Consider the following 54,936-nt stretch of genomic DNA (forward strand, 5'->3'; position numbering starts at 1 on the left):
CGCCGCGGCGGCGCCGCGTTCGGCCCGCCCGCCCGCGGCTCCGCCGGCGCCTTCGAGGCCGTAGGACATTTTCAGGAACCGCACGACAAGGGCGAAAATGTCCTCGATGATCTCTACCGCACCGGCCAGCCCGCGATAGCCCGTGAGCACCGTCTTGAACCGGGCCAGCGCGGCGAACATGGGGGCGAGCGCGGCTTCTGCTCGAGGCCCGATCCTGGCCGCCGCTTCGAGTGCCTCGGCGACCCATTTCACCCCCGTCACCGCCTCCTTGACCGCGGTGTAGCCCCCGTCGGTCAGGGCCAGGAGCAGGATTTCGAACACGGCCAGCCCACCGACCCAGCCCACCCCTTCGCCGAGGGCGCGGTCGGGTTGTTGCAGAAACCGCACCAGCGCGTCGGAGATCGATCTGCCGACGCCCTGCGCCTGGCCGACCGCGCCGGCGATCAACTGGTCGAACATCGCGATGATCTTCTTGGGATCCGACTTGCCGGCGAGCACCTCCTCCAACGCCGGTCCGATGAGGGCCTGCACCTTCTCGACCAGTTTCTGGGTCTTGCCCACGAGGATCTTGCGCTGGTCGGCGTTCGCGAGCGCGGCGACCAAGCGCCCCTCGAGTTCGCCAATCTTCACTTGGAGCCGTGCGATGTCGTAGAGAAGCACGAACGGGCCGGTGACACCGTCCCACAAACCCTTCACGAACCCGATCAGGAAACCGACCGAGAAATCCGGTGACGGGTTCGCCAGCAGAGCGACCATCCGGTCCGCGATGCGGATCTTGAACGTCGAGTCGTAGGAGATGGCCTGGTCGAGAAAGCCGATCATCGCGTTCTGGATGAGCCGGGCCATGAACGAGGCGTACCCGGCGGCGTTGATGGGACCGTTCTCCACCAGCCACTTCGACGCATTCAACACCCGGTCGACGACGAAAGCCTTCGTCTCGTCGGACAGTTCCGCCCAGATGCCCGCCGCCAGGTGCCTTGGCAGGGATGAGGGATCGGTCACGATGTCGGTGGCGAACCGCAGAGCCTTCGGCGCGCCGGACAGCCTGTCGAGCAGCCCGTCGCCGACGCGCTGCACCGGGGCCTGCTCCTCCTCGGTGCAGCCGCCGCTGTGGTCGCCCCCGCAGCGCTGCACATGGAGCAGGGAATCGACCGCGTGATTGCCGACGGCTCGTTGTAGTGCGAGTACTTGCGCGGCTGGGGTGGCAGGGCGCTGAACGGATGCGGGTTTGGCCTGCGCCCGCCGGACATGGTCCGGAGCCGGGGTGGTGCCGGGCTTCCCATGCTCAACAGCCATATTCACACTCCCACAGTGACCCTGGCATGGGAGTGGCGTGCCGGACAGGGCACGGTGAACGGCCAGGCGGGCAACGCGAACCGCCCGATGGGGCGTTTACATCAGCGGCGGCACCAGTGCGTCAATGAGGTGAGGGCCGGGTTCGGCGAGTGCGCGGGAGAACTGGTCCGCAAGCTCCTCGGCGGTGGTGGCGCGGGAAGCGGGCACGCCCATGCCTTCCGCGATCTTGACGAAGTCCATGTCGGGGCGCGAGAGGTCGAGCAGTTCGTTCGCCTTCGGGCCGGACGTGGTGGCGCCGACGCGTTGCAGTTCCATGCGGAGGATCGCGTACGCGCGGTTGTTCAGCAGCACCGTAGTGACGTTGAGGTTCTCGCGCGCCATCGTCCACAGTGCGGAGATGGTGTAGAGGGCGCTGCCGTCGGCCTGCAGCGCGATCACCGGGCGGTCGGGTGCGGCGATGGCGGCCCCGGTCGCGACGGGGAGGCCTTGGCCGATGGCGCCGCCGGTGAGCGTCAGCACGTCGTGCCGGGGTGCGCCGGCGGTGGCGGCGGGCAGCAGGACGCCCGAGGTGTTGGCCTCGTCGGAGATAATGGCGCCTTCCGGCAGCAGCGCGCCGATCACCTCGACCCAGTTCTGCGCGGTGAGCGGGCCGGACGGCAGCGCGGGCCGTTGTGCTTGCTGCAACACCGGTTCCACGTCCGGCGCGACCTCGTCCGCGAGTGCGGCCAGCGCGGCCACCACGTCCTGGCCGGGCTCGGCGAGGGTGTGTACCTGCGCGCCCTCGGGCACCAGGTCGCCGGGCTTGCCGGGGTAGGCGAAGAACGAGACCGGCGACTTCGTCCCCGCGACGACCAGGTGCTTGAACCCGGTGAGCTGGTAGGTGACCTGTTCGGCGAGGTAGCCCAGCCGTTCGACGGAGGGCAGACCCGCGCCGCGTTCCAGCCGCGCCGGGAAGGTCTCCACGAACGGCTTCGCCCCGGTCGCCGAGGCGACCCGGCTCACGGCGAGCAGTCCGGCTTCCCGGCAGGCGGGACCGCCGATCAGCAGCGCCACCGGCTCGCCGGTGCGCAGGACCTCCGCGACCGCCTTGACCGTCGTGTCCGCGACTTGCTGCGGTGCCTTCGGCGGCACCGGTTTGACCGCGACACCACCGTCGCCCCACGAAACGTCGGCGGGCAGGATCAGCGTGGCCACCTGGCCGCCAGCCTCCTGCGAGGCGGCGACCGCGAAGGCGGCGTCCGCGCCGACGTCGACCGAACTACCCGAGCGGCGAATCCAGCCCTTGAGCGAACTCGAGATCGCTTCGATGTCGGATTCCAGTGGGGCGTCGTACTTCTTGTGGTAGGTCGCGTGGTCCCCGACGACGTTGACGATCGGGGTGTGGGCGCGGCGGGCGTTGTGCAGGTTCGCCAGGCCGTTGCCGAGGCCGGGGCCGAGGTGCAGCAGAGTCGCGGCGGGCCGCCCCGCGACGCGCGCGTAGCCGTCGGCCGCGCCGGTCACCACGCCTTCGAACAGAGCCAGGACGCCGCGCATTTCGGGTCCACCGTGCCCGCCGGCGCTGGAGGCATTAGCACCGTGCCCGCCGGCGCTGGAGGCACTGACGCTGTCCAGCGCGGCGACAAAGTGCATCTCCGAGGTGCCCGGATTGGCGAAGCACACGTCGACACCCGCGTTGACGAGCGTGCGGATCAGGGACTGCGCGCCGTTCATGAAGCTCCTAAAAGGACGTCGGGGTTGAGGATGCCCTTCGGGTCGAACGCCTGCTTGATCCGGCGCAGCAGTGCGACCTTCGCCGGATCCTCCAGCGCCAGGAAGTGGTTTTTCTTCGCCTGGCCGATGCCGTGCTCGCCGGAGATCGCACCGCCCATCGCGATACCGGCGAAGAAGATGTCGCGCAGCAGCTTGTTCCGCTTCTCCGGGTCCTTGCAGAAGATGGCCAGATGCACGTTGCCGTCGCCGGCGTGGCCGCAGCCGACCGCGCCCGCTTCGGCCGCGGCGGCCAGTTTCCTTGCCCTGGCGAGGAAACCGGGCATTTCGGAGCGCGGCACCACGACGTCGATCACGTCGTCGGCGCCGGCCGCCTTGGCCGTCCAGAATGCCTTTTCCCGCGCCTCGACGAGCTTGCGTGCGGAGCCTCCGTCGAGCACGAACACGTCGGAGGCGCCGAGGTTCGAAAGCAGCTCGGCGGCGCGCAGGAGGTCGCCCTCGAGCCGGTCGCCATCGCGGTTTTCCAGGCCCACCACCAGGTATGCCTGGGTCGCGTCGCGCAACTCGTCGGAGATGCCGAGTGACAGCTTCTCGGTGTGGGTGATCGCGGCCATCGTCAGGTTGTCGATGTACTCGAGGATGTTCGGCGTCAGACCGCTGGCGATGATCTCCGGCACGGCCGCCATCACCTGGTCGAGATCGCCGAACGGGGCGAGCAGGGTCGAGCTGTGCTTGAGCCGCGGGTAGAGCTTGACGGTCACCTCGGTCACCACGGCCAGCGTGCCCTCGGAACCGATGATGAGCTGGGTCAGGTCGTAGCCGGAGGAGATCTTCGAGGTCTTCCCGCCGGTTCGGATGATCTCTCCGGTCGGCAGGACCGCTTCGAGACCGAGCACGTTGTTCCTGGTCACGCCGTATTTGACCGCGCGCATGCCGCCCGCGTTGGTGCCGACGTTGCCACCGACGCTGGCGCTGAGTTCACCGGGGTAGACGGTGTAGGCCAGCCCCGCGGCGGCGGTCTTCTGGTCGAGTTCGGCGAGCGTGACCCCGGGCTGCACCACGGCCACCTGGTTGGCCACGTCGACCTCGAGCACTGAATTCATTCGCTCGAAGGAGATCAGCAGCCCGTCCTCGCGCGGCCGGGCCGCCCCGGAAAGCCCGCTGCCCGAGCCGCGCGCGGTGACCGGAAGGCAGTGTTCGGCGGCGATGGCCAGCAGTGCCGAGACCTCCCGCGCGCTCGCCGGTTTCGCCACGGCCGCCGCTTTCCGGGGTTCACAGGTCAGCGCCTCGTCGCGCGCGTAATCCTCCGGAACCGCGTCGCCGCTCAACAGGTTCTGCGCGCCCACGATCCCGGTGAGCCGTGCCACGACAGCGTCATCCATGGGGCCAGCCTAGTATGCCGACCCTACTGGTCCGTAGCCCGGCGCGCGGGTCACTCGGCCCTGGCGAAGGACATCGTTTCCCCTTCGACCCCGCGCAGCCAGAGGTCCTGCGCCGCCGCCGCCATCTCCGGCAGGCCCTCGACGATCGTGGCGAAGACATTTCCGGGAATCCAGCCCGCGTCGCCGTTGATCAGAAGGTTGTTACGCCCGTAGAAGATGGCCAGGTCGGTCGCGCCCTGCTCGCCGTGGGCCTCGCTGGACTCCTCGTACCCGTAGGCCGGGTTGCCGATTTCCCAGGCCTCGAACCCGAAATAGACCACGTCACCCGGAATGGGCGTGACCGTCGGGTTCTCGCGGCCCGGTTTCGGGTCCGCGAACGGCGGGACCAGCGTGTACACCTCGTTGCGGGCGTATTTGGCGTGATAGGCCGAACCGCTTTGCGGCAACGCGTTCCAAACGGCGCGGCAGGTGCGTGGCGCCTCTTCGTCGAGGAGCCGCGCCCGGCAGGACACGCCGCGCTTGTCGAGGGTGATCGTGATGTATCGCGCCAATTTTCGCTCCTCGTCACCGAAGTTGAATCAGGAAGTCACCGAAGCCACGGTTTCGCCCCAGATGCCGAGCGCTTCCTCGATCTGCTCGGCCGTTACCACCAGTGGCGGAATCATCCGCACCACGTTCATGAACGCGCCGCAGGTGAGCAGCAGCAAGCCACGCTTGGCCGCTTCCTGCTGCGCCGCCTGGGCGGTCGCCGTGTCGGGCTTGCCGTCGGCGGTGGTGAACTCGGAACCGACCAGCAGGCCGAGCCCCCGCACCTCACCGATGGCCGGGGTCTTGTCGCCGACCAGCCGGGCGCCCTCGAACAACTCCTGCCCGCGCGCCGCCGCGTTCTCCACCAGGCCTTCTTCCTCGATCACGTCGAGGGTGGCCAGCGCGGCCGCGCACGAAACCGCGTTGCCGCCGTAGGTGCCGCCCTGCGAGCCGGGGAACGCCTTCGCCATCAGCTCCTTCGGCGCCGCGATGCCGGACAGCGGGAAGCCGCTGGCCAAGCCCTTGGCGATGGTCACCACGTCCGGCCGCACGCCGAAGTGGTCGTGGCCCCAGAACTTCCCGGTGCGGCCGAAACCGGTCTGGATCTCGTCGATCACCAGCAGGATTCCGTGCTCGTCGGCGCGTTTGCGCAGCCCGGCGAAGAACTCCGGGTTCGCCGGCACGTAACCGCCCTCGCCCAGCATCGGTTCGATGAAGAACGCCGCCGTCTCACCCGGTGCGCTGACGGTCGCGAACAGGTAGTCCAGCTCCCGGAGCGCGAACTTCGTCGCGGTCTGCTCGTCCCAGCCGTAGTGGTAGGCGTACGGGAACGGCGCGACGTGCACGCCACCCATCAGCGGCGAGAAGCCGGCACTGAACCGGGTACCCGAGGTCGTCATGGTCGCGGCCGCGACGGTGCGGCCGTGGAAGCCGCCCTGGAACACGATCACGTTGGGCCGGCCGGTGGCCTGGCGGGACAGCCGCAAGGCCGCCTCGACGGCTTCACTGCCGGAGTTCGCGAAGAACAGCGAATCGAGTCCGGCGGGCAGCACGTCGCCGAGGCGCTCGGTCAGCCGGAGGAGCGGCTGGTGCATGACCGTCGTGTACTGGCCGTGGATCAGCTTGCCGACCTGTTCCTGCGCGGCCTTCACCACGCGCGGATGGCAGTGACCGGTGCTCGTGACACCGATGCCCGCGGTGAAGTCGAGGTAGCGGCGGCCGTCCGTGGCATACAGACAGCTGCCTTCACCGTGGTCGACGACCACCGGGGTGGCTTGCTTGAGTAGGGGGGAGAGCTGAGCCATCAGCGAGCTCCTTGTGACGTTGGGGGCCGGCTTCCTCGGAGGGATCTGTGTTCCCGGAAGGCGCTGGTTGTAGATTGTTGACAATATGCATAGCATGGCGACCGGAGTGTGTGCAATCGGGAGGCTCGGATGAGTGGGACCAGTGTGGTCGAGACGGTGAGCAAGGATCTGTTCATCGGCGGGAAGTGGACGCCTGCGACGGGCGGCGCGACCTTCGGCGTGGAGGACCCGTCGACCGGGGAGATCCTGTGCCAGGTCGCCGACGCCACTCCGCGGGACGGCATGGCCGCGCTGGACGCCGCGGTCGCCGCGCAGGCCGAGTGGGCGGCGACGGCGCCTCGCGAACGCAGCGAAATCCTGCGCCGCGCCTTCGAGTTGCTCAACGCGCGCAACGAGGAACTGGCGCTGCTGATGACCCTGGAGATGGGCAAGCCGCTGGCCGAGGCGCGCGGGGAGGTCGCCTACGCCGCCGAGTTCTTCCGATGGTTCTCCGAGGAGGCCGTCCGGATCGAGGGCGGATACCAGGTGGCGCCGAACGGCGGCGGGCGGTTCCTCCTCACCCGGCAGCCGGTCGGGCCGACGCTGCTGATCACCCCGTGGAACTTCCCGATGGCCATGGGCGGGCGCAAGATCGGCCCGGCGATCGCCGCGGGCTGCACCATGGTGATCAAACCCGCCGAGCAGACGCCGTTGTCGATGCTCGCGCTCGCCGCGATCCTCACCGAGGCCGGCCTGCCCGACGGGGTGCTCAACGTGATCACCACGACCGACCCCGGTGCCGTGATGGAGCCGCTCATCCGCGACGGCCGTGTGCGCAAGCTCTCCTTCACCGGCTCCACCTCGGTCGGGCGGAAGCTGCTGGAACAGTGCGCGGACAAGGTGCTGCGCACGTCCATGGAACTCGGCGGCAACGCGCCGTTCCTGGTGTTCGACGACGCCGACCTCGACGCGGCGATCGAAGGCGCGATGCGGGCGAAAATGCGCAACATCGGCGAGGCGTGCACGGCCGCCAACCGGTTCTACGTGCAGCGCGGTGTCGCCGACGAGTTCGCGCGCAGGCTGACCGAGCGGATGCAGGCGCTGCCGCTCGGCCGGGGCACCGAGCCGGGTGTCGTCGTCGGGCCACTGATCGACGCCGACGCACTCGAGAAGGTCAGTTCGCTGGTGCGAGACGCGGCGGACCGGGGCGCGAAGGTGCTGACCGGCGGGGCGGGTGTGGACGGTCCAGGCCACTTCTACCAGGCCACGGTGCTCGTCGACGTGCCGCGGGACGCGCGGATGGCGAGTGAGGAGATCTTCGGCCCGGTGGCGCCGATCTCGGTGTTCGATACCGAGGAGGAAGCCGTGGCCGCCGCCAACGACACGGAGTACGGGCTGGTGAGCTACGTCTACACCAACGACCTCAAGCGGGCGCTGCGGGTGTCGGAGAACCTGGAGGCCGGGATGATCGGACTGAACCAGGGCATCGTGTCGAACCCGGCCGCGCCGTTCGGCGGGGTCAAGCAGTCCGGGCTGGGCCGCGAAGGCGGGCGCGTGGGCATCGAAGAGTTCCTGGAGATCAAGTACATCTCGGTGGCGCTGTGAAGCTACCGGCCCGCGCGAGCGGTCCGTGTGTGAGTGGCCCGAACCTTGGAGAGGAACCGTTGGACTACAAGATTGCCGGCATCCCCGGTGACGGGATCGGGGTGGACGTCGTCGCCGAGGCGCGGAAGGTGCTCGACCGCGCCGCCGAACTGCACGGCTTCGGCCTACAGTGGACGGAGTTCGACTGGAGCTGCGAGCGCTACACGCAGACCGGCCGGATGATGCCCGAGGACGGGATCGAGCGGCTTTCCACCTTCGACGGGATCTTCCTGGGCGCGGTGGGCTTTCCCGGGGTGCCGGATTACGTTTCGCTGTGGGGACTGCTGATTCCGGTGCGCCGGGCGTTCGGGCAGTACGTCAACCTGCGGCCGGTCCGGTTGCTGCCGGGCACCGACACGGTGCTGAAGAACCGGACGGCCGAAGAGGTTGAGATGGTGATCGTCCGGGAGAACTCCGAAGGCGAGTACTCCACGATCGGCGGGCGGCACAATTCGGGCACGCCGGCCGAGTTCGCGGTTCAGGAGTCGGTGTTCACGCGGGTCGGGGTGGACCGGATCATCCGGTACGCCTTCGACCTTGCCCGGACCCGCGCGGGCCGGGTGTGCTCGGCGACCAAGTCGAACGGGATCATCCACACCATGCCGTTCTGGGACGAGATCTTCGCCGAGATCGCGGCCGAGTACCCGGATGTCCACAGTGAACAGTGCCACGTCGACGCGCTGGCCGCCCGGATGGTGCAGCAACCGGACCGGCTGGACGTGGTGGTCGGGTCCAACCTGTTCGGCGACATCCTGAGCGACCTGGCCGCGGCGCTGACCGGCGGGCTCGGCATGGCGCCGTCGGGCAACATCAACCCGCCGGGGGAGTACCCGTCGATGTTCGAGGCCGTGCACGGCAGCGCCCCGGACATCGCCGGTCAGGGCATCGCCAACCCGGTGGCGCAGATCCTCGCCGGGGCGATGATGCTCGATCACCTCGGCCAGGCCGGCGCCGCACGAGCCGTCAACTCGGCGGTCGAGCGGGTCCTGGCCGCCGGTGAGGTGGCCACCCCGGATCTCGGCGGCAAGTCGACCACCGCCGAGTTGGGCACGGCGATCACCAAGGCGCTCGTACACGCATAGCTCGAAGCGGAATGGGCATCTCCTGGATCACGAAGCCAACGTGATCGAGGAGATCGACTCATGCAGTTGCTGGGTGTGCGTGTGCCGGGGCCGGTGTCCATGGTGCGGAGCCTGCTCTCCCCACTGGCACCGCCCCGCCGCCGCGCCTGGTCGTGCGAGGGCCGGCTGCACATCGAGGGGCACGGCGTGTCCGGCGTGGGCGGGCGTCGCACCGCCGAGCGGATCGAGCGGGAGTTGGAGAAGGCTCCCGGGGTGAAGTGGGCGCGGGTGAACGCGCCGTCCGCACGGGTGATCGTGGCCACCGCCGACCCGGCGCCCCGCTCGGCCGACCTGATCGAAGTCCTCGAGCGCGCCGAGTCCGAGCCGGACCCGGCCGAGGACGAACTGCATCATCCGGCGGACGGCCCGCGCGCCACCAAGTTGCTGCCCACGCTCGCGGCCGACGCGCTGGGTCTGGGCCTTTCGCTGATCACGAAGCTGGCGCCGTGGATGCCGCTACCCACCGAACTGGCCGCGCTGCCGGGGCTGGTGAACCAGCACCCGAAGCTCAGGCAGGTGGTCGCGGAACGGGTCGGCGGCCACGAGCGGGCGGATTCCCTGGCGTCCATCACGGGGGCACTGGCACACGGCCTCGCGGCCGGCAGCGAGGGCACCCTGATCGACACCGCACAGCGCGTCGAGCAGTGGCGTGAGGCACGGGAACACGAAAAGGCCTGGTGCCGGGCCGAGGCCGGGCTGATCGATGGGCCGGACAGCGCGGCCGCCGAGCCGATCGTCACCGAACGGCCCCAGCCGCTCCCCGAGGATCCGGTGGCACGCTACGCACGCCGCGTCCTGAACCTCGGCGCGGCCGCGACGGCGGTGATGCTGCCGTTCGGGCCGCGGCGCGCCATGGGGCTCGGCCTCGCGGCCCAGCCCAAGGCCGCCGAAGCGGGCAGGGCGGCGTTCGGCGCACACCTCGGGCGGGTGCTGGCCGGGCATGACGTGGTGGTGATGGACCGGTCGGTGTTGCGGCGACTGGACACAATGGACGTTCTGGTGATCGACGAGGACTCGTTCGGCGACGGGCGGTTCGCGCTGGACGAGGTCGTCCCGGTCGAGGGTAACGACCCGCGCGAGATCGCCGAACGGGCTTGGCGGCTGTTCGATGCCCGGAAGCCGGGGGAGGTACGGTGATGGCTGCACCCCACTGGGGCCGCTGGCCTGGACCATCGCACTTGGCAGCGCCACCGGCGCGACACTCCTGGGCACCCTGTTCGATTGACCCGTCTCGATCGCCGGCGAAATGGTGCGAGTCGCGCCCGCGCATCAACTGGGCCGGACTCGCGCGTCGGGAAAGCTGGACTCGCGGGTCGGGAAAGCTGGACTCGCGCCGCGAGCCGGCTCGGCGACGAACTCGCATCGGCCGCTCTGAAGATCGCCCGCGGGCTTCCCGACGTGGCCCCGGTTCGCGAGCCTGACGGCGCCTTCGCCGACCCCGTCGATGTTCCAGCCGACGCTTCACCGGGTGACCCGCTCATTGCGTGGCTCGGCCGTTCACCCGTCTGACGGGGCCGGATATCGTTCACGGTCTGAACGGAAAGGGGCATGCGTGACGGGGTTGGTCGAACTGGCGTACACGACCGGCGGTGGAGTGATTGGTGCCGTGCTGACCAACTACTTCGCCAAGCACCAGGAACGGCGGCAGTTGCGGGCCGACGCACACGGCTGGATCCACAAGATGACCGCGATCAGCATCCGCGTGCGGGGCATCGAACTGGGCGCGCCCCCACGCGCTCCCGAGGGAACCAGGTCCCTTTCCGTCACTTCCGAACTGGGCGTGAAGGCGATACTCGACGACGGGTCCGACGCACATCGTGCCCTCCGGGAGGCTTTCGCCGGTTTGTCCACCGCGGTGCTCGCGGCCGGCATGCCGCGGCGGGTGATGGACTTCGCCGGCGGCGCGCAGGAGCGCGTGCTCGAAGCCGAGGTGATCCTGCTGGCCGACCGCTGTGCGGGCGGCGTGCTGGGTGCCGACGTCGACCAGCTCGTCCGGGCCACGCACGAGTACCAGACGGCGGCCGTCCGGATGCTGCTCGCCATGCTTTGGCATCCCTGGCGAACCCGGTTGCGGTTACGCGGCTGGCTCCGGGCGCTGCGGGCCGACGTGGCCGTTTTGCACGAATTGCGGCAAAGCGCGGTGGACGTGCTCACCCGGCCCCGGCACGCGAACGCGCTTCACGACCACCTCGACCCGGACGGGCGGCACCGCCAGGCTTGGCGAACCGCCCCGGCCGGGCGGTGACTACCGCTCGGCGAGCGGGGGCCGAACCCCGTCGGCTCCCGAACGCAGGCTGTTGCCCGGGGCCAGCCGCTGTACGGCGTCCTCCATATGCGCCTCCAGGAGGGCGAGCACGGCCTCCTTGTCACCCGCGCGGATCGCCTCGGCGATCCGCTTGTGCTCGGTGACGCGCTCCTCCTCGCTGGAGTACGTCTCGTGCAGGGCGGACAGGCACATCCGCGTCTCGATCAGCAAGATCCGCGCCATGCGCCACAAGCGTTTGCTGCCCGACGCGGCCACCAGGACCTCGTGGAACCGGATGTCCGCTTCGGACACCGCGCCACTGTCGGCCGCGCCGGCCATTTCGCGAACGGCCTCGGCGAGCTGGTCGGCCGCCTGCTCGCGATCACCGCGCAGGACACGCAGCACCGCTGCCCGCTCGATCGCCAGGCGGGCCGTGTAGATGTCATAGATGTCGTCGGGCTCCAGGTCGATCACGAACAGCCCGCGATGCCGCTCACTGCGCAGCAAACCCTCCGAAACCAGGCGCTGCATGGCTTCGCGCAACGGCCCCCGCGACACCTGGAACTGCGCGGCCAGCTCGGTTTCACCGAGCTGGGTGCCCGGCGGCAGCGACCCGTTCATGATCGCGTCACGCAGCTGCCGCGCGATGATCGCGGCTGTGGACTCCCGATTGACCGGCACGAGCTCGGTCAACGGCACCAATGACGATCCCTTAGTCACCTCGAGTCTCTCCCGTTTCGGTTACCCCCAAGTCGGCCCGGAACAACGCGCCCAAAGCATCCGTCCGCGGGATTTCACCGGTCAGCCGCAGCCCTTCCCAGACGGTCACCTGGTTCGCGGTCAGCACGGGCTTGCCGAGCCGCTTCTCGATCGCCGGGATGACGGCGAGCGTACGCATCGCGGTGTCCGGGATGAGCACCGCGTCCGCGTTCGGGTGGTCGTGGGCGACCGCGAGTTCGATGACCGCCTCCGGCGCCAGCCGTCCCACCTCGGCCGCCGTGTCGATGCCCTCGCTGGCCATGGCCACGATCTCGATGCCGCCCGCGGCGAGGAACTCGACGAAGTACCTGGCCACCTCGTCCGGGTAGCTCGCGGCCACCGAGACCCGGCGCAGGCCCAGCGCCTCGGCCGCGCGGACGAACGCGAACGACGTGCTCGACGCCGGCTTGCCTGCCGCCGCCGCCAGTTTCTCGACCTGCTCGTGCGCGCCTTTCCACCGATAGACGAAGCTGCCGCTCGTGCACGCCCACACCACCGAGTCGGGCTCGTGCTTCGCCAGCAGCGCCGCGCCCTCGGCCAGCCGCCGCTCACTGCCGAGGTCCAGCAGCTCGGGCACGGCGTGCAGGTCCGTGCCGTAGATGTGCTCGACGGGCAGTGCCACCTGGTATCCGAGCAGACGCTCGGCGAACGGGTAGTCGTCTTCGGCCGCGTGGTCGGGGTAGATGAAACCGGCGGTCGGCATGCACTCTCCTTTCTGCGTGGGGATCCAACCCCCATATCCCGGCTGGGGCAGGCCCCGGACTTCCTTACGGGAATTTCATACTTCTCGTAACCATTTTCCAGGACCGACGATCGGCAGCTCCATGCGTTTCAAACAGGCCCACATGGTGAGCTGGTTCGCGGTGAGCACCGGCTTGCCCAGCGCGACTTCCAGCGGCTCGATCAGGTCGTAGGTGGGCAGGTTGGTGCAGCTGACGAAGATCGCTTCGGCGTCGGTGTGGTCCGCGCTGAGGATCCGCTCGGCGATGGTGCGGTAGCTCACCTTCCAGATACCGCCGCCGAGGCCGAGATGGTCGCTGGCCACCGTTTCCACGTTCAACTCGCCCAGGAATTCGTGCAGTTTCGCGGTGAGGTCGGCGTCGTAGGGGGTGATCACGGAGATCCGGTGCAGGTCCAGCCGGTGCAACACCTCGGCGAGCGCGCCCGAGGTGGTCACCGCGTCCGGGGCCCCGGCGTCACAGATGGCCTTGCACAGTGAGCGTTCGTAGCCGATACCGTTGACGAAACTACCGGAGGTGCACAGGTAGGCGACCACCTCGGGTTCGACGTGCAGCACGTCACGGGTGGCGGCGGCGAGGTGCTGGCTGTTGCTGACCAGCTGCGCCATCTCCATGCTCACCGGCACCGGCTCGTAGGGCGTGCGGGCGAGGTGCAGTGACACCTCCATCGGTACCCATCGCCAGAGTTCACGCTCCAATGCCAGGTCGAAGGGGGCGATCACGCCGATGCCCCGTTGTGCCAAGGGTCCGTCGAAGACAGGGAAGTCCAAATCCAAGGCTCGGCCTCCGAAGGTTGCGCTCTGCAGGACTAAGCCTCCGGGGCGGTCCCTCGGATTGTTGACAATCATACGACCGGCTCCTACGGTGTCAACGTGATCGGCGCGGAGAAGCCTGTCCTGGTGGTGCTGGAAGGCGACCAGCATCCCGGAGGCTGTTCAGCTATGGACGCGATCGAATCCGCCGCCGTAGTTCGTTACACCGGCGAAGACGGCTTGGCGGAGGCGTTGCGCGGGGCCGACGCGCTGTTCATCTATGACTTTCTGTCCACCGCGCTACGCCGTGCGTGGCCGTCGGCCGACCGGCTGCGCTGGGTCCATATTGCCAGCGCCGGTGTGGATCCGGTGCTGTTTCCGGCTTTGCGCTCCAGTGATGTGACCCTCACCAACTCGCGGGGCGTGTTCGACGATTCGATCGCCGAGTACGTGCTGGGGGTGATCCTCTCCTTCGCCAAGGATTTCGCCCGATCACTCGATCTGCAACGGCAGGCGCGCTGGCTGCACCGGGAGAGCGAGCGGATCGCCGGGCGGCGGGTGCTGGTCGTGGGTACGGGTCCGATCGGCCGGGCGATCGCCCGGATGCTGCGCGCCGTGGGGATGCGGGTGTCGGGCATGGGGCGCCGGGCGAGGGACGACGATCCCGACTTCGGCGTCGTTCACTCCTCGGCCGAACTGGTGCGGCACCTGCCGGGCGCGGACTACGTGGTCGCGGTCGCGCCGCTCACCGACGCCACCAAGGGCATGTTCGACGCCACCGCCTTCGCGGCCATGAAGCCGGGCGCGCGGTTCGTAAACGTGGGGCGCGGGGAGCTGGTCGTCACCTCGGACCTGGTCTGTGCGCTGAGTGACGGGCGGCTCGCCGGTGCCGCGCTGGACGTGTTCGACACCGAGCCGCTGCCGCCGGACAGCCCTCTGTGGACATTGGAGACCGTGCTCGTGTCGCCGCACATGTCGGGAGACTTCGTCGGCTGGCGGGCCGCGCTGATCGAGGTGTTCGCGGACAACTTCCGGCGCTGGCGGACGGGCGAACCGCTTCGTAACGTGGTGGACAAGCAACTGGGCTATGTGCCTACGCGGACGGAATCGCGACGCGAAGGATGAGGTGGATGTTTTCAGTACGGCGTCGCAAGCGCCCGCGAAGCAACGGGGGTGGGGAGGCAGGCCGCCTGTCCGTGCCACCGTCGGCGGACAGGAATGATCGTGGCCTGGCTACCCGCGCCCGTGGGCGCGTCTGAGAAAGCATGGACTTGATGACCAACCTGTTGACGGCGAGCGAGCTCGTCGCCGCCTACTCCTCTGGTGAGATCTCTCCCGTGGAGGCCACCGAGGCCGCCCTGCGCGCGATCGAAGAGCGCGACGGCGAGATCAACGCCTACTGCCTGGTCGACCGGACGGCGGCGCTCGAGGAGGCTCGCGCGTCGGAAACCCGGTGGCGGGAAGGCAATCCGATCGGGTGGCTGGACGGGGTACCCACATCGATCAAGGACATGTTCCTCACCCGCGGCTGGCCGACCCGGCGCGGCTCCCCGTGCATCGAGGAGAACCAGCCGTGGGACGTGGACAGCCCGGTCACCGCGCGGCTGCGAGAGAACGGCCTCGTCCTGCTCGGCAAGACCACCACGCCCGAACTGGCCTGGAAGGGCGTCACCGACAACCTGCTCACCGGCATCACGCGTAACCCGTGGGATCCCACGCGCACGCCAGGTGGGTCCAGCGGCGGCAGCGCGGCGGCCGTCGTGGCGGGCATGGGTGAGTTGTCGGTCGGCACCGACGGCGGCGGCTCGGTCCGGATTCCGGCCTCGTTCTGCGGAATCGTCGGGCTCAAGCCGACGCACGGCCGCATCCCGCTCTACCCGGCGAGCCCGTTCGGCGCGCTGTCCCACGCCGGGCCGATGGCACGCTCGGTGGACGACGTCGCGCTCATGCTCGACGTGCTCGCGCTGCCCGACCACCGCGACCCGGCCGCGCTGCCACCGCCCGAGAGCGCCTACCGCGAGGCCGTGCGGCGCGATGTGCGTGGCCTGATCGCGGCGTACTCGCCCACCCTCGGTTACGCCAAAGTGGACCCCGAGGTGGCGCGAATCGTCCGCGCGGCGGTCGCCGCGCTCGACGACGCGGGCCTCCGCGTGGAGGAGGCCGACCCCGGCTTCACCGACCCCAAGGAAGCCTTCGACATCCTGTGGTCCACCGGCGCCGCCCAGTGGCTCAACACGTTCCCGCCCGGTTCGGAAGAGCGAATCGACCCCGGCCTGCGCCGCGTCTGGCAGCAGGGCAGGACCTACTCGGCCTCCGACTACCTCGCCGCCAACGCCGAACGCGCCGCGCTGGGCATCCTGATGGGTGAGTTCCACACCCGCTTCGACGTGCTGCTCACCCCGACCGTGGCGATCCCGCCGTTCGAGGCCGGCCACGAGGTTCCCCCGGGCAGCGGCCTGTCGAGCTGGCCGGAATGGACGCCGTTCACCTACCCGTTCAACATGACCCAGCAGCCGGCGATCTCCGTCCCGGCCGGGACCACCTCGAGCGGCCTGCCGGTCGGCCTCCAGATTGTCGGCCCCCGTCACTCCGACGACCTCGTGCTCGCCGTGGCCAAGCTGCTGGAGGAAGTGCGCCCCTGGCCTACCGACCGCCCCGCGGGCCGGGGTAGCAGAGTTGGTACCTGATTGGTACCTCTCCTCCATGGCGGCGCTCAACCTCCAGTTCACTGACGAGGAAATGGCCGACCTGCGCGCCGCTGCCCAGCGCGAGGGCAAGTCGCTCAAGGCGCTGGCGCACGATGCGGTCGTAGCCCTTGTGTCTTCTCGCAAACATCTGGTCGAAGAGGCGGCGGCCCGGGTCGCCGCGATCAGTGAGGGGCTGAACGAGCGGCTGGCCAAGTAGTGCGCCATCCGTACTATCTCGACGTCGAGGACATCTTGACCGCGTCCCGGTACGCCGCCGGGATGCCGGTGGAAGTCCGGGACTTCGGGCTTCTCGAAGCCGCGGTCGCGCGGCCGAAGACATCGGTGTTCGGTCAGGACGCGTACCCGGATCTCTTCACCAAAGCCGCGGCGCTGCCGCACTAGCTGGTAGGCAACCATGCGCTGATCGACGGCAACGAGCGGGCTGCCCGGGCGGGAGCATGGGTCTTCCTCGAAGTGAACGGCGAACGGCTGGACAAGCCACTCGACGTCGATGCCACGGAGGACCTCGTGCTCAAGGCCGCGCGCGGCGAAATCGACGTACCGGAAATCGCCGCGGGCCTGCGTCGCTTTGCCTCCCCCTAACTGGTGGCGTGCTCCAGTTCGGCCAGGGCGGTGTCCAGGTGCAGGAGCAGGCGCTGGAGGTGCGGGACCGAGCGGCGGCAGCCGGTGATGCCGAAGTCGAGGTTGTCGCCGTTGTTGGTCAGCGTGATGTTGAGGGCCTGGCCGTCGAGCAGCACCGAGGCGGGGTAGATGCCGTCGAGCTTCGCGCCGTTCCAGTACATCTGCTGACGTGGGCCGGGCACGTTGGAGATGACCAGGTTGAACGGTGGGCAAGTGTTGGCGACCACGCCGGGCACCGTGGAGACGCTCAGCTGTGCCACGTTGATCGCGGACAGCAGCAGCGCCTGCACCGGCGTGAGCTCCTTGAAGATCCGCTTGGCGTCCTGCATCGATCGATGGATGGTCTGCAGGCGGGCCGCCGGGTCGCTCAGGTGGGTGCCGAGGTTGCACAGCACCGCGCCGATCTGGTTGCCCGAAGCCAATGCCGTGTCTGATTGTTTGCGCATCGACACCGGCACCATCGCGATCAGCGGGTCGTCCGGCAGCGCGCGCTGCTCGATCAGGTAGTCGCGGAGTGCCCCCGAGCACATCGCCAGCACCACATCGTTGCGGGTCGTTCCGGTGGTGGTGGCGATCGCGCGTACCCGCGCCAGCGGCCAGGACTGCGCCGCGAACCGGCGGGCACCACCGATCGTCACGTTGAACATTGTCTTCGGTGCCTGCGTCGGCAGGGTGAGGGTGTTCTCCCGCAACGCTTCGTTGGCCACCTTGAACGCGGCCGGGGCCAGCCCCGCGAGTTGCTTGAGCGAGTCGCGGGCCACCTCCAGCAGTGACCGGGGCCGCCGGGGGTGCCGCTCGTGGGACTGCTCGCGGATAATCCACTGTGGAGGGCAGCCGAAGTCGTACGGGTCGGAACTCAGGGTGCCTTGCAGGTGACGCAGCGCGGAAACGCCGTCCATCAGCGCGTGGTGGATCTTGCTGAACATCGCGAACCGGCCGTCCTGCATGCCCTCCACGAGGTGGATCTCCCACAGCGGACGGTGCCGGTCGAGCAGGATGCCGTGCCAGCGCGAGGTCAGCTCGAGCAGTTCCCGCACCCGGCCGGGCTGCGGCAGCGCGGAATGCCGGAAGTGGTAGTCGAGGTCGACGTCGGAGTCTTCGGACCAGGCCAGGTAGCCCGCGGTATTGACCGGCTTGGCGGGACGCCGCCGGAACACCGGATGAATCTCGGTGTTCTTGAGCAGGTCCTCGCGCAGGCTCCGGAGGTAGTCGCCGTCCGCGCCGTCCGGTTTCTGGAACAGCTGGAGCCCGCCCACGTGCATGGGATGCTCACGGCTTTCCACCAGAAGGAACATCGAGTCCGTTATCGGCATCAATGCCATGATGACAGCCTCCCGTGCTTCGCCCCGGATGATCGAGTCTACGCAGGACCCGGCCCTTCGCGTCTAGGGTAGAGATATGACCAGGACGATCGACCGCGAAACCGGCAAGTTCGTTCGGTCACCCAATCATTTCACGGCGCGGATCACCTCGGACGGGCGAGACGGCTGGCCGGCCGAGCCCGGCCGGTACCGGCTCGTCGTCAGCCGGGCCTGCCCGTGGGCGAGCCGGGCACTCGTCGTGCGCAGGCTGCTCGGACTCGAGAAGGCGATCTCGGTCGCGATCGCCGATCCGATCCAGGACGAGCGCAGCTGGCGGTTCACCCTGGACCCGGACGGCCGCGATCCAGTGCTGGGCATCAGATTCCTCGGCGAGGCGTACCACGCCGCCGAGCCCGACTACGACGGTGGCATCAGCGTGCCCGCTGTGGTCGACGTTCCCAGTGGGAAGCTGGTCACCAACGACTACCCGCAGATCACCCTCGACCTGTCCACCGAGTGGACGGCCTACCACCGCGAGGGCGCGCCGGATCTCTACCCGGATCGGTATCGCGAAGAAATCGACGAGGTGAACCGAGGGGTCTACCGGGATGTCAACGCCGCGGTGTACGAGGCGGGTTTCGCGGCCAAGCAAGAGGCCTACGACGACGCGTACTCCCGGTTGTTCGCCAGACTGGACGAGTTGTCGGACCGACTGTCCGGGCAGCGCTTTCTGGCCGGCGACACGATCACCGAGGCGGACATCCGGCTGTTCACCACCCTGGTCCGGTTCGACGCCGTGTATCACGGGCACTTCAAGTGCAACCGGAACAAGCTCAGCGAGATGCCGGTGCTGTGGGCGTACGCGCGTGATCTGTTCCAGACCCCGGGCTTCGGCGACACGGTCGACTTCGACCACATCAAGCGGCACTACTACCAGGTGCACGAGCGGCTCAACCCGTCCCGGATCGTGCCGAAGGGACCGGATCTCTCGGCGTGGGCGGCACCGCACGGGCGGGAGGCGCTCGGCGGCCGGCCGTTCGGCGAAGGCACCCCGCCCGGCCCGCCGGCGACGGCCGAGACCGTGCCACCCCAGTGGTAGGTCGTTGCCAGATCACCTGTCTGTTTTCCCCCGCGTGGCAAGGTGTCGGCGGACCGCCGGGGAGCATAACCTGATCCGGTGAGCAGAACCGGCGCCCAGCATCTTGTCGACGTGCTGACCGAAGTCGGTGTCGAGGTCGCGTTCGGCCTGCCCGGTGTGCACAACCTGCCGATCTGGGAAGCGTTCGCGGAAAGCGGTATCCGGCTGATCGGCGTCCGGCACGAGCAGACCGCGGGATACGCGGCCGACGGCTATGCCAGGGCCTCCGGCAAGCTCGGCGTCGCCGTCGTCACCACCGGCCCCGGCGCGGCGAACACCCTGGGCGCGATCGGCGAAGCGATGGCATCGGCCTCGCCCGTGCTCGTGCTCGCCACCGACATCCCGGCGGCGCTCCGTCGCGCCGGGACGGTCCGCGGTGTGCTGCACGAGACCAGTGACCAGGCCGCCCTGTTCACCCCGGTGACCAAGGCGGCGGGCACGGTCGGGGCGCCCGAGGACATCGCTCCCGCGGTGCTCGCCGCCGCCAGGCTGGCCAGGCAGCCGCAGAGCGGGCCCGTCTACGTCGGCATCCCCGCGGATTTCCTGCGTCAGGAGACCTTCCGAGCACCCGACCCCGACCCCGGCGAGCAGCGGCCCGCGCTCCACGCCGACGAACTCGATCAGGCCCAGCGCCTGCTGTCGGCCGCGTCCCGCCCGCTCATCTGGGCGGGCGGAGGCGCGATCCGGGCCGAGGCGGGACCGCTGATCGGCGAACTGGCCCAGCAACTCGCGGCACCCGTGATCACCACCTTCGCCGGCCGTGGCCTGCTGCCGCCCGATCACCCCTGTGCGGCGCCGAACCCGGTGCATGCCCCCGAGGTCGGCGCGCTGTGGGACGAGGCCGACGTGGTGCTGGGCATCGGCAGTGACTTCGACGGCCTGATGACCCAGAACTGGCTCATGCCCAAGCCACCCAAGCTGATCGCGGTCAACGTCGACGCCAAGGACGCGGCGAAGAACTACCCGCCGGACGTGACCCTCGTCGGGGACGCGCGCGAGGTCGTCGGCCGGCTGCTGGCCTGCCTCACGCCGCGCCCTGGCCTCGCGGAGCTGACCGCCCGCCTGCGCCGGATCGACGAGCAGGTGCGGCGACGGGTGCGCACCGAGGAGCCGCAGGCCGCGGATTTCCTCGGCACACTCGAGGAAACCCTGCCCGACGGCGCCGTGGTCGTCGCCGACATGTGCATCGCCGGGTACTGGGCCGGCGGCTACCACCGGGTGGCCGCGCCACGCCGGTTCGCCTATCCGATGGGTTGGGGGACCCTCGGCTTCGGCTTCCCGGCGTCGCTGGGCGCCGCGGTGGCAGCGCCTTCTGGAGGTGCAACCCCCAAACCGTCGCCGTCTGGGGGCCAGCCCCCAGACCCCGTCCACCACACCGGCCGCGTGATCTGCGTCAGCGGGGACGGTGGTTTCCTTTACGGCTGCGGGGATCTGGCCACGCTCGCCCAGGAGTCCCTGCCCGTGACGGTGATCATCGTCGACGACGGCGGCTATGGCATGCTGCGCTTCGACCAGGACCGCGCGGGCCTGCCACACCGCGGGGTCAACCTGCACACCCCGGATTTCGTCGGCCTGGCACGGTCTTTCGGAGTACACGCCGACCGGGTGGACGGGTTCGGCCGGGCGTTCCGCCGGCTGCTCACCGAGTTCGTCCGGGCCGACGAACCCAACGTGCTGGTCGTCCGCGCGACGCTCACGCCTCCCCTCAACACGTCACCGCGCTGGTATCGAGCCGAGAGTTAGTAGCGGCCTGGTCGATAGGCATCACCACCTTTCCGGTTGCGAGGTTGTCCTCCATGTACCGGTGTGCCTCGACGATGCCGTCGAGCCTGAACACGCGGTCGACGTTGGGCAGATGGCCGCCGCGTGTGACACCGTCCACAATGTCCCGCGACGCCTTCGCGCCGGCGGTGCCCTTGTAGTGGTCACTGTGGAACGCGGTCAGCTTGGTGCCGGACGGGATCATGGTCCCCGGCTGGAACTCCGGCACCGTCTGAGACTCCACTGAGCACGCCCGTCATGCACACCGTCCCGCCGCGCGCCGCGAGCTGGAGCGAGCCGGCCATGGTGGGCGCGCCGAGAAGATCCAGCACGTAGTCGGGACCCTCCGGGCGGATCTTCCGGACTTCGGCGGCGATATCGCCGCCGTCGATCACCACGTGCGTGGCCGCCGCCGTGCGCGGGCTCGCTGCTTTGTCCGAATTGCGGGTGGTCGCGATGGTTTCCAGCCCGAGGGCCTTCGCCAGGAACAATGTCGCCATACCGACCGACGACGTGCCGGTGCGGATCGACAGCGTCCGGCCGGTTCCCTCGACGCCCATCCTGGCCAACGACCCGTAGGCGATCAGGTATGTCTCGGGCAGCGCGGCGAACACGTCCCAGGGCAGCGAGGTGGACACCGGGATGAGCAGTTCGTTCGGCAGCAGGGCGTACTCGGCATGGCCCCCGGCGAACTCGCGGCCCATCTCGCCCATCACCGCGGCGACCGGGGGTGCCGACCCCCAGCCGCAGGTCGGTCGAGTCGGTGACCGCGCCGACGCATTCGATGTCCAGCACCCGCGGAGATCGGACGTTCGGCGAATGTCCCTGCCGCGTCATCCGCTCCGAACGGTTGAGCCCGAAGCCCTTGACGCGCACCGGACGCCACCCGTCGCGTACCTCCGGCCGCGGAATCTCACGCACTTGGAGCACTTCGCCCGGCCCGGCCCGTTCGCAGACAGCCGCTTTCAACGGATTCCCCCTCCCTCGCGGTTACACTTCCATGCTCCGCACAGTAGCCGGGCCCACCGACAGTTTCGGATCTCCAGAAGCGGTGCGCGCGAGCTCTCCGTTGGCGCGCACCATGTTTGTGGGACTCGGGCGCGGTGAAAGTGGGACTCGCGCGACGCGAGTGGTGGACTCGCGCCGACCGGCTCCGCGGCCAAAACGGGCAGGAACTATCGCCGCGCGCCTGGGTAGCCCGGAGGTGCACGCTGTGTTGGACAAAACTGGAACGAGGAGCCATGTCGGCACCCAATCCGATCCAGATGCAGAAGTTCCTGTCCGGCGTCGACTACCCGGCCGGTCGCGACGACCTCGTGGAGCACGCCCGGAAGAAGGGCGCACCGGACGACATAGTGGAACATCTGCGCCAGTTGCCGGATCGCACCTACGACGGTCCCAACGCCGTGAGCCAGGAGTTCGCGCGGATCTAACGCAGATGATCCACGAGGAGGGCGGTGAGGACGTCCGGCACCTCCTCCGGGATCCAGTGCGTGACGTCCTCCAACATCTGGAAGGAATACGCGCCGGTCACCCAGTTCTCGGTGTCCAGTGCGGCGGTGGAACCGAAGGCCACGTCCTCGGTACTCCACACGTACAGCGTTGGCACATCGACCTTGCCGATTTCGCCGCCGGGCCGGCCCGCCCGATACCAGTTGAGGGCGGCGGTGAGCGCGCCCGGCTCGGACAGCCGGCGCACGTACTCGTCGACCCGGCTCGGCGGCACCCGCCACTCGAACATGCGCCGCAGCGCGTCCGCGTCGTTGGCGAGCATGCGGCGTTCCGTGCTGGTCTGCCGCCATTCCGTCAGGTACCCCGACCGTAGCTGCTGGTCCTGATCCGTGCGCAGAGCGTGCGCGAGCGCCCCGGGATGTGGGGTGGAGACGACGGTCAGCGTGGTGAGCCTGCCGGGGTGCTCGGCGGCCGTCCACCACGCCACGGCGCCGCCCCAGTCATGCCCGACCAGATCGAAGCGGCTCCAGCCCAGTTCGTCGGCGATGGCCAGCACGTCCCCGACGAGTTCGGTCACGCCGTATTCCGCGGCTCGCTCCGGGCGGACGCCCGGGGAGTAGCCGCGCTGATCCGGCGCCACCGCGCGGAAACCACGCGCGCCGAGGACCGCGACCTGGTGCTCCCAGGCGATACCCGCTTCGGGAAACCCGTGCAGGAGCAGCACCGGCCTGCCGTCGGCGGGGCCGTCGGCGATCGCGTCGAAGGGGCCGGCCGGGGTGGGAATCGTCAGGTGTTCGGTCACGCCCGGACTGTACTGCAGCGCCCCGACAACTTCGGGCGGGAACTGGCCTGCCTACCGGCAGGTAACATAATCATGTGCGCAAACCTGATCGAAGATCCTTCTTCGGCCTGCTCGCGGTCGGGTTGGCCGTCGCCGTGGTGGGTTGTACCGAAAACGCTCCCGGCGGGCCGGGCCAGATGGCGAGTCCGGCCGCTCCGGAACTGCCGGACACCTGGGAGGCGGCCGAACCGACGGAAAGCCCGTCCGGTCCGAGCCAGGTGCTCAGCAAGGGACCCACGACGTCCAACCGCATCGCGATCACCATTGACGACGGTTACGACGACGAGGTCGTGGCCGGTTACGTCGACTTCGTCGTCCGCACCGGCATCCACCTGACGTTCAGCCCGAACGGCCTTTACAACCATGCCTGGGCGCCGCACGGCGACCAGCTCAAGCCGTTGCTGGAACGGGGTCAGATCCAGCTCATCAACCACACGTTCAGCCACCGTGACCTGCGCGGGCTGACCGACGCCCAGATCCGCGAGGAACTGGAGCGCAACGAGCAATGGGTGAGCGAGACCTTCGGCATCGGGACCAGGCCGTACTATCGCCCGCCGTTCGGCTTCCACAACGAACACGTCGACGGGGTGGCCGCCGAACTCGGTTACCGGAACACGGTGATGTGGAGCGGTTCCTACGGCGATTCCACCGTGCTGACCCCGGACTACCTGATGAGCCAGGCGCGGAAGTACCTCGAGCCCGGCGTCATCCTGCTGGGGCACGCCAACCATCCCACCGTGCTCGGTCTGCTCGACCAGATCATGGACCTGATCAGGCAGCGCGATCTGGACCCGGTCACGCTCAACGAAATGTTCGGCACACACGGGCCGTAGCAGACTGGGCGGCATGAAGTGGATCGCGGTGGCGCTGGTGATGTTGTCGGTGCTGACCGGCTGCGAATCGGCGGGGGAGAGCCCGGTCGCGGACCCCACGCCGACCACTCGCGACCGGCCGTCGGCTCCCGTGGCCCTGGGCACCACGGATTGGCCGACCTATCACCACGACAACGCGCGCACCGGGGTCGCCGCCGCCGTGCCGCCGCCCGGCCGGCTTTCCCAGGCGTGGTCGGCGAAGCTGGACGGCGCGGTGTACGGGCAACCCCTGGTGATCGGTGACAAGGTCATCGCGGCCACGGAGAACGACACCGTGTACGCGCTGGCCGCGACGGACGGGCGGGTGCTGTGGTCCCGGCATCTCGGGAGCCCGCAGCCCAGGTCCGGCCTGAAGTGCGGAAACATCGATCCACTCGGCATCACCAGCACCGCGGCCTACGATCCGGCGACCGGTCTGGTGTTCGTGCTCGCCGAACTCGACGGGGGATCGCACCTGCTCGCCGGACTCGACCTCGCCACCGGTGCGGTCACTCTGAGCAGGCCGCTCGAACCACCCCAGGGCGACCGTCTCGCGCATCAGCAGCGGGCGGCCCTCACCGTGCTCGACGGTTGGGTTTACGTCGCCTACGGCGGGCTCTACGGCGACTGCGGGGACTACATCGGCTCGGTGGTGGCCGCGCCGACGACGGGACTGGGCGGGACGCGCGGCTACGCGGTGCCTACCACCAGGGAAGCGGGCATCTGGGCACCGGGCGGTGCGGCCGTCAGCGGTGGCAGGCTCTACTACGCCGTCGGCAACGGGGAATCCACTTCGGACTACGACCACAGCGACTCGGTGCTCGCGTTGACACCGGAGCTGACCCTGGCGGATTCGTTCAGTCCGGCGGAATGGATCGACGACAACGCGCGCGACCTCGATCTCGGTTCGATGGGGCCGGCCGTGGTGGGCGGGCAGGTGCTCGCCGTGGGCAAGCGCAAGGTGGGTTACGTGCTCGACCCCGCCCGGCTGGGCGGAATCGGCGGGCAGCTTTCCCAGCAGAACATCTGCCCGGCCTACGGCGGCAGTTCCGTCGACGGTTCGACGGTCTACCTGCCCTGCCGTGACGGCACGAGAGCGGTCGACGTCGGCGCCGGGCGCGCGACCGTGCGATGGCAGGCGCCGGTGAAGGCGGACGGGTCTCCGGTGGTCGGTGGTGGTGCGGTCTGGACCATTGACGTGGCAAGTGGTGTGCTCCACGCACTCGACCAGGGCACCGGCGCGGTGCGGGCCCAGCTGCCCGTCGGGCAGGTACCGCATTTCGCCTCACCGACGCTTGCCGGGCAACAGGCTTATGTCGGCACGCTGTCCGGGGTGGTCGCTCTCCGCGGAATCTAGAGAGCGGCCCGTGCCCGTCGCGGCTGCCGTAACGCTTTGCGCGGTACTACCGCAACCAACGCCCTGTCCGTGCCGGATCGTGGCCTCATGCGGGAAGGGTTCGATCGAATCGCGAACCCAGCCCGCTGACGGCCTCCCTCAATCAGCCTCGCGATCGGCCACCAGAACCTCCCAGTGCTGCTGCGCGGCCGGGCGCCATTCGACGTGCTTGCGGTGGAACAACTCCGCGGCCTTGGCGCCGCTCCAGTTCGGCGGCAGCAGCTTGGCCGGCAACTGTGGATCGAGGAACGGGAAGCGGCGCCATTCGTGTACCAGCAGGGTCTGTGCGTGCAGCACGGCATCCCCGGTGTCCGGATTGAGCCCGGTGAACTCGTCGATGAACCCTTCGTACCGGTCTTCGAGCGCCGACAGATCCCAGGCGCGGGCGACCATCGCGTCCTCGTCACCGATCTTGCCGTAGGCGGCGACGAACGACATGGCTTCGGCGGCGAGGCCGAGTTCGGCCAGGATGCCGTGGGCCTCGGCCTGCCGTTCGGTGCCGGGGCTGATCCACACGCCCGGCGTCGGCGACCCGAACCCCGCCCAGGTCAACCGGGTGCGCAGGCTGTGCCGGAGGTCGCGTTTGGCCTCCGGCACCGAGACCAGCAGCATCAGCCAGGTTCCGTCCCACTCGCCGCAGTCGCGCCCGAAGGAGTAGATCCGCTCGGCGCCCTCGGTGAGCAGGCGGCGCCCCGGCGGTGTCAGCGACCAGCGCACGCGGCGGCCGACCCGCTCGGACACCAGCCAGCCCTCGCCCGCCGTGCGCGCGAGCGCCTGGCGCGCGGACTTCTCCTCGATGCCGAAGCTGCCGAGCACGTCGACCAGTGTCGAGGTCCAGACCGGCCGGCCACGAGGCAGCACGAACTCCCCCAGCACGGTCATCAGCAACGACCGCGCGCTGGTGTGGCTGACCTCACGCCGCCTGCTCAGGCTGGGACGCGCCGTCGTTTCCGTCATCACCGACACCTCCGCTGTGCCATCCTTGCTCACCATGGTGAACCATCACGCGCTCACGCAGGCTCTCGCCGTCGTCCAAGAGATCGAAGCGCGAAGCTTTTTGGGTACCGTCGGCAAGATCGCCGCGGCGACCATCATCTTCTTCATCGGGATCGGGTTCGTCGTGGGCCTGTTGCTCGGGATCTTCATCGGCAGGCTGACCAAACGCTGACGCTGTCCGCCGGCCAGACCGAACAGCGGCAGGCAGGGATCGAGGCCGTCGACGGTGACGGGCACGGTGCGGTGCCGATCCCCGTCGGCCCAGGTGAGGTGAAGTCGCTGCTCCACGGCGAGTGCCTCGCGCACGATCCGGCGCTGGAGGCCGTCGGGCTGGTAACCGAGCTGGTGCGAGACGGCCAGGACGCCGCGTTGAAGTCGAACGCGCCGGACACCGCGACCTCCGCACCCAGGCCGGTGAAGGCGAGGTGCAGCACGGCCGCCCGCATCTCGGTGCCGAAACGCTTTCCCCTGATACTGCTTGCCCAGCCAGGACCCGATGTTCACCTCACGCGTGATGGTCAGTTCTCGTCCGCCGACGGACTGCTGACCGATGACCGCACCCGCGTGGAACACGGCGAGGTCGTGTGTTCAGTGCTCCGGCGTCCGGTCCGGCCGCAGCCAGTGATGCTGGACGACGGCGCGGGCGACCTTTCGGGCGGCTGATCGGTCCACGGGACGAGAAACGGCATCACGTCCGGATCGTGGATGCCCTCGGCCGCGAGTTCGCCCAGCGCGGCCACTTCCTCCGGCTCGGGCAGACGTAGTTCGAGCCGCGGTGTGGTGAGCCGGAGCGCGACCAGCGGAATGTGATCGACCAGCATTCCGCGATTCTGCCAGTCGCCGCCTTTTCACCCGTTGAGGGCTTCCCGGCTGTAGCGGACGAAAGCCTCGGCGCGCCTGGTGACGCGGATGTCGCGGGGCCAGCCGAGCAGCACGGGAACGTCGACCCGTGGCAAGTCGGCGATTTCCTTGTATACCACCGGCAATCCGTCGAGACTGCGGTCGTTCGGCGGCCGTCGCATCATGATGGCGTAACCGAGTCCATGGGCGACCAGTGCGCGTGCCGTTTCCCCGCTGCGCACCCGGTAACGGATCACCGGGGTGACGCCCGCGTTCCGGCACAGGCCGAGTGAATAGTCGAGGCTGGGCGGTTCCTGGCACAGCACCATCGGTTCACGGGCGATGTCGCGCAGCGCGACCTTGGGTTCCCGGGCGAGCCGGTGTTCCACGGAGAGCAGCAGGTACGGCCGCAGCCGGGTCAGTTCCACGCCGTCGACCTCGGGTGAGCGGGAAACGTCGTAGAGCACGACGAGGTCGAGTTTTCCGGCGATCAGGCGCTGTTGCAGTTCGGTCTGGTCGCGTTCTTCGAAATCGATGACGACCCCGGGGTGCAACTGTCCGAAGCCCTGCAGCAGGCGCGGTAGGACGAGTGACGCCAGCCCCTGGAAAGAGCCGATGGCCAGCGGACCGGAAAGCCTGCCGTCGGCACTCGTGAGCTCGCTTTCCAATTCCCGTGCCTGGCGCAGCAGTGCTCTGGCCAGGTGGAGCAGTTGCGTGCCGGAAACGGTGAGGGTGACGCCGTGTGCCTTACGGCGCACGCACAATTGGGACTGCAACGCGCGTTCCAGTTCGGAAAGCGCGAGCGAAACCGCGGACGGAGAAACGCTCAACTTCGCCGACGCGGCGCTGACGCTGCCCTCCTCCGCGACGGTCACGAAGTAAAGCAACTGTCGCAGCGAGTAGCCCGGTACCTTGCGCGGTTCTGGCACGCTATCTCTCACGTCAATTCCGGCGGAAACGTTCAAGCCGGGCGAACCGTGGGCGCGAGCAAAATTTTAACGATTCAAGCCGTCGAGGAGGGGGTGTTCCCGGTTCGGCCGGCAGACTTGCCGTACATGACTGACCGTTTACTGAGTGTCAGGTACCCTGAGGAACATGGCGACGAACGAGCAAGCCCCCCAGCTTGACAAGCCCAACGCGGCGCGGGTGTACGACTACTTCATCGGGGGCAAGCTCAACTACGCCATCGACCGGGAGTTCGCCCACAAGGTGATCGACGAGTTGTCGAACGTCCGTGAGGTCTGCCTGTTCAACCGCTACTGGTTGCGGCGCGTCGTCCGGTTCGGCATCGAGCAGGGGATCCGGCAGTTTCTCGACATCGGCTCGGGCATGCCCACCGAAGGGCACGTGCACGAGGTGGCGCAGAAGCTGGTCCCGGAGTCGCGGGTCGTGTACGTGGACAACGAGCCCATTGCCGTGGCGCACAGCCAGATCGTGCTGGAGGGCAACGAGCGGGCCGCGATGGTGAACGCCGACGGCGAGCAACCCGAGACGATCTTCGGCCATCCGGACACTCGCCGCCTGCTCGACCTCAGGGAGCCGATCATGGTGATCATGGCCGCTCTTGTGCATTTCATCCCCAATGACCGGAATCCCGCCGGTCTGGTCGCCCAATACCGGGACTGCATCGCGCCCGGCAGTTACTTCGCGCTGTCGTCGGATGTCAATGACCTGCAGGACCCGTCCTGGCTGCGGGCCGTCGAAATGTACAAGGAGACCGCCAACCCGCTCTACCTGCGCAGCGGTGAGGAGTTGGCCGCGTTGCTGACCGGCTTCGACATCGTCGAGCCGGGCGTCGTCTTCACCCCGCTGTGGCGGCCCGACAACCCCGAGGACATCGGGCCGAATCCGGAGCGCGCCGGAATCATGGCCGTGGTCGGTCGCAAGCCGTAGGGAGCCGCACGGGCAGCGGACGTCGTCGGACGGCTCCACGTCCGTGGGTGCCGTGACGAAGGTGCCCTTGGCGCGAAGCGTGTGCGGCAGCCCCCGCTTGCGTTGAACATCGGTGGCACGTCGGGCGGTGCCGAGCCGGACACCGTACTTCTGGGCAAGCCGCCGCTCCGCGGGCAGCGGCTTCTTCGGTGCCAGCTCGCCGGTTTTGTCCTGCCTTCGATGTGCGCGGCCATCTGCTCGTAGATGAAGCCGTCGGATCGGACTCGAATCCATGCCGATTTGTTCATGATCACGACGTCATGGGCGCTGTGTCGCCGTTGCTCGCCGTGCAGGTGAAGAAGGAGGTCGCGAATCAGGCCTTCTCGTGGTTCACGACAAGCCCCCTCGTCGCGGAGAGGTAAAGCAAGTTCACCAGGATCCATTTGGCAGACGCTTCCGCGAACCGGCTCGGAACTACGGCAAGTCGAAGCGGGGAAGCGTATCGAGCAGCCCGCTCAGATCCGCGCCCGGTCCGAATTCCTCGGGCTCGGTTCCACGGCGGAACAGGCGAGCGCCTGCCGTGACACCGCCGAGCGTGACCGAAGATTCCCGGATCACCAGCCAGGTTCCCTCGCGCAGGCCCAGCACGGGCGCGTCGTTGCACTCCAGGAACTGTGCGATCCGTTCCTCCCGCGTCTCACCCATATACCGCCCCGACGGGAGCGGATCGAGGTAGTGCGGGTTGATCTGGAACGGGACCAGGCCGGCGGCCTCGAACGAGGGCGGGTGCGCGATCGGCATGTCGTTGGTTGTCCGGATGGTCGGGCAGGCCACGTTCGTGCCCGCGCTCGATCCAATGTAGACGGTCCCGCGCGCGGCCCGGCTCCGGATCGGTGCCAGCAACTCCCGGGCGTACAACTCGCGTAGCAGCCGGAAGGTGTTGCCGCCGCCGACGAAGACGGCCTGCGCGGAGTCCAGCAGTTCGATCGGGTCGGACTCGTGCGCCCCGGCCACGTCGACACCGAGCGGTTCGAGTACTCGTGCCACCTGGGCGGTGTAGGCGTCGTGGCCGGCCAGCGCGAAGGGGACGAAGACCAGTCGCCGCACCCCGGCCAGCGTCTCGGCGAGCATGTCCATCGCGTGCTCGAGGTAGCGCTTGCCGGGCGCGGTCGAATTCGACAGGAGCAACAGTCGCATGGGGACTACTCTTTCAGATGTGAACGGTGAAACCAGGAGTCGCGCGCCGGGACGGTCCAGCCCGGGCCGGGACTTCAAGAACCCGATCACGTCGTAAAGGGCAAGGTCATCGGACCTTTGCGGGGTACGAGGTGGGCCGCTCATCGCCTGCGGTAGCGCCGTTCAGCGGGCGGTGCTCACGAATGTGGGCCCAACCGGCCAGGAAATCAAATCACTGGTTGAGTCCTCAAATCGCGAAACCTTTGCGCGTGGCCGGCCTCCACACACTCAAGGCCGTCGGTTCCGGTGCCATACTGTAAAGGTCTGAAACCAGCGGCGACAATACCCAGCTCTACACCGTGGAAGAGGTGCGGAACGCGCTCGACGTCGAGGGCGAAATCCCGATCGTGCGCTGTGACGCCCGGCGGCCGGACGCGGCCAAACACGTGTTGGAGACGCTGCTGGAGCACGTGCTCGCGTTGACGTGACCGGTTGACGATCGCTTCCTATGCTGGCCGCATGATTCCGGACAACGCCTTCGGGCAGCGCGTGCGCGAGCGGCTCGGCACGGAGATGGTCATCTGGTTCACCACCGTCGGTGCCGACGGAACCCCGCAGCCCAATCCGGTGTGGTTTCTCTGGGAGGACGACGGGTTCCTGATCTACAACCGGGCGGACGCCAACCGGCTCACGCACATCGCGAAACGCCCGCAGGTCTCACTCAACTTCGACGGCGACGGCCAGGGCGGCGACATCATCGTGTTCACCGGGCGCGCCCGCCGGCTGGCGGGTCGGCCGCTCCCGCACGAGTCGCCTGAGTACCTGGAAAAATACGGCGAGCCGATGGCCCGGGTGGGCGGGAGCCAGGAGGAGTTCGGCGCCACCTACCCGGTGCCGGTCCGCGTCGACGTCACCCGCGTTCGCGGCTACTGACTCAGCGTTCGCGCTCGCCGAGCAGGTCGGCGGGGTGGACGCCGAGGGCGTCGGCCATGCGGAACAGGGAATCCAGTGTGATGTTGCGGGGCGGGCGCTTGCGCGGGTCTTCGCGGCGTTTCGGCTGATCGAGCCGGGAGCGTTCGAGTTCGGCGACGACGGACCGCGACACTCCGGCTCGGTCGGCGAGATCCTCCTGGCTGAGGTCGCGGTCCCGGCGCGCCTTCCGGACCCGGGTGGCCAGCGCGCGCAGCCGGTCGTCGAGCCCGTGGTCGTCATGCTCGCTGGCCCGGTCTCGCTCGATGGTCACGGCTGGCCAGCCTACCAACGGCGAGTACGACGGACAAGTTGTCGCTTCTATGATAACTTTGGTCCCATGATCAAGGAAATCATCGACCCCGAACCGCCTGGCTACCTCTACCAGGCCGTGGCGACCGACCTCACCCGCCGCATCCGGTCCGGCGAACTGGCCCCCAATACCCCGCTGCCCGCCGAAGTCGATCTCGCCCGGCGGTACGGCGTCTCGCTCGGCACCGCCCGGCACGCCACCAGACTCCTGCGGGAACGCGGGTTGGTGGTCACCATCCGCTCCAAGGGCACCTACGTCGTCAAGCGCGACGAGAAGCCACCGATTTGTCTGTGGGGAGCGCCGGGTTAGACCACCCGGGCGCGCAGCGCGCGGAGCAGTTTGAGGTCCACTGTGGACGCTTCCGCGGCGAGCCACCCGCCGATTTCACGCGCGAACTGCTCGGGCGTCATCGGCTGTGGCACCGAGGAGCCATCGGCCGGCTCGGCGGTGACCTGCCCGGCTCGGCTCGGGTAGACGATCAGGGCGCCGCGGATCTCGGCGCCGGGCAGCAACTCGCGGTAGGCGTCGATCGCCTCGGGCAGCCGGGTCGCGCCACCGCGGAACACCCGGCCGTTGCGCCACAGCCCACCGGTCTCGTCGGTGGCGTAGTGGCCGGGCAGCCACGTCTTGGACTCGATGAGCACGAGCCTGCGCCCGGCCAGCACCGCGTGATCGATATCCGCGAACACCGAGCCCGGCCAGGCCAGGCCGTGGAAGATCCGCGCGCCGGGCAGCCGCGTGAGGTAGCGCTCGAGCAGTTCCGCGGTGAGCCGCTCGCCCCACTGGTCGGGATCGCCGCCGGGCCGGCCGAACACCATGACCCCGCCGAACTCGGCGGCGAACTCCCGCCGTGCGCGGGCCACCGCGAGCTGCTGATACACCAGCCAGACCGTCACGCCCGTCGCGAGCAGGAGCCACCCGGTCAGCATCAGTGCCCTGGCCATGATCGGCAGCACCACGAGCACGAGCCAGCCGAGCAGGATCATCACCGGCGCGTGACCCGGCCCGGGCGGTTCGGCGGGCCGGAGGCGCGCGACGGCCTGGTCCCACCAGGGCAGCGCCTCCGGGGTGAGCCGCGGCATTTCGGCGGTGAAATCCGGATCCTCGCCGAATTCGCGGCGGCGTGGCCGGGTCAGGACGGCCGGTTCGAGGCGCCGGTCATAAGCGGCTCGGCGGGCCGGGTCGCTGAGCGTCTCGTAGGCCTGGCGGAGCCGGTGAAACTCGCCCGGCGAGCCACCCGCGTCCGGATGCGCCGAACGCGCCCGCGACCGGTAGGCCGACTTTATCTCCGCCGTCGAGGCGTTCCTGCCCACACCGAGCAGGTCGTAGTAGCCGGCGCCGCGCACGCGGCCACAATACTGGGCTCACCGATTAAAGTTGCGCCGTGGCGGTTTCTCCAGCGGGCGTGCTGGCCCGGCGGCTCGGCATCAGGACAGGGCGCGTGGTCGCGCCCAGCGGCCTGGTCGCGATCCTTGTGGGCACGCTGCTGTTCCTGCTGCCACCACACAGCTCCATCGCGGCGATCGGGTTCGGCATCGGCGGCGTGGCCGCGTTCGCGCTCGGTATGGTCCGCTTCGCCGGCGGGCCGTGGTGGGTTCTGATCGCCGCGGTGGTTCCCGGAGTGCTGCTGTTCGCCGCACTGAACGTGGCCGGGCGGGGCCTGGCCCTGCACCTGTTCGCGCGGTCCGAGTCCTGCCAGGTCGCGCAGCGCGAGGAAGTCGACACCCGCTCTCGATATCCGCACTACGGGTTCATGCACACGGTGAGCTGCCCGGGCGGCGTGACCTTGACCATCCGCACCGACTCGACCGACCGGCAGGCCGTGGGCGACCGGGTGCGGGTCCTGGACGACCCCGGCGGCCTGCTCGAACCGGACTTCGAGAAGCGGCACAACCTGGTGGTCGACACACTCGCTCTCGTCGCCGCGCTGGGCCTGGTCACCGCGGTGATCATGGTCGTCCGCGGCAGGACGGGTCGCGCCAGGCTTGTCCGTTGAGGATGGTGTGGACGACGGGCGGGCGCGCTGTTCAGATCAGCGAGCTCGGGTCGGCGGGCACGTCGGCCGCGTGTCTGCGAAGGTCCTCGAGTTCGATGACCTCCAGCGCGCGGACGTGCGTCGCGGCCAGCACGACCGGAGGTGCCGCACCCGCCTCGAGCGCCTCCTGCCAGCGGGCGGCGCACACGCACCAGCGATCCCCGGGTTCCAGACCCGGAAACCCGTGCTCCGGTCGCGGCGTGATCAGGTCGTTGCCCGCCTTGAGCTGGTGGGCGAGGAACTCGCGGGAGACGACGGCGCAGACGGTGTGGTTGCCGAGATCGTCGGGGCCGGTGTTGCAGCAGCCGTCCCGGTAGAAGCCGGATACCGGATCGGTTCCGCAAGGCTCGAGTTCCCCGCCCAGCACGTTGCGATCGTTCGTCATGAACTCAGCTTGACAGCTTCGCGCCGGGTTCGCTGCCGATCGGCTCTGTCCAGCGCGTATTCCACGTCGCCGTGCTCGGCGCCCTCGATGGGTTCAGGCCACTCCCATTCCTGTTCCTGTCCCGCGAGTCCCCCTTTCGACGCGTGCGAGTTCCCCACTCGGCGCGTGCGAGTTCTGCGTTCGCGGCGTTCGGCTTCGGTTTCCCGCGGGCCGCGCGTGCGAAAACGCCGCAGTCTGGGCCAGCCCGGCGAGGATGGCGGCGACTTCGGTGGGCCGGACGAGGAACCCCGCGTGGCCGCACTCCAGCGAGCGGACGTCGAACGGGTTGTTCGAGGTGAAGGCGTCGGCGTCGTGGATGAACAAGTCCTGCAGCGCGACCGGGATTGACCTGTCCTGAGTGAGGCGGAGATACGTGCGCGGTACACGGCCCCACGCTTCAGCTCGCACCGGAGTGGTTGTGGTGTCGAGGATTTCGTCGGGTTCGAGAGTGTTCAGGAATGCGAGGAACTCGCTGGTGGTGCCGTCGGCCAGGAGCGCGGTCTTCAACGCCGCCAGCAGTTCGGGATCGGCCGTGCCCCAGTTCATCCGGAGCGCGCCGAGCGCCGCGGGATCGGCGGCCACCACTCCGGCGGTCTCGTTGAGCGCGCTCGACGCGTTTTCCGGCGTCTGGACGTACTCCGCCGGGGTCTTCGTGACGCAGCACCAAGCGGAGACGTAGACGATCCGGTCGATCAGATCGGGGACGGCGTCGGCGGCGCCGGTGATCGTGAGGCCGCCCCGGCTGTGTCCCACGAGGATGACCGGACCGTGCTCGGTGACCCGCCGGACGATGTCGATGACGTGCTCGACGCTCTGGGCAGGCGTCAGGCCGGCCAGCGCGGATGGTTCGACCGCGAACTTCTCCGGATCCTGCGGTGCCTGGTAGGCGACCGGGAACGTGGCGGCGAAACCGTGTCCGGGTAGGTCGACCGCGAGCGTGCGATGGCCGAGCAGGGCCAGTTCCCGCTGCAACGGGGCCCAGCCGAAGGCGTTGCTGTTCGAACCATGGACGAATACGAAGGTGGGACTCACTTCGCGATCTTCGCGCAACGCCCGGTGCTGCCCCGGACGGTCAGCGTGAGGGGTGCGGCCTTGATCGCGGCGGGGGCCCCGCCGTCGAGGATTTCCGCGAGGGTGCGGGCCGCGGTCGCGCCGAGAGCCGGGATGTCGCGCGCCAGCGCCGTCAACGGCGGGTGCACGAGGCGGCACAGGGGGGAGTCGTCCCAGGACACGATGGACAGCTCCGCGGGCACCGCCAGTCCCATCTCCTGTGCGACCGCCAAACCCGCCACGGCCATCACGTCGTTGTCGAACAGGATCGCCGTCGGCCGGTCGGTCCGCGAGAGCAGTTGCCGGGCCAGTCGCGCGCCCTCTTCGCCGGTGAAGTCACCGTGGAGCATGCTCGCCTCCACCTTCAGCTCGACCGTGACCTGCTCGAACACCGCCGTGCGGGCCGCGATGTGGCGGAGTTCGCCCTGCCCGGCCACGCGGGCGATCCGCCGGTGCCCGAGCGCGGCGAGGTAGCCCACCAGCGACCGCATGGCGCCCGAGTCGTCCGCCCCCACCGACCCGAGGCCAGGGTGCCCGGTGTGGCCGCCGACGACCACCGCGGGCAGTCCGAGTTCGGTGAGCACGTCCAGGCGCGGGTCCGAAACCCGCTGGTCGACCATGATCACGCCGTCCACCCGGTGCGCGGCCCACCAGCGCCGGTACACCTCGCATTCGGCGACGACGTCCGGGACCACCTGGAGCACCAGCGCCAGCGAGCGCTCCGCCAGCACCGCCTCGCTACCGGAGATGAGCTGCATGAAGAACGGTTCGAGACCGAGGATCCGGGCCGGGCGCGCCAGCACCAGCCCGATCGCGCCCGCCTTGGCCGCCGACAGTGCCCGCGCGGCGCTGTTGGGCACCCAGCCCAGTTCCTTGGCGATGCGCAGCACCCGGGCCCGCGTGGGTTCCGAGACGCCCGGGCGCCCGTTGAGCGCATAGGAGACCGCGCCCTTGGACACCCCCGCTGCCCGGGCGATGTCGGACATCGTCGGTCGCTTCACCGGACTCCCTCATCGAGTCGGTTCAGGGTAGCGCGGCGGGAGTCCGTTGTGGACCGCTAAGGCAGGCCGTTCCTCCTGATGACATCCTCCTGATGACATCGGAGTACCACCGCGCGCTCGCCTTGGCGATCCGGCGCGGGTGCCGTAGTCGACGGAGGAGAGCCCGAACCGCCGCCCGTATCCTTCGGCCCGTTGGAAGTTGTCCATCAGCGACCAGCAGAAGCAGCCGCGCACGTCGACGCCGGACTGGATGGCTTCGTGCAGCGCTTGGAGGTGTCCGTTCAGGTAGCCGATCTCGTCGTCGATGGCTCCTTCCGGGTCGACGTAGTCGTCGAAGGCCGCGCCGTTTTCGGTGACGTAGATCGGCGGGTAGCCACGAATAGTCCCACTTGAGGCGCACCAGCAGTTCGGAAAGCGCGTCGGGCTCGATCGTCCATTCCAGCTGGGTCCGGGGTAGCCCGGAGGGGCGGACGGTGTGTGCGTCGAGGCTCGGCAGTAGTGGATGCCGAGCCTCCGCGTCTTCCTCGGAGACGACCCAGGAGCGCGTGTAGTAGTTGACGCCCAGAAAGTCCAGGGAGCGGAGATCGCTTCGAGGTCGCCCTCCAGCACGCCGGAGAAGCCGTACCACCGGAGCTCGGGAATCCAGTTGACTCCTTTCGCGAAGACCGGAACACCGTTGACGACGAAGGAGAACCACGTGCCGTGCTCGTCCTTCCCGGTGTCCAGTTCGACGTTGCGGAAGCCGATCCGGCCGGACCACTCGTCCAGCCGTGTGCCGTCCATTGTGGATAATGTGACGGACAGGTCGTACCGGTGCCGCGGGCCGTATCCCCTGGGCGTTCGTGCCCGGCCGCAGAGCCTGGGGCACCTCGAACCGGTAGGACCGGTGCATGTTCCGGGTCCTGGCGATCCCGGCCCCGTTGAGTTCGATGGCCGCGACGGTGTCCAGACCCTCGCGCACCAGGTCCGTGACGCCGTCCGCGGGAGTCCAGTCGAAGGTCGTCTCGTAGCGCCAGGCGGTCCGGCCGATCCAGGCCAGCTTCACCTCGTCGTCGCTCAGACAGGGGTCCGGGATCAGGCCGGTGGCCAGCAGATCGGTGTGCACGCAGCCCGGCACGGCACGGCTCGCCACCTCGGCCGGGACATCCCCGGCCACTGGTCGCAGCGTCCAGCCCTCGTGCGGCGTGGTTCGCCTCAAGGCGCTCATGCGAAGGACCTCTCCGCCGGCTCGCACGAGGCGTCTGAATTAACCGGTTAAGTGGCGGCCGTGTCAAGCCGGTCATCTCCGCTGAGGTGACCGTGGAGCAGGGCTTTCGTCCGTGGCCAACGGCCCCACGCGATGAGCGCGAGCACGATGCCCAGCGCGATCGGCGTGCTGGTTCCCGCCGGACCGTCGAGTACGGCCAACTGCGTGATGGTCGCGCCGATCATGACTCCGGTCAGGCCGAGCGCGCCCAGTCCGGCCAGCGGCGGGATCAGTAACCCGAGCGCGCCCGCGAATTCGAGTGAACCGGTCAAGTAGCGAAACCAGTCACCACCGATCTGCTCGAAGATCCGGACGGCGGTCGGGTCGCCGAGGAGTTTGGGGATCGCGGCGGCGCCGATGAAGAACAGCGCGACCAGCACCTGGACGATCCACAGGGTGATGTTCAGGCGACGGGAAGTGTGCACGGTGGCGATGGTCATGGCTCTACTCCTAATCAGTCGTTCGGGTTGACCCCGCCCGTCCGAAAAACTCATCGCGATGAGTTTTTCCTCTTCGCCCTGTCTGTACAGGCAGGGCGAGCAAAGGAGAAGCTATGACCATGACCCTGTCCGAGAAGCGTGCCGACGAGGACTTCCTGCAGGCCGCCGACCCGTTCCGGCGTGAACTGCTGGCGCACTGCTACCGCATGCTCGGCTCGGTGCACGACGCGGAGGACCTGGTACAGGAGACCTACCTGCGCGCATGGCGGTCGTACGAGAAGTTCGAGGGCCGCTCGTCGCTTCGCACCTGGCTCTACCGGATCGCCACCCGGGTGTGCCTGACCGCGCTGGAGAGCAAGAGCAAGCGGCCGCTGCCCAGCGGCCTCGGCGGGGACAGCGCCGACCCGGAAGGGATCCTTGAGGAACGGGCCGAGGTGCCGTGGCTGGAGCCGGTGCCCGACCAGATGGTGGGCGCCGACCCGGCGGCCGTGGTCACCTCCCGGGAGAGCATCCGGCTCGCGTTGATCGCCGCGCTCCAGCACCTGCCGCCCCGGCAGCGCGCGGTGCTGATCCTGCGTGACGTCCTGCAGTGGCGGGCCGCCGAGGTGGCGCAGGCCGTCGGCACCACGACCACGGCGGTGAACAGCATCCTCCAGCGCGCCCGGGCCCAGCTCGACGAGGTCACGCCGGTCGAGGACGAGATCGTCGAGCCCACCGACGCCGAGCAACGCGAGCTGCTCGAAAAGTACGTCACCGCCTTCGAACGCAAGGACATTTCGGCCATGGTCGAAATGTTCACCAAGGACGCGATCTGGGAGATGCCGCCGTTCACCGGCTGGTACCGAGGGGCCGAGGACATCGCCCGGCTCATCGACACCCAGTGCCCGGCCAAGGAGCCCGGCGACATGCGCCTGGTGCCGACCACTGCCAACGGGCAGCCGGCGTTCGGGCTCTACCTGATCGACGGCGAGACGTACCGGCCGTTCCAGTTGCACGTGCTCACCCTCGGCCAGGACGGGGTTTCGCACGTGGTCGCGTTCTTCGACACCAGCCTGTTCGCGAAGTTCGGCCTTCCGGAGACACTGGACGTCCGATGACCGGCCCGCGTGCGGCGGCGCTGATCGGCGGCGTCAGCCTGCTCGAACGTGCGATCTCCTACACCTTGGGCAGCCTGCTCGAAGTGCGCCCCGAGTTGATGTCCCGGCCAACGCCCTGCTCGGCGTGGGACCTCCGGGCGTTGCTGGTGCACATGAACGATTCGCTGCTGGCGCTGCACGAAGCCGCGCGGATCGGGCGCATCGGGCCGGAGCAGTCCACAACGGACGGTGATCTGGTCGGCCTGCTGCGGCAGCGGGCCTGCCTGCTGGTCGGAGCCTGGTCCGGCGCGCGGGTGCCCGGCCCGGTGTTCGTCGCGGGCTCGCCGCTGACCACCGGCATCGTGACCGGCGCCGGGGCGCTCGAGGTGACCGTGCACGGCTGGGACGTCGCCCGTGCCTGTGGCCAGGACCGTCCGATCCCGGCCGCTCTGGCGGAGGAACTGCTGGAACTCGCGCCGTTCTTCGTCGACGACGTCGACCGCCCCGCCCGGTTCGCCCCCCGGGTGGCGGTGTGCCGCGGCGCCACCACCGGGGACCGGCTCCTCGCCTTCGTCGGCCGCCGGCCCTGACCTTCTCCCAACGCGGTGTCCGGTCGTGACCGAACGCCGGACACCGCGTGGCGTGCGAGGCCACTTGGTACTCGGCCGAGCGAGCAAACGGCCGGGAAGAATCAGCACCCGGCCGATAGTTGATCGATTATTTCGACTTTCGACCAGCGCGAACGTGGTGGACAACTCGAGCGGCATCAGCAGCGACGGTGCCCTGGTCGGTGGCGCGATCGTCGCCACGATTCCCGCGGCACCGAGGCCCAGGGTCGGCGCGATCCTGCTGTTCGGCAACCCGATCCGGGCCATTGGCCGGTCCGTGACCGGGGTCTGTGCCGGCCGCACCGCCGGCTACTGCGTGCACGGCGACCCCGTCTGTGGGGCCGGTCTTGACGTGCCGGCCCACCTGAGTCACGGCAACAAAGCGAGCGAAGCGGCCGTTTTCGCGGCAAGCAGGTTCTGATCGGACCTGGTGGGTGGAAAGGCTTTCAGTGCCTTTCCACCTGCCAGGTACCGCGGAATGCTAGGTGGACGGCGTGTCGTCGGCATCCTGCCAGCACCATTTTCCGCTTTCCTGGGCGAGTTGTGCGGTGAAGCGGTCGCTGCTTCCGTTGTAGGTCAGGCTGAGGACGCCGTCGTACTCGGTGTCCGACACCTTCGTCGGCCCATTCACGATCTTCGCGTTGCTGACCCCGTTCACCTTGCCGATCGCGCTCGCGATCTTGGGGGCGGCATCGGCACATTTCAGCGCGTTCAGCGCCGCCTGGTCGTGCTTGTTGAGCCCGTCCACGATGCCCTGCAGCGCGGACTGAGGGGTCGACCCGGGCGAGGAGGAAGAAGAGGTCTTGCTCAGGAAGAAGCCGGGCGCCCAGAACCCGGTGACGCCGAGGCCCGCGAGGATCAGGACGACCCCGATCGTCAGGCCGACCCACAGCCCCTTCCGGCCCTTCGCGGGCGGCGGCCCGCCGAATCCGCCGGGCTGGCCGTAACCGGGGTAGGGCTGCTGACCGTATCCGGGCTGGCCGTAGGGCTGTTGACCGTAGGGCTGCTGACCGTAGGGCTGCGGGTAGCCGCCGGACTGGGGAAACCCGTTGGGTGACGAGTAGCCACCTGGTTGTTGCGGATAGCCACCGGGTTGCTGGGGAATTCCCCCGGGCTGCTGGCCGTAGGGCTGCCCTGGCTGTGGTGGATAGGTCATGGACATCGCCTCCCGGTCGGTCGCCGCGCTGATCAGCATAGAGCGCGATCATGACCGATGTTCCTCGCTACGCGGCGTTCACCGGCGTTCCGCGGGTGGAAATCTGGCCTGGCCGCCCGCACCAGAGCCCGGCCAGCCGACTTCGGCTACGACTTCGAGACGCGCGGCAGCCTGATGCGCACGCGGTGGCCGCGGTCTTCGGCGACTACCGGCGACTACCGGCGACTACCGGCGACTACCACAGCCCTTTGGCGCTGCCTTCGGTGGATGTGGGAGCCGCCGTTGATGTCGTAGGTGGCGCCGGTGACGTAGCCGGACTTCGGCCGGCACAGGAACTCGATCACGTCGGCGACATCCTCGGCGGCCCCGGCGCGCCTCGCCGGAAGGTCGGGCGCGACGGAGCTGACGGTGACGGAGTCTCGCGCCAGCGCATGGGAAAGGCCCGGCAACGCGGCCTTAACGGGCGAGTAGGCGACACCGCCGAAGACGCCTCCGCCGCGTTCGGCCGAAACCGAGGACACGTTCACTTCCGCGACCCGCGAGTCCGGCTTTCGCGACCCGCGAGTCCGGCTTCCGCGACCCGCGAGTCCGGCTTTCGCGACCCGCGAGTCCGGCTTTCGCGACCCGCGAGTCCAGCTTCCGCGACCCGCGAGTCCACGATGCGACCGAAACCCCGTTCGACCATCCCCGGCACGACTCGCCTGGTCATCAGGTAACTGCCGCGCACGTTGATCTCGAAGATTTCGTTCGACATCCGACACTTCGAGGAACCGCGGGGGCGAGGTGATCCCCGCGTTGTTCACGAGCGCACCCACCGGCGCCAGTGCGGATTCCACTGTGGACACAGCAGCCTCGACCTGCTCGCGGTCGGTGACGTCGCAGCGGACGCCGACGGTCCGCACACCGTGCTTGGCCGCGATCTCCTCGGCGGCGTCCTTCGCGCTCGCCTCATCGGTGTCCAGTACCGCCACCAGCGACCCGGTGGCGAGCGCATGCCCCGCCCCGCCGATGCCGCGCAGTGATCCCGCGCCGGTGACGATGGCCGCATGAGCTGGCGTCATTTCCTGGCAAGTTGGTGGCCGTGGTATCCTATGTGGACACAACACCGCGCGTCGGGGGATGGCCACCCAGATCAGAACCCGGCACCCACCGGCGCCGAAGGTCGGCCGGCGACTTGCCTGGCCAGCGCCGGTAAAGGTCACCCGGCCGGCACGCGGACAGGGCCTGCTCCACCTCGGCGACAGCACGCCCAGAGGTTCCGTTGACTTGGTCGTCCGGCTGGAGTGGGATGGAAGGCGGTGTTTCGAGGGCGGGTGATGGACCATGCCTCATGCAGCTCCGTCCTCCCGTGGAAATCTCCCAGCGGAGCTGAGCAGTTTCGTGGGTCGGCGTCAGGTGGCCGCCGAGGTCAAGCGGCTGCTTTCGGAGTCACGTCTGGTGACCTTGACGGGCCCAGGTGGGGTGGGCAAGACGCGCCTGGCCCTGCACGTGGCCCGAGAGCGGCAGCGGGCCTTCCGTCCGGGGTCTGGCTGGTGGAGCTGGCCGAGGTGCGGGACCCGGGGATGCTGGCGCATGCGGTGGCGACGGCGTTGCGGCTGCCGGATCAGTCGGCGCGGGACCCGCGGGAAGCGCTGGAGGAATACCTCGCGGACAAGCACTTGTTGCTCGTGCTGGACAACTGTGAGCACGTGCTGGCGGCGGCCGCGGCGATGGTGAGCAGTCTGTTGTTGGCGGCGCCGAAGGCGCAGGTGCTGGCCACGGCCCGGGAACAGTTGCGGGTGGCCGGGGAGCGGGTGTTTCCGGTGCCGCCGTTGACTGTGCCCGATACGCGGGCGCAGGACTGTGGGCAGGGGTGGCAGGCCGGCGGTGACGTCGGGTATGAGGCGATGGCACTGTTGGAGGAACGGGCGGCAGCGGTGGTGCCCGGGTTCTCACTGGACCGCGAGAACAAGCTGGCGGCGGCGCTGCTGTGCCAACGGCTGGACGGGCTACCGCTGGCGATCGAACTGGCCGCGGTACGGCTGCGAGCGCTGCGGCTGGACGACATCCTGGATCGACTGGGGGACCGCTTCCGGTTGCTCACCACCGGACCGCGGGCCGTGCCGCCGCGGCACCAGACGCTGCGGGCGGCGGTGGAGTGGAGCTTCGATCTGTGCACCCTCACCGAGCAGGTGGTGTGGGCGCGGCTGTCGGTGTTCGCCGGTGAGTTCGACCTCGAAGCCGCCGAGCAGGTGTGCGCCGGGGCGGATATCGCGGAGAGCGACGTCCTGGACGCGATGTTGGGGCTCTTGGACAAATCGGTGCTGACTCGTGTGGAGAAGGGCCCCGCGTCGTCGTACCGGCTACTGGAGACCATCCGGCAGTATGGGCGGGAGCGCCTTGCGGATCGGGGTGAGGAGACGACGTTGCGGCGGCGGCATCGTGACTACTACCTGGCACGGGCCGAACAGGCAGAAGCGGAGTGGCTGGGGCCGCGGCAGCGGGAGTGGTCGCGGTGGTTCCGGGGGCAGGGCCCGAACCTGTGGGCCGCACTCGACTTCTGCTGCACGGAGCCGGGTGAGCACGAGGCCGGGCTGCGGCTGGCCGGCGTGTTGTGGTTCTACTGGGTGGCCTGCGGTTGTGTCCGGGACGGCCGGTACTGGCTGGACCGGGTGCTGGCACTGCCCGGCGGGGCGAGCCCTGAGCGCGCGAGGGCTTTGTGGGTCGACTGTTGGATCGGCGGCGTACAAGGAGATCTGCCCCGGTTCGAGCGCTCCGCGCAGGAGTGCCTCGAACTCGCCGGCCGGATAGGCGACCGGTTGGCCGCGGCCTATGCCACCCAGTTCCTGGGATGGCATGCGGTGTACCGCGACGACATCGCTCGGGCCGCGGAGCTGGAGGAGCAGGCGTTGGCCCGGCACCGGGCGATAGGCGAACTGCGTGCCCCTGCCCTGCGCTGCTTCGTCTACGGAACCATCGCCCAGCTGGAACTGGGCGACCTCGACCGCGCTCGGCGAGGAGGGCCGGTCGATCTGTGAACGGGCCGGCGAGGAGTGGATGCTGGGCTGGACACACTGGGCGCTCGCGGCGGTGCGGCGCGTCGCCGGCGAGGTGTCGATGGCCGAGGAGGAGGCGCGGGCCGCTCTTCGATTGACGCGGAGCTTCCACGATGTGCTTTGCGCAACGCTCTGCCTGATACTGCTGGCCCTCGTGGCGATGGATCGCGATGACGCCGAGCGGGCGGCACGGCTGTTCGGCGCGCTCGAGCCGCTGTGGAAACAAATGGGCGGTCCGCCCCTGGCCAACGCCCAGTACCTCATACGCTGGCATCGCGACGCTGAGCCGCGAGCCAGAAAGGCACTGGGTGATCGGGCGTACGAGGTGGTCTACCGTGACGGCACGCAGCTGGACCTCGACCAGGCCGTGACCTACGCGCTGCAAGAGCGAGCGACAACGGTCCGGAGCACGGCGAACACGCCTGCCGCGGGCGCGGCCGGCACCGTGCTGACCCGGCGCGAGCGGGAGGTCGCCGAACTGGTGGCGCAAGGGCTGTCGAACAAGGAGATCGCCAGCCGCCTGGTGATCTCGCAGCGCACCGCGGAAACGCACGTCGAACACATCTTCAGCAAGCTCAATGCCAGGTCACGCACCCAAATCGCCAGCTGGGTCGCGGAACGCGACAAGGGGTAACGCCGCCCGCCGCACCTCCGGGGATTTTCGGCCTTCCACCACGGTCACGGGACGGGCCGGAAACTGGCGACTTTGCTGGCGCCAGTTCATGGACAAGCCGAGGGCGGGCGGGTGGCGGCTCGGCGCCCGAGCCGGACATGCTGTGTGACACGTAAAGCGCCTTTCGAAACAGGACGAGCCGCGCGCCCGGCGGGACAAACTGCCGGGTGCCAGCGGGAAGAGCCGGTCAGCGACGGACCCGGGGCATCCCGCCCTTGCTCCCGGCGATGTCGGCGCCCACGGCCTCGGGGCCGGCCACCTCCTTGTCCCGCATTCCGCCGGGGATGGTGATCGCCTGGTTGAACTGTTCGAGCAGCGTGAACGCCGCCTTCTCGTCGTCGTGCGGCAGCACTCGGGAAATGCGGTCGTAGGCCTTGAGTACCGGGCGGACAATCGGCAGCGTGTAGTGCCACGGCGCCTTCTCGACGTGCAGCGTGTCCATTATGTACTTCGGTTGCCAGCCGGTGAGCAGTCCATACGCGAGCTTGAGCCGGCGCTCGGTGGTCATGACCTTCGCCACCGGGCCCGGAAGGATTTCGACATCGCGCGGCGGGTTCGACGCTGAACCGGATCGCCGAGTGGACGGTCCGGCGGCACAGGTCGTCCGCGGGCTGCTCGATCAGCTTGTGCAGCGTGGCCTTGCGACGCGTGTCCTCGTAGTCGGTGTGTGGGATGTCCGCGGGCATGCCGATCGCCGAGCCGACGTACCGGCTCCAGCGCCATGATGTCCTCGATTTCCCGGTCGCTGAACCGAATTCCCGATTTCTGCACGGGATCGATGAAACCGACCCCCAAATGACCGGCCTGCGTGTGCATGGCGTCGAGGTTGTTGATCGGAACACCCCACGCGCGCCAGTCCCAGGCATCCGACCGGCTGAGCGCGTGGCGGACGGCGGTATGGGTCATCCGGACCTTGAGGCGAACCGGTGCATGCCGCCAGGCACGTAGGCGCCCACGATGTAGCGAAGCTCTCGATGAGAAGGTCGCCCACGTGGTCGCTGTTTTGGAGCCGGCCGCTGAACAGCACCGGGCGGGTCGAGTTGCACATCTGGCCCGGCCTGTTACGTCGTTCAATGGGCGCGAAAGCACGGTAGGCAGCCGGAGACAGCGCTGTCCGTTTCGGGTGGTTCAGCGGCCCTTCAGGGCGTGCCTGCCGTGATTCTGCCGTACGCGGCCCCAACGCGGCCCCGGGGTGGGTTGCACCGGAGTGTTTCAGCAGTCACAGCGCCTGAGTGGGCCCGGAGAGACTCGAACTCTCACTGGCATGGACCTAAACCATGTGCCTCTGCCAATTGGGCTACGGGCCCCGACCCTCGCAGCCTACCGCGCGGGCCGTGATCTACGGTGGTGCCCTGAGAAGTGAGGAGGACCTGTGGCCCGCGACCCCGACACAATCGAGCGTGAGATCGAACAGGCCAGGAACGCGCTCGCGTCGACGCTGGATCAGCTGGGTGAGAAGGCCAGTCCGAAAAGGCTGGCGGACTCGGCGAAGATCACTGTGCGCGCGAAGCTGGACGAGCCGAAGGTCAAGTTTCCCTTGATCGGCGCCGGCGTGCTGGTCGTCGCGCTGCTGTTGCGCAAGCTCTTCCGCTAGGAGCCGGAGGCGGCGGCCTCGGCGGGGCCTCGCGACGTGGACAGGGCGGTGCCGATGTCCGCGGTGAGTTTGGCCTTGGTACGGCGGGCGGACTTGGCCTGCGTCGGTCTGCCGGCCGTGACCGCCTCGGATTCGGCTTCGCCGGGTTCGGGCACCGCCAGTGGGGCGGGCTCGGAGCGGGTGAGCCGGGCGGTGATGTACACCGACGTGAACTCGAGCGCGCTGCCGTTGAGCAGGTGCACCACGGTGGCGCCGGCGGCACTCGGGCCGAGGTTCTCCACGAGCTGGTCGGCGCGGTCCCGCGCCGCGATGATCCCCGGCGCGCGGGAGGTCAACTCCCTGCCCAGACCGGACACCGTGATCGTCCAGTCACCGTCCTCCTGAACGTAGCTCGCCATGATCGGTTCCGCCATGCGTCCTCACACCCCTCGCTGCCTGCCTGCTCGACGCTCCACTTACGAGGAGCCTTTTCCCACCGTTCCGTGATGCCGGATCGTGCTCACTCGATTGGGCGTATCTTTCCCGCTGTTCGCCAAACTCCCATCCGGCTCCATCGATACATCACGCGACTCTGTGTGACAAGTGGAAGGTAGGGATGTTCTCAGCGTGACGGCAAGATCTGAAATGCACGAGCATCTGCACGAGTGCCCGCGGGATGGTCACCGTGCGCGTTCGAAAAGCCCGCTCCAGAGAAGGTTTATGGCATACTCTGTCGTCTGTTCCGGTGTCACCTCGTCGTGCCGCTCACGCCAGATCGCGAGCCGTTCACAGGCGCCCACGACCAATTCCGCGGTCGCTTCCACCCGTGCGGGTGAGTCGCCGTGCCAATGGTCCCCCATCAGTTTGGCGATCAGATCGGTCTGCTGCCGCCTGGTCACCTCGATCGCGTCGGCGGCCGAGGTGCCGTTCAGGGCGGTTTCGTGGCGGATGATCGACCATGTCCGCTGCCGTTCCTTCGCGAAGACGAAGAAGGCCCGCAACCCGCGCCGTAGTGTCTCCTCGGGCGACCGCGTTTCCGGTCATCTCCCGCAGCACGGCCCGCGCCTGGCCGATACAGGCCAGCAGCAGGGCCCTCCTTCGACCGGAAGTACTCCTACAGCATGGGCTTGGACACGCCGACCCGTTCGGCGATGTCGTCCATCGAGGCCCCCGCGTAGCCGTGTTCGGCGAACGCCTCTTCGGCGATCTGGATCATCTCGCGCTCGGCTCGCGGCATGCGCTTGCGAGGGCTGCTCACGGCGCCACTCTACCGGAAGTAATATTACTTACGGTAAGTCGATGTCACCACAGGCAACCGTTCGGCGAAATCCGATGGGTGCGGCCCCGCGCTAACCCCCTTCGAGTGCCTTGAGCTTGGCCACCAGGTCCCCGGGGGAGACGCCGCACAGCTCGGCCATCCGCTCCACCGCCGGAAGGTCCAGTTGGATCTCGCGGGGCGAGCCGGGCTGCCGTAACCGGTCTTCCGCCCACCTCCGGAGCGACAGCAACTCGGGCTGGCCGTCCTCGACCACCCTGGCCAGGTCGAGCCGAACTTTGCCGGGCTCGTCGTTGAAGACCCGCTGGTGCACCCTGGCCAGCAGGTCCGCCGGTAGTTCGTCCATGGCCAGGCACAGCTCCACCAGGCGCACCACCGAGCACTGGCGGGTGCCCAACTCGTAGGTGGCCAGTGTCTGCAGGGAGATGTCACTCTGCAGATGCTGGTTCAGTTCCTTGCGCGTCCACCCGCGCCTCCTGCGCAACTTGCGGAGTTCCTCCCCCAGGATCCGCTGATAAAGCTCGCTGTCGATGTGCACTTCCGTCCCCTGCCTTGACCTGCGTCGACGCCGCGCCCCGCGGCGTGTCAACGCGTATGTAAGTCGCTGAACCGCCCGGTCTTACGCGACTCGGGCCCGAGTCGCCCCTGATTAGGCCGAACGGGCTAACGAAAAGGGCTGGAAAGTGTGGTCAGTTGACGCAGGTGATGCCGTCCGCTGTGATCGGCTTGTCATCGGGGTCCGGCGCGGCCGGGCCCGCCGGCTGCGACGCGACCGCCTGCTGAACCGGCTGGTTCGAACCTGAGTAGTCCGAGCCCACCACGACCAGGACGTGACCGCTGGCCACCCCGGGGTCCTGGATCAGCGTCGACTTCGAGCCGAGCGCGTCGGCCACCGACTGCGCCGCGTCCTTGCCGCCGGCCGGGTAGCGGACCGCCGTCGTCTTGACGGTGCCGCTGGCGTTCCTGGCTTCGCCCGCGGTGAAGCCCCTGCCTGTGAGCGACTGCGTCACCGACGCCGCGAGCCCCTGCCTCGGTGTTCCGTTGTGGACGTCCACGGTGATCGCCGCATTCGGGTTGGGGGCGGCCTGCTGTGCCGGCGCGCTCGTCGTGCCGCCGGTCGTGCCCTGGACGAACGCCTTCACCTGCGCGGGGTCGACCTGGATCGCGCTGCCGTCCTCGGGGGTGTCGTAGTCCGGGTCGACCACGGGGATGGTGCGGAACTCGAGGTTGCCGCCGGTGAGGCCCTTCATCTGCTGGGCGAAGCCGAAAATGTCCCACCCCTGGTTGAGCACCACGGACTTCTGCACGGATTCGACCAAATTGGACAGTTTGGTGGGATCGGCGAGGGTGCCCGCGGACAGCACCTTGCTGGCCATCCCGGCCATGAACACCTGCTGCCGGACGACCCGGTCGAGATCGCCGCGCGGCAGGCCGTGCCGCTGGCGCACGAACTTGAGCGCGTCCGGCCCGGAGAGGGTGTGCTTGCCCTTGGTGAAGCGTGCCCCGGAGAAGGAGTCGTAGACGTTCTCCTTCAAGCAGACGTCCACGCCGCCGATGGCCTTGGTGATGTCGGAGAAGCCGAGGAGATTGATCGACGCGTAGTTGTCGATGGTGGACCCGGTGAGTTGCTCGACCGTGCCGATGAGGGTCTTCGCGCCCTCCTGCGAGCTCTTGACCTCGACGTCTTTGGCGTCGAGGTCCCCGGATTCCTGCAGCTTCTTGCGGGCCTCCGCCTTGCCGCGGGTGTAGGCGGAGTTGATCTTGTGCTTGCCGAAGCCGGGGATGTTCACGTACGAGTCGCGGGGCAGCGAGATGGCGACCGCCTTGGCGCCGTCGTTGGGCACATGCACCATGATCAGCGTGTCGGTGTTCTCCACGCCGTCGGACACTCCCGCGTTGAGTTCGGCGAGCAGTTGGGGGGACAGCGGGTTGCCCTGCGCGTCGGTGCGGCTGTCCATGCCGACCAGGAGGATGTCGGTGGCGCCGTCCGCCGGCCGGCGCTGCGAGATCACGTCCGCCGTGGTCAGCCCGCTGAGCAGGCCCTGCATCTGTGCCCACGCGTAGCCGGTCAGGCCCAGCACGAGTAGCGACACCAGCCCCAGCGCGACCTTGCCGCCGGTTCGCTTCGGCTTCGGCGGCGGAGGAGGCGCGGTGCGCGGGATGCGTTCGGGAGAAGGGCGCGCCGGGCCTTCGTAGCGGGCGTCCATCGGGCGCGGCCGCCGCTGCGGCGCGGGCCGTCCGGCCCCACGCGCGTCCCGCGGCGGATAAGTCACGCCTTCTCCCTTCCCCCGACATTGTCTCGCCCGCGCCGTAGCGTCGCATACTCGCCCGTGCCGCCGGTCCAAAACACCCGATTACGTGGTTTGGGCCACCGTTCTCGGTGCGATCAGTGTGCTCACGGTAGCGACGAGCGCGAACAACGCGGTGAACCCGTGCAGGGCGACTGTGACCAGGTCGGATTCGTAGCCGTCGGAGGCTTCGAGCAGCGGCGGCATGCAGACGAGGCAGGCCACCACCCAGGTGCTGGCCGCCGAGCTGGTGCCGATCCGCACGGTGTGCAGGAGGAACACCCCGAGCAGCAGCTGGATCAGGTTCTGCACCGGGTCGAGCGGCATGCCGAGCAGGGTGGTGCCGGCGTCCCCACCGAACCGGGTGAGCGCGAAACCGAACAGGCCGAGGCTGGCGAAGCCGATGCCCAGCGCGGTCGCGGCGTGCGCCAGCCAGCCGGACGGCCGCGGAAGGTGCAGCGGGTCGTGCCGTTCCACCAGGCCGGCGGAGTGCCGCTCGAACCACCAGAACACGATCACCGCGGGCACCGCGAGCATCGCCAGCGCGGTGACCGACCGGGGCCGGACCAGCCAGGCGACCGCGTCCACCGGGCTGGCCGGCAGGTAGACGATGGCCACCACCAGCAGCATCGCGGCGAGGAAACCGAGGTAGAGGCTCATCGGGGCGCGCAGCGCGAACCGCACCGCCGAACCGAGTGCGCGCCGGGCGGCCAGCTTGGCCAGCGGCCTGGCGAACAACGCCAGCACCGACAGCTGGACCGCGCCGAGCAGGAGGAGAGGGACCGCGTTGGCGGCGAGGGCGGGCGGCGCGCTCGGCGTGCCGAGCAGGGTCGGATCGCCGCCGGCCGTGCACCACAGGGCCAGGCCGGCCGTGCCGGTGAGCGTGCCCGCCAGCAGGGTGGGTTTGCCCGGAAGGCGGCCGAAAGCCAGTTGCTGCGCGAGCAGGGCCAGCGAGAACGCCGCCAGGTACCGGGGAACGGGTGAGCCGAGCCAGTCCGCGCCCAGGTCACCCAGCACGACGAAACCGAGCAGGCCGAGAAGCGTCGCGACGCGGGCGCGGCGGTACAGCACGAGCATGACCGGGGTGGCCACCACGGTCAGCAGGTAGACGGAGAGCAGCCACAGCGGGTGCATGGCGATCCGCACGATCCCGGCGTTCGTGCCGCCCGGGATGCCCAGCAGTTCCAGCGCCACCGGAACCACCAGCGCCACCACGACGAACACCAGTGCCGGGCGGAGCAGCCAGCTCACCCGGTGCGCCAGGAAGTGCCGGTAGCCGTGTCCGGCCTCCGCGCGCCAGCCGTCGGCGTTGACCCGCCCGCCCGCGAAGAAGAACACCGGCGCGAGCTGGGCGAGCCAGGTGAACGGCCACAGCACGCCGTCCCCGGCACCGGCCCACCGGGCCAGCGCGATCACCGACTCGCCGAAGATCAGCAGTACCAGGCTCGCCACGCCGAGTGTCACCCAGGACGACGCGGCTCCCACCGGTGCCGCGGGCCGTTCCGCCGGGCGGGAGCGGCGGCCGTGCAGCCAGCCGCGCATCCGGAACACGAGCAGGCAGCCGATCGCCGCGATCCCGGTGAGCAGCGGGCCGATCGGGTCGCCCACCGGCGGTCCCCATCGCTGGTGCCAGGAGTTGGCCTCGAGGCCGAAGGAGTACAGCGACGCGACGATCTGGCAGGTGCGCGGCGAACCCATCGGATTGAGCCGGCAGGTGTTGTGCATGTCGGCGCTGAGCCGCGCGTCGAGCGAGGACCGTGCGGAGGCGGGGAGGGGCTGGCCGATGTGGTCGGCGTAGCGCAGCAGGTCGTAGCCGAGATCGTGCGCCTTGCACGGCACGCCGTAGTCCCATTTGGTGTTGTCGTCGCCCCAGGGCGCCGAGCAGCCGCCGTCGGTGTGGACCACGCGCACGGTCCCGTCGCGGGCGCGCGTGACACCGGGCACCACGCCCGTGACCTGGGTGAAGTCGGAGGGCAGCAGGGACAGGGCGGTGGGCTGCGCGCCGGGGGAGGCCAGCGACTCGATCGCGCGCTGGGCCGCCAGCGCGCCGCCGGTGAGCGGGCGGTCGGGTGGGGCGGCCGGGCGGGAGGCGACGAAGCCGAAACCGAGCAGGCCGATGGCGAGCACCAGCATCCAGGCCGAGGTCGACAGAGCATTGCGCGCGCGGGGGATCTCGGCTGCGGCGGTCATGATCTCCAGATTGGCAGGGGACACGGCCAGCGAACACCCGGGATGTCCCCGAGTTGAGTCGCCACACTAGTGGGTAACGCGATTCACCGGGGACTGGGTCATTCGAGGACCGCCATCAGCTATGTCCTTGGTCACATCGGTGCGTCTCGTGCCGGTCGCGATCCGCACCTGGTTCCGGCCGCCTTCCTTCGCCTCGTACACGGCGGCGTCGGCGGCCTGCATCAACGTCTCGAGCGACTGACCGTGGTCGGGGAAGACCGCCACCCCGATGGACGCGGTGCGTTCGGTGACAGTGGTCTGTTCGCCCCGCTTGTCGGTGGTCGGGATGCGGAGCGCCGCGACGCCGCTGCGGATGCGTTCCCCGGCCCCGGCGGCGGCGGCCTGGTCGGTGTCCGGCAGCAGTACGAGGAACTCCTCGCCGCCGAAGCGGCCCACCACGTCGCTGGGCCTGGTCACGTCGTTGAGCAACTGGGCGAGGTTGCGCAGCACGTCGTCGCCGGCCGGATGACCGTAGGTGTCGTTGATCCACTTGAAGTAGTCGAGGTCGATCATCAGCACGGCGAGGTTGTCCGACGCCTTCGCCGCCCGCGTCAGGGCGCGCTCGGCCGACTCGGTCCATCCGCGCATGTTGAACACCTGTGTCTTCGGGTCGGTGCGCACGTCGTCCTGCAACTGGTCGAGTTCGGCGAGACGGTTGAACACCACGGTCACCACGGCCATGATCGCGACCGCCGGCGGCAGGATGACGACCAGGATGGCGGTGACCGCGCCGAGGCCGACCGTGATGCCTTCCAGAAGGTTGTCCGCCTTGCTGCCCAGCGACTTGCCCAGTGTCGGCTTTCCTCTCCCGGAGAGTGCGATCACGCCGCCGATGAAGGCCATCTGCGGCAGTTCGTAGGCGAGACCGGCCAGTACCACTTCGCCGAATTCGATGAGCGTTCCCGCCGGCGTGAGCGCTCCCCACGGGTGCGGGCCGAGTGCGGCGAACACCTGATGCGCGAACGTCGCGGACAACATGTGCGTAATCGAGGAATAGACGAAGTTGTGCGCCGGGCGGCGGGCGATGAACCAGCGCTGCACACGGACGAGCGCGACCACCAGGATGGCCAGCGGCACCGGAAGAATAATCGCGGCGGGTACCACCCAGACCGCGGTGAGGTCGATCAGTAGGCCACCCCGGTTTCTGCGCCGTTCTTCCTGCCGCCGGGTCATTTGGATATGCACGGTGGCACCGGAAATCAGAATGGCGAACCGCAACCAGTCGATCGCACTGGGCCAGGTCGAGGTTGCTAAAGTCACGCCCAGCCAGGTGAGCGCCCCAACTTCGGTGGTGAGCAGAAACAGGATGAATGGCTTGGGTCTCCGCCACAGGGCCCAATTGTGCGGATGGTGGGTGCGGCGCGTGCCCGAATTATCACGCGTGGTACTCAACGTCGCCTGCCTGTTCCCGCCTGTTCCGGGTCGCCGCCCCCACGTCCGCCGCCGTGCCAGGAGCCTGCCGTGTGGGTTGTGTTCGCCCCGAAGTCTATGTGACCGCCCTGCGGCGGGGGTGCCGGCATAGGATCACCTCTTCTCGACATGTCCTCGGGCGGCCGTGTAACTTCTCTGTGTCTGGAAGGACGCCAGATGCTTTTCGCGAACCGGTATCATCCGTTACACACGTTCCGCTGTGCGGGTGAGAACTCCCGGGCGCACTCGTGCCTCGCGTCTGAACCTTTGGCGCCGATTGGAGGTGTCTCTCATGGCCGACCGTGACTTCTGATCGACGAGCGTTCGAACCGGTTCGTGTCGGATAGTGTCGGAGGTGTTGTTCATGCGTGACCGCGACTTCTGAGAAGCTTTTGTTTCCATGAAAAAAACGGGCGGTGAATGGTTTGACCGACCGCGGGCCTATTGTGACGCTTTTTCGCGTATGCGGTGGCATCACGTCACCGTTGTGTGTGCTCGTTTGCCAGCACGCGGTGCCAGCGCATGGCGAGCGGCGTACCGAGCACGACCCCGGCGCCTCCGGCGACGGCGATGGCCGTCGCCGCCGAGCCCGACAGTTGCGCCAGCACACCGCCGATTGCCACGCCGACACCCTGCGCGACCCGGAGGCCCGTGCGGTACACCCCGCCCGCGCCACCGCGCAGTTCGTTGGGCACCCACGTGATGAATGTAGCGCCCACCGTGACGATGTACGCCCCGGTGGCCCCGGCCGCGGCCAGGAGCACCAGGGCCGGCGCAAGGGACGGCCGCGCGATGAAGGCCACCAGGATGGCCGTCGGCACCAGGCCGAGTACCGCGAGGCCTCGCCTGCGGGCCTGTGGGGATACGTAGTGCGACATCAGGAAGACGCCGACGATGAAGCCGAGGGGATCGGCCGCGAGTAGCCAGCCGACCGCCTCCTTTGACGCGCCGATTTCGGCCGCCAGGGGCGCGACCAGTCCAAGCGGGACTGTCGCGAGCCCGACCAGCCAGGACAATCCGAGCAGAACCCGCAGCCGTTGCTGCCCGGCCACCCAGCGGATCGCGCCGTGCCATGCCCCGTTGCCGTCTCCCGCCGCCGGGCGCGGCCGTACCCAGCGGGACAGCGCCGCCGCGCTGATCGCGAACGTCGCCGCGTCGACGGCCAGCGCCCAGGACGGTCCCCCGGCGGTGACCAGCATCCCGCCGCCGGCGAGGCCGAGCAGTTGCGCGGTGTTCGTGGTGATCCCCCGGATGTCCTGGCTGCGCAGGTAGAGCTCGTCGTCGGTGAAGATTTCCCTGGTCAGCGCGTTCTGCGCGGCATTGGCCGGCGACCCCGCCAGCCTGGCCAGCACCAGCAGCCCGCACAGCGGCACCAGCGGCATACCCGGGATCGCCATCACCGCGACCATGACCGCCTGGATCGCGGCGGTGACGACCAGGACCGTGCGACGCGGGTACCGGTCGGCGAGATGGCTCAGGCCGAGCCCGCCCGCCAGCGCGGGCAGGAAGGTGAGCGCGTAGGCGACCGCGGCGATCAGCGCTGACCCGGTGCGGTGATAGACGGTCAGAGACAGCGACACGGTGGTCAACTGGTCGCCGAGCACCGACTGTGCTTCGGCGAGCCACACGGTGCGGAACTCGCTGTTGGCGAGTGGCGCCCGCATGGTTGGGCGGGTTTTGGTCTTCACCTTGTCCCCATCTCCCCCTGATCGGGTGAACGCAGG

At 68.9% G+C, this 54,936-nt stretch carries 58 protein-coding genes, 1 tRNA gene and 2 pseudogenes; 26 read left to right on the forward strand and 35 right to left on the reverse strand.

Annotated elements, in window-relative coordinates; genetic code table 11:
• The 5 genes from VJT49_RS04155 to VJT49_RS04175 all read right to left on the reverse strand — a co-directional run.
• The coding region (locus tag VJT49_RS04155) for a hypothetical protein (protein ID WP_324163333.1) at positions 1-1,296 on the reverse strand (1,296 nt) is incomplete at its 3' end.
• Positions 1,297-1,392: 96 nt separating this feature from the next.
• A complete protein-coding gene (locus tag VJT49_RS04160) occupies positions 1,393-3,006 on the reverse strand; it encodes an acetolactate synthase large subunit (RefSeq protein ID WP_324163334.1) in 1,614 nt (537 codons plus the stop codon).
• A complete protein-coding gene (locus VJT49_RS04165; RefSeq protein ID WP_324163335.1) occupies positions 3,003-4,385 on the reverse strand; it encodes an FAD-binding oxidoreductase in 1,383 nt (460 codons plus the stop codon). Before VJT49_RS04165 ends, VJT49_RS04160 begins: the two co-directional genes overlap by 4 nt.
• Positions 4,386-4,435: 50 nt before the next feature.
• A complete protein-coding gene (locus VJT49_RS04170; RefSeq protein WP_324163336.1) occupies positions 4,436-4,936 on the reverse strand; it encodes a DUF3830 family protein in 501 nt (166 codons plus the stop codon).
• A 27-nt stretch (positions 4,937-4,963) separates the two neighbouring features.
• On the reverse strand, positions 4,964-6,217 hold the full coding sequence (locus tag VJT49_RS04175; RefSeq protein WP_324163337.1) for an aspartate aminotransferase family protein: 1,254 nt from the start codon (positions 6,215-6,217) through the stop codon (positions 4,964-4,966).
• Positions 6,218-6,346: 129 nt separating this feature from the next.
• Between VJT49_RS04175 and VJT49_RS04180 the strand changes: the two genes are divergently transcribed.
• The 4 genes from VJT49_RS04180 (at position 6,347) to VJT49_RS04195 (ending at position 11,206) form a co-directional block, all read left to right on the forward strand.
• The gene (locus VJT49_RS04180) at positions 6,347-7,801 is read left to right on the forward strand and encodes an NAD-dependent succinate-semialdehyde dehydrogenase (protein ID WP_324163338.1); all 1,455 of its coding nucleotides are present in this window, start codon (positions 6,347-6,349) and stop codon (positions 7,799-7,801) included.
• Between the two features lie 59 nt (positions 7,802-7,860).
• Positions 7,861-8,922 (forward strand): tartrate dehydrogenase, encoded by a 1,062-nt coding sequence (locus VJT49_RS04185; protein ID WP_324163339.1) that lies wholly within the window; start codon positions 7,861-7,863, stop codon positions 8,920-8,922.
• A 60-nt stretch (positions 8,923-8,982) separates the two neighbouring features.
• Entirely contained in the window at positions 8,983-10,098 is a 1,116-nt protein-coding gene (locus tag VJT49_RS04190; protein ID WP_324163340.1) for a hypothetical protein, read from the forward strand.
• A gap of 415 nt (positions 10,099-10,513) precedes the next feature.
• Entirely contained in the window at positions 10,514-11,206 is a 693-nt protein-coding gene (locus VJT49_RS04195; protein WP_324163341.1) for a hypothetical protein, read from the forward strand.
• Here VJT49_RS04195 and VJT49_RS04200 read toward each other — a convergent pair whose 3' ends face one another.
• The 3 genes from VJT49_RS04200 to VJT49_RS04210 all read right to left on the reverse strand — a co-directional run bounded on the left by VJT49_RS04200 (position 11,207) and on the right by VJT49_RS04210 (position 13,481).
• A complete protein-coding gene (locus tag VJT49_RS04200) occupies positions 11,207-11,908 on the reverse strand; it encodes a GntR family transcriptional regulator (protein WP_414635808.1) in 702 nt (233 codons plus the stop codon). It abuts the gene before it with no gap.
• A 10-nt stretch (positions 11,909-11,918) separates the two neighbouring features.
• Positions 11,919-12,668 carry a maleate cis-trans isomerase gene (locus VJT49_RS04205; protein WP_324163343.1) on the reverse strand — a complete coding sequence of 250 codons (750 nt, stop codon included), beginning with the start codon at positions 12,666-12,668 and terminating at the stop codon, positions 11,919-11,921.
• Positions 12,669-12,743: 75 nt separating this feature from the next.
• On the reverse strand, positions 12,744-13,481 hold the full coding sequence (locus VJT49_RS04210; RefSeq protein WP_324163344.1) for an Asp/Glu/hydantoin racemase: 738 nt from the start codon (positions 13,479-13,481) through the stop codon (positions 12,744-12,746).
• Positions 13,482-13,577: 96 nt separating this feature from the next.
• Here VJT49_RS04210 and VJT49_RS04215 point away from each other — a divergent pair, with 96 nt between their 5' ends.
• The 5 genes from VJT49_RS04215 (at position 13,578) to VJT49_RS04235 (ending at position 16,747) form a co-directional block, all read left to right on the forward strand.
• A complete protein-coding gene (locus VJT49_RS04215) occupies positions 13,578-14,582 on the forward strand; it encodes a D-2-hydroxyacid dehydrogenase (RefSeq protein WP_324163345.1) in 1,005 nt (334 codons plus the stop codon).
• Between the two features lie 149 nt (positions 14,583-14,731).
• A complete protein-coding gene (locus VJT49_RS04220; RefSeq protein ID WP_414635809.1) occupies positions 14,732-16,144 on the forward strand; it encodes an amidase in 1,413 nt (470 codons plus the stop codon).
• Positions 16,145-16,160: 16 nt separating this feature from the next.
• On the forward strand, positions 16,161-16,361 hold the full coding sequence (locus VJT49_RS04225) for a hypothetical protein (RefSeq protein ID WP_324163347.1): 201 nt from the start codon (positions 16,161-16,163) through the stop codon (positions 16,359-16,361).
• The gene (locus tag VJT49_RS04230) at positions 16,361-16,546 is read left to right on the forward strand and encodes a hypothetical protein (RefSeq protein ID WP_324163348.1); all 186 of its coding nucleotides are present in this window, start codon (positions 16,361-16,363) and stop codon (positions 16,544-16,546) included. Before VJT49_RS04225 ends, VJT49_RS04230 begins: the two co-directional genes overlap by 1 nt.
• A 72-nt stretch (positions 16,547-16,618) precedes the next feature.
• On the forward strand, positions 16,619-16,747 hold the full coding sequence (locus VJT49_RS04235) for a hypothetical protein (protein ID WP_324163349.1): 129 nt from the start codon (positions 16,619-16,621) through the stop codon (positions 16,745-16,747).
• On the opposite strand, the gene VJT49_RS04240 is transcribed toward VJT49_RS04235, so the two are convergent.
• On the reverse strand, positions 16,744-18,108 hold the full coding sequence (locus VJT49_RS04240; RefSeq protein ID WP_324163350.1) for a wax ester/triacylglycerol synthase family O-acyltransferase: 1,365 nt from the start codon (positions 18,106-18,108) through the stop codon (positions 16,744-16,746). The genes VJT49_RS04235 and VJT49_RS04240 overlap by 4 nt on opposite strands.
• A 76-nt stretch (positions 18,109-18,184) precedes the next feature.
• On the opposite strand from VJT49_RS04240, the gene VJT49_RS04245 reads away from it, so the two are divergent.
• Positions 18,185-19,186, forward strand: coding sequence for a glutathione S-transferase family protein (locus VJT49_RS04245; RefSeq protein ID WP_324163351.1), 1,002 nt, complete (start codon positions 18,185-18,187; stop codon positions 19,184-19,186).
• Between the two features lie 78 nt (positions 19,187-19,264).
• Complete coding sequence (locus VJT49_RS04250; RefSeq protein ID WP_324163352.1) at positions 19,265-20,968, forward strand: thiamine pyrophosphate-binding protein; 1,704 nt, start codon at positions 19,265-19,267, stop codon at positions 20,966-20,968.
• Here the strand turns inward: VJT49_RS04250 and VJT49_RS04255 are convergent.
• On the reverse strand, positions 20,931-21,191 hold the full coding sequence (locus tag VJT49_RS04255; RefSeq protein WP_324163353.1) for a zinc-binding dehydrogenase: 261 nt from the start codon (positions 21,189-21,191) through the stop codon (positions 20,931-20,933). The genes VJT49_RS04250 and VJT49_RS04255 overlap by 38 nt on opposite strands.
• Positions 21,151-21,690 (reverse strand): zinc-binding dehydrogenase, encoded by a 540-nt coding sequence (locus tag VJT49_RS04260; RefSeq protein WP_324163354.1) that lies wholly within the window; start codon positions 21,688-21,690, stop codon positions 21,151-21,153. Before VJT49_RS04260 ends, VJT49_RS04255 begins: the two co-directional genes overlap by 41 nt.
• A 537-nt stretch (positions 21,691-22,227) precedes the next feature.
• On the opposite strand from VJT49_RS04260, the gene VJT49_RS04265 reads away from it, so the two are divergent.
• The gene (locus VJT49_RS04265; RefSeq protein ID WP_324163355.1) at positions 22,228-22,419 is read left to right on the forward strand and encodes a DUF2795 domain-containing protein; all 192 of its coding nucleotides are present in this window, start codon (positions 22,228-22,230) and stop codon (positions 22,417-22,419) included.
• Here the strand turns inward: VJT49_RS04265 and VJT49_RS04270 are convergent.
• Complete coding sequence (locus VJT49_RS04270) at positions 22,416-23,240, reverse strand: alpha/beta hydrolase (RefSeq protein WP_324163356.1); 825 nt, start codon at positions 23,238-23,240, stop codon at positions 22,416-22,418. The genes VJT49_RS04265 and VJT49_RS04270 overlap by 4 nt on opposite strands.
• Positions 23,241-23,314: 74 nt before the next feature.
• Between VJT49_RS04270 and VJT49_RS04275 the strand changes: the two genes are divergently transcribed.
• A complete protein-coding gene (locus tag VJT49_RS04275; RefSeq protein ID WP_324163357.1) occupies positions 23,315-24,112 on the forward strand; it encodes a polysaccharide deacetylase family protein in 798 nt (265 codons plus the stop codon).
• Between the two features lie 13 nt (positions 24,113-24,125).
• The gene (locus tag VJT49_RS04280; protein ID WP_324163358.1) at positions 24,126-25,487 is read left to right on the forward strand and encodes a PQQ-binding-like beta-propeller repeat protein; all 1,362 of its coding nucleotides are present in this window, start codon (positions 24,126-24,128) and stop codon (positions 25,485-25,487) included.
• 138 nt (positions 25,488-25,625) lie between these two features.
• On the opposite strand, the gene VJT49_RS04285 is transcribed toward VJT49_RS04280, so the two are convergent.
• Positions 25,626-26,483: a PaaX family transcriptional regulator C-terminal domain-containing protein gene (locus VJT49_RS04285; RefSeq protein WP_414635810.1), complete on the reverse strand. Its 858-nt coding sequence runs from the start codon at positions 26,481-26,483 to the stop codon at positions 25,626-25,628.
• A 34-nt stretch (positions 26,484-26,517) separates the two neighbouring features.
• Here VJT49_RS04285 and VJT49_RS04290 point away from each other — a divergent pair, with 34 nt between their 5' ends.
• A complete protein-coding gene (locus tag VJT49_RS04290) occupies positions 26,518-26,694 on the forward strand; it encodes a hypothetical protein (RefSeq protein ID WP_324163359.1) in 177 nt (58 codons plus the stop codon).
• Between the two features lie 71 nt (positions 26,695-26,765).
• Positions 26,766-27,185, forward strand: a complete 420-nt coding sequence (locus VJT49_RS04295) for a hypothetical protein (RefSeq protein ID WP_324163360.1) — start codon at positions 26,766-26,768, stop codon at positions 27,183-27,185.
• 185 nt (positions 27,186-27,370) lie between these two features.
• On the opposite strand, the gene VJT49_RS04300 is transcribed toward VJT49_RS04295, so the two are convergent.
• Complete coding sequence (locus VJT49_RS04300; protein ID WP_324163361.1) at positions 27,371-28,303, reverse strand: LysR family transcriptional regulator; 933 nt, start codon at positions 28,301-28,303, stop codon at positions 27,371-27,373.
• Between the two features lie 154 nt (positions 28,304-28,457).
• On the opposite strand from VJT49_RS04300, the gene VJT49_RS04305 reads away from it, so the two are divergent.
• Positions 28,458-29,255: an SAM-dependent methyltransferase gene (locus VJT49_RS04305; protein ID WP_324163362.1), complete on the forward strand. Its 798-nt coding sequence runs from the start codon at positions 28,458-28,460 to the stop codon at positions 29,253-29,255.
• Between the two features lie 453 nt (positions 29,256-29,708).
• Here the strand turns inward: VJT49_RS04305 and pepE are convergent, their stop codons facing one another.
• On the reverse strand, positions 29,709-30,431 hold the full coding sequence (gene pepE, locus VJT49_RS04310; protein WP_324163363.1) for a dipeptidase PepE: 723 nt from the start codon (positions 30,429-30,431) through the stop codon (positions 29,709-29,711).
• A 498-nt stretch (positions 30,432-30,929) separates the two neighbouring features.
• On the opposite strand from pepE, the gene VJT49_RS04315 reads away from it, so the two are divergent.
• Complete coding sequence (locus tag VJT49_RS04315; protein WP_324163364.1) at positions 30,930-31,343, forward strand: TIGR03667 family PPOX class F420-dependent oxidoreductase; 414 nt, start codon at positions 30,930-30,932, stop codon at positions 31,341-31,343.
• Between the two features lies 1 nt (position 31,344).
• On the opposite strand, the gene VJT49_RS04320 is transcribed toward VJT49_RS04315, so the two are convergent.
• A complete protein-coding gene (locus tag VJT49_RS04320) occupies positions 31,345-31,653 on the reverse strand; it encodes a helix-turn-helix transcriptional regulator (RefSeq protein WP_324163365.1) in 309 nt (102 codons plus the stop codon).
• Between the two features lie 66 nt (positions 31,654-31,719).
• Here VJT49_RS04320 and VJT49_RS04325 point away from each other — a divergent pair, with 66 nt between their 5' ends.
• Positions 31,720-32,001, forward strand: a complete 282-nt coding sequence (locus tag VJT49_RS04325; RefSeq protein WP_324163366.1) for a winged helix-turn-helix domain-containing protein — start codon at positions 31,720-31,722, stop codon at positions 31,999-32,001.
• Here VJT49_RS04325 and VJT49_RS04330 read toward each other — a convergent pair.
• Positions 31,998-33,038, reverse strand: coding sequence for a J domain-containing protein (locus tag VJT49_RS04330; protein WP_324163367.1), 1,041 nt, complete (start codon positions 33,036-33,038; stop codon positions 31,998-32,000). The genes VJT49_RS04325 and VJT49_RS04330 overlap by 4 nt on opposite strands.
• Positions 33,039-33,076: 38 nt before the next feature.
• On the opposite strand from VJT49_RS04330, the gene VJT49_RS04335 reads away from it, so the two are divergent.
• Entirely contained in the window at positions 33,077-33,688 is a 612-nt protein-coding gene (locus VJT49_RS04335) for a hypothetical protein (protein WP_324163368.1), read from the forward strand.
• Positions 33,689-33,719: 31 nt separating this feature from the next.
• Here the strand turns inward: VJT49_RS04335 and VJT49_RS04340 are convergent, their stop codons facing one another.
• From VJT49_RS04340 to VJT49_RS04360, 6 genes and pseudogenes are all read right to left on the reverse strand, one after another.
• Positions 33,720-34,112: a DUF2237 domain-containing protein gene (locus VJT49_RS04340; protein WP_324163369.1), complete on the reverse strand. Its 393-nt coding sequence runs from the start codon at positions 34,110-34,112 to the stop codon at positions 33,720-33,722.
• 93 nt (positions 34,113-34,205) lie between these two features.
• The gene (locus VJT49_RS04345; RefSeq protein ID WP_324163370.1) at positions 34,206-35,183 is read right to left on the reverse strand and encodes an alpha/beta fold hydrolase; all 978 of its coding nucleotides are present in this window, start codon (positions 35,181-35,183) and stop codon (positions 34,206-34,208) included.
• Positions 35,180-36,202, reverse strand: coding sequence for a LacI family DNA-binding transcriptional regulator (locus tag VJT49_RS04350; protein WP_324163371.1), 1,023 nt, complete (start codon positions 36,200-36,202; stop codon positions 35,180-35,182). The genes VJT49_RS04345 and VJT49_RS04350 overlap by 4 nt, the downstream gene beginning before the upstream one ends.
• A 9-nt stretch (positions 36,203-36,211) precedes the next feature.
• On the reverse strand, positions 36,212-36,706 hold the full coding sequence (locus VJT49_RS35040; RefSeq protein WP_414635816.1) for a family 1 glycosylhydrolase: 495 nt from the start codon (positions 36,704-36,706) through the stop codon (positions 36,212-36,214).
• Positions 36,636-37,409, reverse strand: a pseudogene (locus VJT49_RS35045) (glycosyl hydrolase 2 galactose-binding domain-containing protein); the annotation flags it as partial. The gene VJT49_RS35040 and the pseudogene VJT49_RS35045, both read right to left, overlap by 71 nt.
• Before the next feature lie 47 nt (positions 37,410-37,456).
• Entirely contained in the window at positions 37,457-37,888 is a 432-nt protein-coding gene (locus VJT49_RS04360) for a DoxX family protein (protein WP_324163373.1), read from the reverse strand.
• A gap of 113 nt (positions 37,889-38,001) precedes the next feature.
• On the opposite strand from VJT49_RS04360, the gene VJT49_RS04365 reads away from it, so the two are divergent.
• From VJT49_RS04365 to VJT49_RS04375, 3 genes are all read left to right on the forward strand, one after another.
• Entirely contained in the window at positions 38,002-38,985 is a 984-nt protein-coding gene (locus VJT49_RS04365) for a sigma-70 family RNA polymerase sigma factor (RefSeq protein WP_414635811.1), read from the forward strand.
• On the forward strand, positions 38,982-39,554 hold the full coding sequence (locus tag VJT49_RS04370; RefSeq protein WP_324163374.1) for a TIGR03086 family metal-binding protein: 573 nt from the start codon (positions 38,982-38,984) through the stop codon (positions 39,552-39,554). Before VJT49_RS04365 ends, VJT49_RS04370 begins: the two co-directional genes overlap by 4 nt.
• A 154-nt stretch (positions 39,555-39,708) precedes the next feature.
• Positions 39,709-39,993, forward strand: coding sequence for a cutinase family protein (locus VJT49_RS04375; protein WP_324163375.1), 285 nt, complete (start codon positions 39,709-39,711; stop codon positions 39,991-39,993).
• Positions 39,994-40,053: 60 nt separating this feature from the next.
• Here VJT49_RS04375 and VJT49_RS04380 read toward each other — a convergent pair whose 3' ends face one another.
• Both VJT49_RS04380 and VJT49_RS04385 read right to left on the reverse strand, forming a co-directional pair.
• On the reverse strand, positions 40,054-40,767 hold the full coding sequence (locus tag VJT49_RS04380; RefSeq protein ID WP_324163376.1) for a DUF3824 domain-containing protein: 714 nt from the start codon (positions 40,765-40,767) through the stop codon (positions 40,054-40,056).
• Positions 40,768-40,943: 176 nt separating this feature from the next.
• Complete coding sequence (locus tag VJT49_RS04385) at positions 40,944-41,789, reverse strand: SDR family NAD(P)-dependent oxidoreductase (protein WP_324163377.1); 846 nt, start codon at positions 41,787-41,789, stop codon at positions 40,944-40,946.
• A gap of 471 nt (positions 41,790-42,260) precedes the next feature.
• Between VJT49_RS04385 and VJT49_RS04390 the strand changes: the two genes are divergently transcribed.
• Both VJT49_RS04390 and VJT49_RS04395 read left to right on the forward strand, forming a co-directional pair.
• Positions 42,261-43,745 carry a hypothetical protein gene (locus VJT49_RS04390; protein WP_324163378.1) on the forward strand — a complete coding sequence of 495 codons (1,485 nt, stop codon included), beginning with the start codon at positions 42,261-42,263 and terminating at the stop codon, positions 43,743-43,745.
• Positions 43,746-43,764: 19 nt separating this feature from the next.
• Positions 43,765-44,397, forward strand: a complete 633-nt coding sequence (locus VJT49_RS04395; protein WP_324163379.1) for a response regulator transcription factor — start codon at positions 43,765-43,767, stop codon at positions 44,395-44,397.
• A gap of 226 nt (positions 44,398-44,623) precedes the next feature.
• Here VJT49_RS04395 and VJT49_RS04400 read toward each other — a convergent pair whose 3' ends face one another.
• The 3 genes from VJT49_RS04400 to VJT49_RS04410 all read right to left on the reverse strand — a co-directional run bounded on the left by VJT49_RS04400 (position 44,624) and on the right by VJT49_RS04410 (position 45,743).
• Positions 44,624-44,944: a hypothetical protein gene (locus VJT49_RS04400; protein ID WP_324163380.1), complete on the reverse strand. Its 321-nt coding sequence runs from the start codon at positions 44,942-44,944 to the stop codon at positions 44,624-44,626.
• Positions 44,941-45,342 carry a hypothetical protein gene (locus VJT49_RS04405; RefSeq protein ID WP_324163381.1) on the reverse strand — a complete coding sequence of 134 codons (402 nt, stop codon included), beginning with the start codon at positions 45,340-45,342 and terminating at the stop codon, positions 44,941-44,943. The genes VJT49_RS04400 and VJT49_RS04405 overlap by 4 nt, the downstream gene beginning before the upstream one ends.
• A 327-nt stretch (positions 45,343-45,669) precedes the next feature.
• Positions 45,670-45,743, reverse strand: a tRNA-Leu gene (locus tag VJT49_RS04410).
• Positions 45,744-45,808: 65 nt separating this feature from the next.
• Here VJT49_RS04410 and VJT49_RS04415 point away from each other — a divergent pair.
• Entirely contained in the window at positions 45,809-46,030 is a 222-nt protein-coding gene (locus VJT49_RS04415; protein ID WP_324163382.1) for a DUF3618 domain-containing protein, read from the forward strand.
• On the opposite strand, the gene VJT49_RS04420 is transcribed toward VJT49_RS04415, so the two are convergent.
• The 7 genes and pseudogenes from VJT49_RS04420 to VJT49_RS04450 all read right to left on the reverse strand — a co-directional run bounded on the left by VJT49_RS04420 (position 46,027) and on the right by VJT49_RS04450 (position 54,876).
• Positions 46,027-46,443: a hypothetical protein gene (locus VJT49_RS04420; protein WP_324163383.1), complete on the reverse strand. Its 417-nt coding sequence runs from the start codon at positions 46,441-46,443 to the stop codon at positions 46,027-46,029. The genes VJT49_RS04415 and VJT49_RS04420 overlap by 4 nt on opposite strands.
• Before the next feature lie 246 nt (positions 46,444-46,689).
• A pseudogene (locus VJT49_RS04425) lies at positions 46,690-47,225 on the reverse strand (TetR/AcrR family transcriptional regulator).
• A 133-nt stretch (positions 47,226-47,358) separates the two neighbouring features.
• The gene (locus tag VJT49_RS04430; protein WP_324163384.1) at positions 47,359-47,823 is read right to left on the reverse strand and encodes a helix-turn-helix domain-containing protein; all 465 of its coding nucleotides are present in this window, start codon (positions 47,821-47,823) and stop codon (positions 47,359-47,361) included.
• A gap of 151 nt (positions 47,824-47,974) precedes the next feature.
• Complete coding sequence (locus tag VJT49_RS04435) at positions 47,975-49,558, reverse strand: LCP family protein (protein ID WP_324163385.1); 1,584 nt, start codon at positions 49,556-49,558, stop codon at positions 47,975-47,977.
• A gap of 81 nt (positions 49,559-49,639) precedes the next feature.
• Positions 49,640-51,763, reverse strand: a complete 2,124-nt coding sequence (locus VJT49_RS04440; RefSeq protein WP_324163386.1) for a phospholipase A2 — start codon at positions 51,761-51,763, stop codon at positions 49,640-49,642.
• A gap of 66 nt (positions 51,764-51,829) precedes the next feature.
• A complete protein-coding gene (locus VJT49_RS04445; protein ID WP_324163387.1) occupies positions 51,830-53,194 on the reverse strand; it encodes a GGDEF domain-containing protein in 1,365 nt (454 codons plus the stop codon).
• Between the two features lie 497 nt (positions 53,195-53,691).
• Positions 53,692-54,876 carry an MFS transporter gene (locus VJT49_RS04450; protein WP_324163388.1) on the reverse strand — a complete coding sequence of 395 codons (1,185 nt, stop codon included), beginning with the start codon at positions 54,874-54,876 and terminating at the stop codon, positions 53,692-53,694.
• Between the last annotated feature and the right edge of the window lie 60 nt (positions 54,877-54,936).

Origin of the sequence: Amycolatopsis sp. (genome assembly GCF_035276945.1) — a bacterium.
GTDB lineage: Bacteria > Actinomycetota > Actinomycetes > Mycobacteriales > Pseudonocardiaceae > Amycolatopsis_E.

Bases quoted from the DNA above. Each gene is read 5' to 3' on its own strand.
- VJT49_RS04240 (WP_324163350.1), bottom strand. From the start codon at position 18,108: ATGGCATTGATGCCGATAACGGACTCGATGTTCCTTCTGGTGGAAAGC.
- VJT49_RS04305 (WP_324163362.1), top strand. From the start codon at position 28,458: ATGGCGACGAACGAGCAAGCCCCCCAGCTTGACAAGCCCAACGCGGCG.
- VJT49_RS04290 (WP_324163359.1), top strand. From the start codon at position 26,518: ATGGTGAACCATCACGCGCTCACGCAGGCTCTCGCCGTCGTCCAAGAG.
- VJT49_RS04160 (WP_324163334.1), bottom strand. From the start codon at position 3,006: ATGAACGGCGCGCAGTCCCTGATCCGCACGCTCGTCAACGCGGGTGTC.
- VJT49_RS04370 (WP_324163374.1), top strand. From the start codon at position 38,982: ATGACCGGCCCGCGTGCGGCGGCGCTGATCGGCGGCGTCAGCCTGCTC.
- VJT49_RS04450 (WP_324163388.1), bottom strand. From the start codon at position 54,876: ATGCGGGCGCCACTCGCCAACAGCGAGTTCCGCACCGTGTGGCTCGCC.
- VJT49_RS04245 (WP_324163351.1), top strand. From the start codon at position 18,185: ATGACCAGGACGATCGACCGCGAAACCGGCAAGTTCGTTCGGTCACCC.
- VJT49_RS04340 (WP_324163369.1), bottom strand. From the start codon at position 34,112: ATGACGAACGATCGCAACGTGCTGGGCGGGGAACTCGAGCCTTGCGGA.
- VJT49_RS04385 (WP_324163377.1), bottom strand. From the start codon at position 41,789: ATGACGCCAGCTCATGCGGCCATCGTCACCGGCGCGGGATCACTGCGC.
- VJT49_RS04400 (WP_324163380.1), bottom strand. From the start codon at position 44,944: ATGACCACCGAGCGCCGGCTCAAGCTCGCGTATGGACTGCTCACCGGC.
- VJT49_RS04190 (WP_324163340.1), top strand. From the start codon at position 8,983: ATGCAGTTGCTGGGTGTGCGTGTGCCGGGGCCGGTGTCCATGGTGCGG.
- VJT49_RS04220 (WP_414635809.1), top strand. From the start codon at position 14,732: ATGACCAACCTGTTGACGGCGAGCGAGCTCGTCGCCGCCTACTCCTCT.
- VJT49_RS04165 (WP_324163335.1), bottom strand. From the start codon at position 4,385: ATGGATGACGCTGTCGTGGCACGGCTCACCGGGATCGTGGGCGCGCAG.
- VJT49_RS04420 (WP_324163383.1), bottom strand. From the start codon at position 46,443: ATGGCGGAACCGATCATGGCGAGCTACGTTCAGGAGGACGGTGACTGG.
- VJT49_RS04285 (WP_414635810.1), bottom strand. From the start codon at position 26,483: ATGACGGAAACGACGGCGCGTCCCAGCCTGAGCAGGCGGCGTGAGGTC.
- pepE (WP_324163363.1), bottom strand. From the start codon at position 30,431: ATGCGACTGTTGCTCCTGTCGAATTCGACCGCGCCCGGCAAGCGCTAC.
- VJT49_RS04440 (WP_324163386.1), bottom strand. From the start codon at position 51,763: ATGACCGCCGCAGCCGAGATCCCCCGCGCGCGCAATGCTCTGTCGACC.
- VJT49_RS04255 (WP_324163353.1), bottom strand. From the start codon at position 21,191: ATGATCCCGTCCGGCACCAAGCTGACCGCGTTCCACAGTGACCACTAC.
- VJT49_RS04325 (WP_324163366.1), top strand. From the start codon at position 31,720: ATGATCAAGGAAATCATCGACCCCGAACCGCCTGGCTACCTCTACCAG.
- VJT49_RS04395 (WP_324163379.1), top strand. From the start codon at position 43,765: ATGCTGGGCTGGACACACTGGGCGCTCGCGGCGGTGCGGCGCGTCGCC.
- VJT49_RS04260 (WP_324163354.1), bottom strand. From the start codon at position 21,690: ATGGGCCGCGAGTTCGCCGGGGGCCATGCCGAGTACGCCCTGCTGCCG.
- VJT49_RS04180 (WP_324163338.1), top strand. From the start codon at position 6,347: ATGAGTGGGACCAGTGTGGTCGAGACGGTGAGCAAGGATCTGTTCATC.
- VJT49_RS04205 (WP_324163343.1), bottom strand. From the start codon at position 12,668: ATGCCGACCGCCGGTTTCATCTACCCCGACCACGCGGCCGAAGACGAC.
- VJT49_RS04365 (WP_414635811.1), top strand. From the start codon at position 38,002: ATGACCATGACCCTGTCCGAGAAGCGTGCCGACGAGGACTTCCTGCAG.
- VJT49_RS04265 (WP_324163355.1), top strand. From the start codon at position 22,228: ATGTCGGCACCCAATCCGATCCAGATGCAGAAGTTCCTGTCCGGCGTC.
- VJT49_RS04360 (WP_324163373.1), bottom strand. From the start codon at position 37,888: ATGACCATCGCCACCGTGCACACTTCCCGTCGCCTGAACATCACCCTG.
- VJT49_RS04175 (WP_324163337.1), bottom strand. From the start codon at position 6,217: ATGGCTCAGCTCTCCCCCCTACTCAAGCAAGCCACCCCGGTGGTCGTC.
- VJT49_RS04315 (WP_324163364.1), top strand. From the start codon at position 30,930: ATGATTCCGGACAACGCCTTCGGGCAGCGCGTGCGCGAGCGGCTCGGC.
- VJT49_RS04280 (WP_324163358.1), top strand. From the start codon at position 24,126: ATGAAGTGGATCGCGGTGGCGCTGGTGATGTTGTCGGTGCTGACCGGC.
- VJT49_RS04405 (WP_324163381.1), bottom strand. From the start codon at position 45,342: ATGACCCATACCGCCGTCCGCCACGCGCTCAGCCGGTCGGATGCCTGG.
- VJT49_RS04225 (WP_324163347.1), top strand. From the start codon at position 16,161: ATGGCGGCGCTCAACCTCCAGTTCACTGACGAGGAAATGGCCGACCTG.
- VJT49_RS04380 (WP_324163376.1), bottom strand. From the start codon at position 40,767: ATGCTGATCAGCGCGGCGACCGACCGGGAGGCGATGTCCATGACCTAT.